The organism is Curtobacterium sp. MCSS17_007, assembly GCF_003234175.2.
GTDB lineage: Bacteria > Actinomycetota > Actinomycetes > Actinomycetales > Microbacteriaceae > Curtobacterium.
In genome coordinates this window covers 2,443,861-2,501,531 of record NZ_CP126257.1, presented here as the reverse complement: position 1 = coordinate 2,501,531, position 57,671 = coordinate 2,443,861, and the positions used below count along the sequence as shown (strand labels likewise).

Here is a 57,671-nt window from a genome sequence, read left to right as displayed (position 1 = left end):
GCGGCGAGCGCGTTGCCGCCGATCGCGTAGACATGACGACCGAACACCGAGCTGCGCATGACCACCGAGTAGACGACCACGAGCAGACCGAGCACGACGAGCACGATCGGGGTGCCGTTGTAGCTCGCGAGCAGCAGTGCGACGTAGATCACGAGTGCGGCGCCGAAGGCCGTCTTCACGATGAACCAGGCGAACGGCTCGCTCTCGAGCTGGTACTTGCGACGGGTGAGGCGGCCACGGAACGCGGCGATCACCATGACGGCGGCGGCCGCGATGCCGAGGATCATCGTGAGCGGCTCGTAGCCCGTGGTGCCGAACGACGGCAGGAAGCCGGAACCGAGCGAGCGGAAGCCCTCGGGGAACGGCGAGATCTGCTGGTTCTGCAGCACGATCTGGGTGGCACCGCGGAACGCGAGCATGCCGGCGAGCGTCACGATGAACGCCGGGATGCCGAAGTACGCGATCCAGAAGCCCTGCCATGCACCGACGAGGGCGCCGACGACGAGGCAGAGGAGCGCCGCGACGGGCCAGGGGAGGCCCCACTGCGTGATCATCACGCCGGCCATCGCACCGCTGAAGGCGACGACCGACCCGACGGACAGGTCGATGTGGCCGGCGATGATGACCATCACCATGCCGATGGCGAGGATGAGGATGTAGCTGTTCTGGACGATCAGGTTCGAGACGTTGATCGGGGCCAGGGTGATGCCGTTCGTCGCCACCTGGAAGAAGATGACGATGACGATCAGCGCGATGAACAGGCCGATCTGTCGGAGCTGCCCGGTGAGGTAGCCGACGGCGGACTTAAGCGCGTTCATTGACAGGGGTCTCCCGTTCCTGGGTCATGTACTGCATGAGGACCTCTGGCGTGGCCTCGGAGCGGGGCACGTCAGCCGTGATCGTGCCCTCGGAGAGTGTGTAGATGCGGTCGCAGATGCCGAGCAGCTCGGGCAGCTCGGACGAGATCACGATGACGCCCTTGCCCTGGTCGGCCAGGTCGTTGATGAGCGTGTAGATCTCGTACTTCGCGCCGACGTCGATGCCGCGGGTCGGCTCGTCGAGGATGAGCACGTCGGGGTCGGCGTACATCCACTTCGACAGGACGACCTTCTGCTGGTTGCCGCCGGAGAGCTTGCCCGTGACGGCGTCGACGTTCGGCGCCTTGATGTTCATGCTCTTGAGGAAGCCGCCGGCGACGGTGGTCTCCTTCGACGCGTTCACGAAGCCCCAGTCGGCGAGCTTGCCGAGCGCCGAGCCGGAGATGTTCCGCTTGATGTCGTCGATGAGGTTGAGGCCGTAGCGCTTGCGGTCCTCGGTCGCGTAGGCGATGCCGTTGTCGATCGCCCGCGTCACCGTGTTCGTCTTGATCGGCACGCCGCGCTTGTAGACGGTGCCGGAGATGCCGGTGCCGTACGAGTGCCCGAATACGCTCATCGCGAGCTCCGTGCGTCCGGCGCCCATGAGCCCGGCGATGCCGACGACCTCGCCTGCACGGACGTTGAGGTTCACCTGGTGGATGATCTCGCGGGAGCCGTCGAGCGGGTGGTGGACGGTCCAGTCCTCGATGCGCAGGAGTTCCTCGCCGATCTTCGGCTCGCGCTCGGGGTAGCGGCTGGACAGGTCGCGACCGACCATCCCGCGGATGATCCGGTCCTCGGAGACGTCGTCGGCGTGCATGTCGAGCGTCTCGATGGTCTTGCCGTCGCGGATGATCGTGACCTTGTCGGCGATCGCCTTGATCTCGTTGAGCTTGTGGCTGATGATGATCGCCGTCATGCCCTCGGCCTGCAGGGAGCGGATGAGCTCGAGCAGGTGGTCCGAGTCGTCGTCGTTCAGCGCGGCGGTGGGCTCGTCGAGGATGAGGAGCCGGACCTCCTTCGAGAGCGCCTTCGCGATCTCGACGAGCTGCTGCTTGCCGACACCGATGTCCGTGACCTTGGTGACCGGGTTGTCCTTGAGCCCGACGCGCTTGAGCAGCGCCGCGGCCTCGAGGTTCGTCTGGTTCCAGTCGATGAGCCCGCCCTTGACGCGCTCGTTGCCGAGGAAGATGTTCTCGGCGATCGACAGGAACGGGCTGAGGGCGAGCTCCTGGTGGATGATCACCACGCCCGCCTTCTCGGAGTCGTTGATGTCACCGAACTGCACCGGCTTGCCGTCGAGCAGGATCTCGCCGTCGAAGGAGCCGTGCGGGTAGACGCCCGACAGCACCTTCATCAGGGTCGACTTGCCGGCGCCGTTCTCACCGCAGATCGCGTGGACCTGGCCGCGCTCGACCTCGATCGAGACGCCCTGCAGCGCCTTCACACCGGGGAAGGTCTTGGTGATGTCCCGCATCTCGAGGATGGTGTCCGCCATGTGGACCGCCTTTCCGTCGTCCGCGCGTGCGCGCGGGTGGAGACGGACGGGAGGCGCGGTGCGGGGGTGCACCGCGCCTCCAGTCCTGTGGGTGGTTGCGACCGAGTCGCTCCCGGGGCCGACGTGCGCCGGCCGCGGGTCGAGGGACCTACTTGAGGTCGGCCTCGGTGTAGTAGCCGCTGTCGACGAGGACCTCCTTGTAGTTGTCCTTCGTCACCACCGTGGGCTGGAACAGGTAGGTCGGGACGACCTTGACCTTGTTGTCGTAGCTCTTGGTGTCGTTGACCTCGGGCTCCTTGCCGGAGAGCAGGTCCTCGGCCATCGTCACGGACTGCTTGGCGAGCTTGCGCGTGTCCTTGTAGATGGTGGAGTACTGCTGGCCGGCGATGATCGACTTGACCGACGCCGCCTCGGCGTCCTGACCGGTGACGACCGGGAGCGGACGGTCACCCGAGCCGTAGCCGGCGCCCTGCAGGGCCGAGATGATGCCGATCGACATGCCGTCGTAGGGCGAGAGCACGCCGTCGAGTTTCGTGCCGCCGGAGTACGTCGACGCGACGAGGTTCTGCATGCGGGCCTTGGCGGTCGCCGGGTCCCACTGCTGCGTGGCGGCCTGCGAGATCTTGTCCTGGCCGGAGCCGATCGTCAGGGTGCCGTCCTCGAGGTACGGCTTGAGGGTGTCCATCGCGCCGTTGAAGAAGAAGCCCGCGTTGTTGTCGTCGAGCGAGCCGGCGAAGACCTCGATGTTGAAGGGGCCCTTCTCGCCGGTCTTCTCGCCCTTGTCGTCCAGCACGCCGAGGCCCGTGAGCAGCGAGGTGGCCTGGTCGACGCCGACCTTGTAGTTGTCGAACGACACGTAGTAGTCGACGTTCTCGTTGCCCGTGAGCAGGCGGTCGTAGGAGATCACCTTGATGCCGGCCTTGGCGGCGGCGTCGAGCTGGTCGGAGAGCGCGCCACCGTCGATCGACGCGATGATCAGGACCTTCGCGCCCTTGGTGATCATGTTGCTGACCTGCTGGGCCTGCTGCTGGACCTTGTTGTCGCCGTACTCGAGGTCGACCTTGTAGCCGGCCTTCTCGAGGTCGCTCTTGACGGCGTTGCCGTCCTTGATCCACCGCTCGGAGACCTTGGTCGGCATCGCGACGCCGACGAGGGCGCCCTTGTTGCCGTTCGCGGTGTCGCCGCTGCCGCCCTCGGTGGATGCACGGCCGCCGGCCGAGCAAGCTGCCAGGGAGAACGCGATGCCGAGGGCCGCGACCCCCGCGATGATCCTGCGCTTCATCATCGAAGTACCTCTGTTCCTCTCGCGTCGTCCTCGACGCGCTCGGGTGCTGGGGCTGCTGTGCCCCGTGGGATTCGCTCGTGTGAGCGCTCACATACTGAGGGTTCCGTACCGGGGTGTCAACTCGTCGTGACCGTTTCGGGATCTTCCCTCGTCGCGCGGCCCGGGCGGTACGCTCGGCGACGTGACGACCACGACCGCGCTCGGAGGCCCCGGCGGCAGACGCCGGAAGGCCCCGACGATCTTCGACGTCGCCGAGCGCGCCGGGGTCTCCCACCAGACCGTCTCCCGCGTGATCAACGGCGACCCGACCGTCCGCGAGGCCTACCGCTCGCAGGTGACCGATGCCGTCGCGGAGCTCGGGTACCGCCCGCGTGCCGCGGCCCGGGCGCTCGCCGGCGGCCGGAGCCGCGCGCTCGGCATCATCACCGCCGGCGATGCGCTCTACGGACCGTCGAGCACGGCGGTGGGCTTCGAGCGGGCAGCCCGGTCCGCCGGGTACCACGTGCTGCTCTCGACGCTGCCCGACGACCCCCGACCGGTCGACCTGTCCGGTGCGCTCACGACCCTGCTCGCGCAGGACGTCGCCGCCATCGTCCTGGTCGCCGCGGACAACCGGGTGCTCGACGCCCTGGCATCGCTGACGGTGCCGGTCACCGTGCCCGTGGTCGTCGCGAACGCCGTGCAGCGGGACGCCGTCCGGACCCCGTCCGCCCGGAGCGTCGCTGCGGTGGCGATCGACCAGGCAGCCGGTACGACGCTCGTGATGGAGCACCTGTTCGCGCGCGGACACCGTCGGATCGTGCACATCGCGGGACCCGCCGTGTCGCAGGAGTCCGAGGTGCGCCGCGAGACGTACGCGCGGATCATGCGCGACGCCGGGCTCGATCCCGTGGTGCTCGACGGTGACTGGACGCCGGCGAGCGGGTACGCGGCGGCCCGGTCGATCGACGTACACGCGGTCGACGCGGTCTTCGCCGGGAACGACCAGATGGCGCTCGGGGTGCTGCACGCCTTCGCGGAGGAGGGGCTGCGGGTACCGGACGACATCGCGGTCGTGGGGTTCGACGACATCCCCGAGGCGGCGCACTTCACCCCGCCGCTCACCACCGTGCGGCAGGACTTCATGGCGATGGGGCAGCGCGTGCTCGAGGCCGTGCGCGCCCTGGTCGAGGGGGAGCCGCGCGACGAGACGCTGCTGCTGCCCGAACTCGTGGTGCGCCGCTCGGCCTGAGCGCTGACGCCGGTCGCGCGCTCGCGGCGTCGCCGCCGGTCCCGGTCGCAGGACGTGCCCGTCACGCCGGTCCCGGTCTCGGTCCCGGTCGCAGGACGTGCCGCGTGCGCTCGTCCCGGTCGCACGACGTGCCGTCCGTCGCGGCCGTGGACGGCATGTCGTGCGACCTGAGGAGGGCCGGCCTCAGCGGGCGAGCGGCAGCCAGACGCGCATCGGCGCGGGGCCCCGGTTCGCCCAGGCGTAGTACGGAACGGCGGTCGCGATGACGGCCTGGAGGCCCGTGGCCGCGTCGGCAGGGCGGGCCGCCGTCGTCGGACCGGTGGCGTCGTCGTCGCGGGCTGCGTCGGCGGGGCCGGCCGCGGTCGTCGGACCGGTGGTGTCGGTGACGGTGGTCGGACCGGCGGGGTGGGTCGCGCCTCCCGGCCGGTCCACGCGTCGGTACGGCCACGCTGCCTGCTCGTGCCGCGCCGGGGCGTGCCCGGACACGCGCAGCGTGACGACGCCGTCGAGCAGGTCGTCGCGACGTTCCTCGGAGACGGGGGCGTCGGGGTCGACCGTCAGGTCGTCGACGGTGAAGCCCTGCTGGTCGGCCTGCTCGACCGCGTACACGAGCGGGCCCCGCTCGATCGCGACCTGGCCCCGCGCCGCGTCGATGCGGGGGTCCGCCGCGTACCGGTGCGGCGTCGTGTCGAAGGCGAGCTCGACGACGTCGCCGGCCGTCCACGCACGCTCGACCACGTGCAGGGTGCCGGGCTCGGGCGTCGCCGTGCCGTCGGGGGTGGTCACCGTGGTGGTGTCCGACCAGGCGGGGATGCGCAGCCCGAGTGCCAGCGGGCCGTCCTCGGTGACCGTGACGACGACGCGGCCGTCGTGCGGGTAGCCGGTCTCGACGCGCACCGGACCGAGGTCGGCCGTCGCGTACTGGTGCACCTGCAGGCCGCCGTCGGTCACGGTCGCCAGGTACCCGTCGAGGCTTGCGAACGTGCGCATGATGTTCGGCGGGCAGCACGCGCAGTCGAACCAGCCGCGTCGACCGTGGGCGGGGGAGCGGTTCTCGTCCCGGTGCGCGCCGTCGCGGTGCTGCAACGGGTTCACGTAGAAGTACTCCGTGCCCGCCAGGCTCACGCCCGCGAGGAACGCGTTGTACAGCAACCGCTCGATCGCGTCGGCGTAGACGGGCCTGCCGGTCGCCAGGAGCAGACGCCACGCCCACTGGATCCCGCCGATCGCGGCGCACGTCTCGGCGTAGCCGCGGTCGGTGGGGAGCTCGTACGGGTCGCCGAACGCCTCCCAGTCCCAGCGGGCACCGAGTCCGCCGGTGATGAACGCCTTCGTGGCCTGCATGTCGGCGAACTGGCGCTCGCTCGCGGCGAGGAGCTCGGCGTCGCCGGTCTCGATCGCCACGTCCACCGCACCCGCGGCGAGGTACACGGCACGGACCGCGTGGCCCTCGACGGTGGTGGCCTCGCGCACCGGGACCCGGTCGGAGAAGTACGTCGGTTCGCCGCCGGCGCGCTCGATGATGCCGTGGCCGCGGGCCTCGACGAACCAGTGCGCCAGGTCGAGGTAGGCGCGGTTCCCCGTCTCGCGGTACAGCTCGACCAGACCCGTCTCGACCACGGGGTGGCCGTCCACGTCCACGGTCTGTCCGGGGCCGTCACCGAACGTGGCGACGAGGTGGTCGGCGTTCTTCGTCGCGACGTCGAGCAGGCCGGTGTCGCCCGTCGCACGGTGCTGCGCGACGGCGGCCTGGTACAGGTGTCCGGCGCAGTAGAGCTCGTGGCTCCACTTCAGGTCGACGTAGCGCTCGCCGTTCCCGCGGACCTGCTGCACGGAGTCGACGTAGCCGTCCTCGGCCTGCGCCCGGGCGACCAGTGCGGTGACCTCGCGCTGCAGGTCGAGCAGGTCCTGGGCGGGGGCGCGGCCGTACTCCCACGCGACCGCCTCGAGCCACTTCGTCACGTCGGAGTCCATGAAGACCGGGCCGACCACCTCGCCCTGCTCGTCGCCCGCGGCGATCCGCAGGTTCCGGAAGTTGCCGGCGTCGCGGAGGCGCTCGTACCCGCTGCGGACGGCGTCGCGTCCGTTGCGGTCCTGGCGGAGGGCCCAGAAGCCCCCGGTGATGCGGGCATCGCCGGCGGGGAGCGGGCGGAACGCCAGGTGCGCCCCGGCGGTCGGGAGGGCCGGGGTCGCGGTGCGCGCGCGGCGTGCGGTCGCGGGGGTGGCCGTCGTGGTGTCGGTCGTGGTGGTCATGGCGCCTCCTTGCGTCTGACTGGCGGCCGTCCGTTCGGAAAGCGCTTTCCGTGACCGACGGTACGGCAGGCGCGAGGCGTGCACAAGAGGCTGCCGCGGTAGGCTCTCCAGGAGCACCCCGCCGGAAAGGACGTTGCCGTGGCCGTCGAGCACACCACCCGGCCCGTCCGCATCAGCGACGTCGCGGCGCTCGCCGGGGTGTCGATCGGGACGGCCTCGAAGGCACTCAACGACACCGGGCAGCTGCGCGACGAGACCCGTCGTCGGGTGAAGGACGCCGCCGACAAGCTCGGCTTCGTCGGTGACGCGCGCGCACGGGCGCTGTCGTCCGGCCGCACGTTCACGGTGGGCATGATCACGACCGACTCGTTCGGACGGTTCACCATGCCGGTGCTGCTCGGGGCCGAGGACGCCCTGTCGGCTGGCCAGATGATGGTCCTGGTCGCCGACACCCGCGACGACCACGTGCGCGAGGCCCACTACCTCCGGTCGCTCGTCGCCCGCGGCGTCGACGGCATCATCGTCACCGGTCGGTCGGCCGACGCCCGTCCGCCGATCGAGGTGCCGGTCCCGGTGCCCGTCGTCTACGCACTGACCCCGTCGACCGACCTGGCGGACGTGTCGGTCACGCTCGACGACCCCGCCGGTGCTGCTGCTGCGGCCGCGCACCTGCTCGGACTCGGGCGGCGGCGGGTCGCCGTCGTCACCGGTCCGGAGGACGCGCGGTCCGCGGTCGACCGGGCGCGCGGGGCTGTTCCGGTGATCGGGGACCGCATGGTGGGCGTGCCGATGCACGGGGAGTGGTCCGAGCGCTGGGGGCGGCAGGCCGTGGACGTGCTCGACCGGGGCTCGTCGGCGGTGGATGCCGTGCTGTGCGGGAACGACCAGATCGCCCGCGGCGTGTGCGACCGCCTGCGGGAGACCGGGCGGTCGGTTCCCGGCGACGTCGCGGTGACCGGCTACGACGACTGGGACGTGCTGGCGCTGGCGAGTCGGCCGCCGCTGACCACGGTCGACATGCGGCTCGACGAACTCGGTCGCATCGCCGGCCGGGCGCTGCTCGAGCTCGTCGCCGGCGGGAGCCCGGTCTCGACGGCCGTCACCCCGTCGCTCGTCGTCCGAGAGAGCACCCTCGGCGCGTAGCCCGCCGGCCGGCGCGCGCGGTCGCTGCCCGGCTGCCGCGCGGGTGCTGCGCGGGTGCTGCGCGGGTGCTGCGCGAAGCGTCCTGGTCGCACGACATGCCGCTCAGTTCCGTGCGTGACGGCATGTCGTGCGACGAGGACGATCGCCGACGGCGCGTCGCGGCACCGGGACGCGCGCCGATGTCGAGCGGGCTCGGCTGCGCGCGGGCCCAGCGAGCCGGCGGACCGGAGCGCCGTGGAGACCTCGGCACCGAGCGGGCAGGACGTGCCGCGCGCGTGCCGTCGAGCGGGTGAGATGTGTCGGCGACGGGTGTCGAGCGTGACAGATCGTGCCCGCTCGGTGGCGTTCGGCGAGGATGGCACGTCGGCCGCCGACCGGGCGAGACCTGCCGCCTGCGTGTCACCGAGCGGGCGAGATGTGTCGGCGACGGGTGCCGAGCGTGACAGATCGTGCCCGCTCGGCGGAGCGTCGGCGGGAGCCCGTTGCCCGCTCGGCGGAGCGTCGGCGGGAGCCCGCTGCCCGCTCGGCGGAGCCTCGGCGGGTGCCCGGTGCCCGCGGCGCGCCGTCGCGTTGCACGCGTGAGCGCTCACGTGCCAGTATGTGAGCGCTCACGCAGGACGACGAGGTCTCGGGAGGACACATGAGCGACGACCGCCGACAGCTGGTCGAGGACGGCCGCACGACGCTCGGGATCGAGCTCGGCTCCACCCGCATCAAGGCCGTGCTCGTCGACGAGCAGCTCCGCCCCATCGCGAGCGGCTCCCACGAGTGGGAGAACGAGTACGTCGACGGCCGCTGGACCTACCCGCTGGTCGCCGTCGAGACCGGGGTCCGTGCGGCCTACGCCGACCTGGTCGCCGACGTCGAGCGGCAGTTCGGCGTCCGCCCGACGGCCTTCCGTGCGGCGGGCGTCTCGGCGATGATGCACGGCTACCTCGCGTTCGACGAGGACGGCGAGCTGCTCGTGCCCTTCCGCACCTGGCGGAACACCTCGACCGGCCCCGCTGCCGAGCGCCTGAGCGCCGCGCTCGACTTCAACGTGCCGCAGCGTTGGTCCGTCGCGCACCTGTACCAGGCGGTCCTCGACGACGAGCCCCACGTCGCCCGGCTCGCCGGCATCACCACCCTCGCCGGCTACGTGCACCGGATGCTCACCGGCCGCGACGTCCTCGGCGTCGGCGACGCGAGCGGGATGTTCCCGATCGAGTCCGGCCCCGTCGAGAGCGCCCCGGGCGAGCCCGGTCGTCGCGACTACGACGCCGCCATGCTCGCCACCACGCAGGAGCTGCTCGGCGAGCACGTCCCGGACCTCCGCGCCCTGCTGCCCGAGGTCCTCGTCGCGGGGGAGGACGCCGGCGCACTCACCGCCGAGGGAGCCGCATGGCTGGACCCGACCGGCACGCTGCGCCCCGGCGTCCCGTTCTGCCCGCCCGAGGGCGACGCGGGCACCGGCATGGTCGCCACGAACGCCGTCGCCCCGCGGACGGGCAACGTCAGCGTCGGCACGAGCATCTTCGCGATGGTCGTGCTCGAGCGGGCGCTCCGCACACCCCACGAGGAACTCGACGTCGTCACCACCCCGAGCGGTGACGCCGTCGCGATGGTGCACTGCAACAACGGCGCGAGCGAGATCGCCGCGTGGGCACGCGTGTTCGGCCGGTTCGCCGACGCGACGAGCGAACGGACCGGCGCCGCCGCCGTGGGCATCGACGACGTGTACGCGACCCTCCTGGCCGAGGCGGCCGACGCCGACCCGGATGCAGGCGGGCTCCTCTCCTTCAACTACCTCGCCGGCGAGCCCGTCACGGGCGTCGAGGACGGCCGACCCCTGCTGCTGCGCACGCCCGGCGCCCGCTTCACGCTCGGCAACCTCGTCCGCTCCGAGGTGCACGGGGCCTTCGCGACCCTCGCGATCGGCATGGACGTCCTGCACGGCGAGGACGTCGCCGTCGACCGGATGACCGCGCACGGCGGGCTGTTCCGCACGCCCGGTGCGCCGCAGCGCCTGCTCGCCGCCGCGCTCCGCGTGCCGGTCGCCCTCGAGGAGACCGCAGGGGAAGGCGGGGCCTGGGGCATCGCGGTCCTCGCCGCCTACCTGGAGCACACCGACCGTCCGCTCGAGGACTTCCTCGCCGACACGGTGTTCCGCGGCGACGCGGTGCACGTGGCCGAGCCCGAGGAGCGCGACGTCGAGGGCTTCCAGGACTACCTCGCCCGGTACCGCGCGGCCCTGCCCGTGCAGGACGTGGCGGCAGCGGCGACGCGCACCGGCGCGACGGCCGACCAGGACGCGACGACCGACCGGGGCGAGCCGACCGACGTGGTCGAGGCGCGCCTCCAGACCGAGGAGGAACCAGCCGCATGACCGAAGCGATCACGGACGAGACGAGGGCGGCGGTGGCCGCCGCGCGGGAGCGCGTCGCGTCCCTGCACGGCGAGCTCGTCCGCTACGGCCTGGTGATCTGGACCGGTGGCAACGTCTCCCAGCGCGTGCCGGGCACGGACCTGTTCGTCATCAAGCCGAGCGGCGTCTCCAGTGACGACCTGACCCCGGAGAACCAGGTGGTCTGCACCCTCGACGGCGTCCCCGCCGACGGCTGGGGCAACGCGCACGGCCCGTCGTCCGACACCGCCGCGCACGCATTCGTCTACCGGAACATGCCCGAGGTCGGCGGCGTCGTGCACACGCACTCGACGTACGCCACGGCGTGGGCGGCCCGCGCCGAGGAGATCCCGTGCGTCATCACGGCGATGGCGGACGAGTTCGGCGGACCGATCCCGGTCGGTCCGTTCGCGATCATCGGCGACGACTCGATCGGCCGCGGCATCGTCGAGACGCTCGCCGGTCACCGGAGCCGCGCCGTGCTCATGCAGAACCACGGCGTCTTCACGATCGGCAAGGACGCGAAGGACGCCGTGAAGGCCGCGGTGATGTGCGAGGACGTCGCTCGTACCGTGCACATCGCGAAGCAGGGCGGCGCGCTCGTGCCGATCGCCCCCGACGACATCGATCGACTCTTCGATCGCTACCAGAACGTCTACGGACAGAACCCCGAAGGAGCCATGCGATGACGCAGGTGAACCCCCAGGCCACCCTCGACAGCTACGAGGTCTGGTTCCTCACCGGGTCGCAGGGCCTGTACGGCGAGGAGACCCTGCGCCAGGTCGAGGAGCAGAGCAAGGCCGTGCACGCGGAGCTCGCCGGTGCGCTCCCGGTGAAGCTCGTCTGGAAGCCGGTCCTCAAGGACGCCGACGGCATCCGCCGTGCCCTCATCGAGGCGAGCGCGGACGACAAGGTCATCGGCGTCACGACGTGGATGCACACGTTCAGCCCGGCCAAGATGTGGATCGGCGGGCTGCAGGCACTCACGAAGCCGCTGCTGCACCTGCACACCCAGGCGAACGTCGCGCTGCCGTGGGGCGACATCGACTTCGACTTCATGAACCTCAACCAGGCCGCGCACGGCGACCGTGAGTTCGGGTACGCCCTGGCGCGTCTCGGCGTCCGGCACGCGACCGCGGTCGGGCACGTTTCCGACCCGCGCGTGCAGCAGCGGGTGTCCGACTGGACCCGCGCGGCCGCCGGTGCCGCCGCCGTGCGCGAGCTCAAGCTCACCCGGTTCGGTGACAACATGCGCTACGTCGCCGTCACCGAGGGCGACAAGACCGAGGCGGAGATCGAGCTCGGCGTGCAGGTGAACACCTGGGCCGTGAACGAGCTGGCCGCAGCGGTCGACGCGGCCGCGGCGGACACTGCTGCGGTCGACGCACTCGTGGCTGAGTACGACCAGCAGTACGACGTGGTCGACGACCTGCGTGACGGCGGGTCGCGCCGCGACGCGCTCCGCGACGGCGCCGCCATCGAGCTCGGCCTCCGTGCCCTGCTCGAGCAGAACGACAGCGCCGCCTTCACCACGAACTTCGAGGACCTCGGCACGCTCAAGCAGCTGCCCGGCCTCGCGGTCCAGCGGCTCATGGCCGACGGCTACGGCTTCGGCGCCGAGGGCGACTGGAAGACCGCCGTGCTCGTCCGCGCGATGAACGTCGCCGGTGCCGGTCTCCCCGGGGGCGCGAGCCTCATGGAGGACTACACGTACGACCTCACCCCGGGTGCCGAGAAGATCCTCGGCGCGCACATGCTCGAGGTCTCGCCGACGCTCACCACCACGAAGCCCACCCTCGAGATCCACCCGCTCGGCATCGGCGGCAAGGACGACCCGGTCCGGCTGGTCTTCACCGCCGACGCCGGCGAGGCCGTCGTGGTCGCACTCTCGGACACCCGCGACGGCTTCCGCCTCACCGCGAACGTCGTCGACGTCGTGCCGCCCACGGAGGCGCTGCCGATGCTCCCCGTCGGCCGTGCCGTCTGGGAGCCGCGTCCGTCGTTCCCGGTCGCCGCGGAGGCGTGGCTCACCGCCGGCGCCGCCCACCACACCGTCATGACGACCGCGGTCGGCCTGCAGGTCGTCGAGGACCTCGCGACGATGGTCGGCACCGAGTTCCTCGTCATCGACGAGCACACGACCGCCCGCGCGTTCCAGGACGAGCTCCGCCTGCAGCAGGCGTGGCACCGTCTCGACCGCGGGTTCTAGGACCGTGACCGTGGCCGCGACGACCCGCACCAACTGGGCGGGGAACGTCACCTACCGTGCTTCCGCGCTCGAACGTCCCACCTCGGTGGCGGCGCTCCAGCAGCTCGTCGCGGCCACCCCGCGCCTGACGGCGCTCGGCTCGACGCACTCGTTCAACGGGATCGCCGACACCGACGCCGTGCAGGTGACGCTCACCGACATGCCGCCGGTGCTCGAGGTCGACACCGACCGGCGGGTCGTCCGGGTCGCCGCCGGCATGACGCACGCGCAGGTCGCGTCCGGTCTGGAGGCGCGGGGCTGGGCCCTCGCGAACCTGGCCTCCCTGCCGCACATCTCCACCGCGGGCGCGGTCGCCACCGGCACGCACGGTTCCGGCGTCCGGAACCCGTCGCTCGCGCAGGCGGTCATCGGTCTCGAGCTCGTCCGCGCCTCCGGCGACGTGGTCCGTGTCGACGGCTCGTCGCCGGACGGCGCCCTCGACGCGCACCGGGTGGCACTCGGCGCGCTCGGGGTCGTGACCGCGGTCGAGCTCGCGATCGAGCCGACGTTCCAGGTCGCCACGACCGTGCACCTCGACCTGCTGTGGGACGCCGTGACGGCGCAGTTCGACGCGGTGATGTCGGACGCCTACTCGGTGTCGATGTTCACGTCCTTCGACGACCGGGGTGCCCGCCAGGTCTGGACGAAGCACCGCGTGGACGAGCCGGATCCCTCGGTCGACCTCGTCGCGCTCGGCGCCCGCCGTGCGGACGGGCCGGTGCACCCGGGCGAGAACGACGCCGCGAGTGTCACCGAGCAGGGCGGCGTCCCCGGTCCCTGGGCCGAACGGCTCCCGCACTTCCGATCGACCTTTGAGCCGTCCACCGGTGCGGAGATCCAGGCGGAGTACCTGATCCCCGCGGAGCACGCCGTCGCCGCACTCGAGGCGCTCCGCCCGCTGGAGTCGGTGTTCGCGCCGCTGCTCATCGCGGCCGAGGTCCGGACGATCGCGGCCGACACCGCGTGGCTCGCGCCCTCGTCGGGACGGCAGTCGGTCGGGCTGCACTTCACCTTCCGACGGGACGCCGAGGCGGTGGCTGCCGTGGTCGTGCGGATCGAGGAGCTCCTCGCGCCCTTCGACCCCCGGCCGCACTGGGGCAAGGTCTCCGCGGCGAGCGTCGAACGCCTGCACGAGGCGTACCCGCGCCTCGACGACTTCGCGGCGCTCGCGCGGGACACCGACCCGACGGGGCGGTTCCGCAACGCGTTCCTGGCACGCCTGCTGTCCTGACCGACGGGGTGTCTCTCTCGCCGCTGGCGCTCCGGTTCGAACCACGTTCCCGACATCGAACCGGGCACGGTCGGTGGTTCGAAGTCGGAATCGTGGTTCGGCGCGGAGGTGCGGAGGCCGGCGTCGGGCGCTCACAGCGCTCTCGGACGTGATCGACGGGTGGCGCACTGCTCCGTCGCTGAGTGCTCACATGTGTGATCACAAAGGTTGGATCATGGCGAACCTCAACCGGATCCTCGGCATGGCCTCGAAGGTCATCGACAAGCAGATGCAGAAGCAGCGCGCGCAGGGGAACGGCGCCGCCGGCAACCAGCAGAACCCGCACGGCTCCGGGGTGGGACCGACTGGCGCGACATCGTCCGCAGCGCCGCGGACAAGCTGACGGGCGATGACCGCTCGCAGCAGCAGTCGGGCCAGCAGCAGCCGCAGCAGTACGGACATCAGCAGTACGGTCGGGCGCAGCAGCACCGCGGGCAGGCGGATCCGGACAAGGTCGCCCTCGCGAAGTACGACTACCTGCTCCGGACGGCGAGCCCGGACCAGATCGAGCAGGTGCACCACGACGCCTTCGCCCGGCTCACCCCGGCGCAGCGGCAGCAGGTGCGCGACCGGCTGAACTCGGAGCTCCCGCCGCACGAGCACCTGCGGGACGACTCGTCCGGCGGCATGGCGCGAGCGATGACCCGCGGAGAGATGTCCCGGCCCGGGCTCATCCGCCGCGTGCTCGGCGGCTCCGGGCGACAGAGCGGCAGTCGGGGTGGCGCCTTCGCCGGTGGTGCTGCCGTCGGTGCCGGAGCGATGGCCCTCGGCGGACTCGCGGTGGCGGTCGCCGGTGGCGCGGTCGTCAGCGCAGCCGCGGCACCCGTGCTTGCTGGTGCCGCCGACCTCGGCGTCGACTTCGAGGGCATCGCGTCCGGCATGGGCGACCTCGGCCTGACCGACCTGGGGGGCGGCGTCGAGGACTTCGCGGCCGAGGGTGAGCAGTTCCTGGGCGGACTGGGCGAGCAGGCGTCCGGCCTCGGTGAGCAGGCGTCCGGGCTGGGGGAGCAGGCGTCGAACCTGGGCAACGACTTCCTGGGCGGACTCTTCGACCGCTGACGCCCGCCGGCGACGCGCTCACTCCCGTCGGACGAGCGCGTCGCCGACGGTGCTGCGGTAGTACAGGACCGCCCGACCGTACCGGGTCCGGTTGAGCAGTCCGCCGCGCTCCATCACGCGCAGGTGCTGGTTGACGGCCGACGTCGACACCCCGAAGCGCATCGCGAGGTCGGTCGACGACGCCGGCTCGCCGAGTGCGTCGAGCAGCGCGGCGCGCGTGGCTCCGAGCAGGTCACGGACGGCACCGGCGTCCGGGTGCGAGGCGGTCGACCACATCGCACCCTGCCCCCGCGCCGGGTACATGACGGTCGGCGGCAGGTCGTCGTCGATCGGGGTCGACGCGCTGACGACGAACACCGATGGCACGAGTGTCAGTCCCTCGCCCTGCACCGGGCGGTCACGCGCGATCGGGCTGTTCAGGCGGACGTCGAGGAGCCGCCCGTCGAAGCGCACGGACTCCGACAAGCCGCCGAGCACCGCGCCGACGCCCTCGTGCGCGGCGATCCGGCCACGGTGCGTCACGTCGGCCTGCAGCACGCGGCGCATGCGCGGCCAGTACGGCGCGAAGCAGAGCTCCCACGTCGTCGCGAGCGCCCGCACGAGCCGGTCGACGACGTCCTCGTGTCGACCGAGGAACGCGTCCGGCACAGTGCCGTGCACCCGCTCGAGGTCGGTGCGGAGCCGCGCGGGGGAGATCCGGGTGAGGGCTCGGAGCTCGTCGTCGAACGACCCGAGGGGTGACTCCGGGCGGGGGTTGACGAAGTCCGCGACCCACCGGCGCTCGTCGACCAGGCCGGCGAGGACGGGCCGGTCGAGGACGGGCAGCACACCGGCGATGCGCCCGAGCCACGGACGCTGCAGCGGGTACCGCTCCGGCGCTCGGAAGGCGCGCAGCCCCAGACCCAACTCCGACAGTGGCGAGATCCCGAAGCGCACCGCCGAGACGTCCGTCGGATCGAGGCGGTACCGGATCATGAAGCCTGACGCTACATCTGTTCGGGGGAGCCTGGCGGGGGTGCGAGAACAGGAGCGTGAGCACCACCGCGCAACCGGTCCCGATCCGCACCCTCGTCCGACAGGACCCGACCCTCCGACGGCTGCTCACGGTCACGCTGGTGGACACCCTCGGCCGGGGTGCCTTCTTCACGCTCACCTCGCTGTACCTCATCACGATCGTCGGGATCCCCGCCGTCGCGGTCGGTCTCGGGCTCACGGTCGCCGGGGCGGTCGGGGTTGCCGCGTCGCTCGTGTTCGGGCACCTCGCGGACCGGTTCAGCGCGCGGCGGATGCTCGTCTGGCTGCACCTCGTGCAGGGCCTCGCGCTCATCAGCTACGTGCTCGTCCACGACCTGCCGACCCTCATCGCGACGGCCTCCGTCGTGACGCTCGCGCAGCAGGGCGGTGGTTCGGTGCGGAGCGCCGCGGTCGGCCGGGCGTTCCCCGGCTCCGAGCGCGTCCGGGTCCGGGCGACCATGCGCACGGTCACGAACGTCGGCATCGGTGTGGGGACCGCCCTCGCCGCGGTCCCGCTCGCGATCGGTACCGGCGAGGCCTACCGCGTGACGATGGTCCTGTCCGGCGCGCTGTTCCTGGCGTCGGCGGTCCTCGTCGCCGGTCTCCCGGCGGTGCGCGTCGACGCGGCCCCCGTCAGCCGCACGGACACCGGCACGATCGTCCGCCCCGACCCCGCGGACCGGAGTCCCTACCGAGACGTGCGGTTCCTCACCGTGACCGCCCTGACGGGGCTGTTCGGCATGCAGTTCGGCCTGTTCGAGGTCGGCGTGCCGATCTGGGTCGTGCAGCACACCGTCGCGCCCGACGTGCTCGTGTCGCCACTGCTGCTCGTGAACACCGTGATCGTCGTCCTGCTGCAGGTCCGGCTGAGCCGCGGGACCGACACCGTCGCCGGGGCAGCGCGGGTGATGCGGCACGCTGGCTGGGTGATGGTCCTCGCGTGCGGCCTCTGGGCCGCGGCCGGCTGGGTCCGGGGCGACGACTGGGTGCCCGTGGCGGTCGCAGCCGGGGTGCTCGTGGTCGCGGCGGTCGCGCACTCGCTCGCCGAGATCACCTCGAGTGCGGCGGGGTGGGCGCTGAGCTTCGAGCTGGCGCCGGCCGGGCGGATCGGCGCCTACCAGGGCGTGTACGGCACGGGGTACGCGGTCGCGGCGATGATCGCCCCCACCGTGGTGACCCTCACCGCCGTCGACCTCGGGACCGCCGGCTGGGGGATCCTCGCCGTCGTGTTCCTCGGCTCGGCGCTCGGGGTGGCCGCGGTCGCCGGACGAGCCGCGCGGACGACGGTCACCGTCTGACGGGCGGGTCGCGCGCCTCCCGTCCGGAGGCGGTCGTCACCGCGCGCCGGAGCCGACCCGGTCGTGGCGCGCACCGCGGGAATACGTTCGGAGCCCGGACGTTGTGCTGTTGCGTCATGCAATGTTGCGTTGCGTGTCGTCCGGACCCCGCGGGCGTTCGGTCCCGCCGATCGACCGGTGCGACCATGGACCGCCCGGCCACCCGAACCGGGAGCACCGGCCGGCCGTCCTGTCCCACCGCACGACCGCTCCGTGCCCAGCACACAGACCCCAGAACACCCCCACGAGGAGCAGCACACCATGCACCGCCCCAAGCGCCTGATGATCACCGCGGCCGTCGCCGCCGCAGCAGCCCTGGTGCTCACCGGCTGCACCGGTGGCGGAGCCTCCGACGACGCGTCGACCGGCACGAGCAAGGGCGGCACGCTCAACATCCTCACCCCGCAGACCGCGCTCCACTTCGACCCCGCGACGAGCCAGAGCCTCGGGATCACGTCGATGGGGCTCGTCGCCCGCCGTCTCACCACCTGGGACGTCCAGCCGGGCAAGACCGCGAAGGTCGTACCGGACCTCGCGACCACCACGGGTGAGTCGAGCGACGGCGGCAAGACCTGGACGTACACGCTCAAGGACGGCCTGAAGTTCCAGGACGGCACGCCGATCACCACGAAGGACATCAAGTGGGGGATCGAGCGGTCGTTTGCGCCGAACCTCACCGGTGGCCTGAGCTACCACAAGTCCCTGCTGGTCGGCGGTTCCGACTACCAGGGCCCCTTCGAGGGGAAGACGCTCGACAGCATCGAGACCCCGGACGACAAGACCATCGTCTTCAAGCTCGACGCCCCGTACGGTGACTGGCCGTGGCTCGCCTCGATGCCGGCGTTCGCGCCGGTCCCCGAGGGCGAGGGCACGGACACCGGCGCCTACGACGCGAAGCCCGTGTCGAGCGGCCCGTACCAGATCGAGTCGAACACGCAGGGCTCGCAGGTGACGCTCGTCCGGAACGAGGAGTGGAGCGCGAAGACCGACGCGATCCGCACCGCCGGTCCGTCGAAGATCGTCTTCAAGGAGAGCCAGGACGCGTCGACCACGACGCAGAGCCTGATCGCGGACAACGGTGACGCGAAGAACTCGTTCGGCGCGATCTACCTCGGTGCCGCTGAGCTCAACCAGGTGCGTGCCAACCCGGCCGCGCAGGACCGCCTCGCGACGAGCAAGGCCGGTCCGATCACCTACATGGCGATCAACACGCAGCGCGGTCAGCTCAAGGACCTCAAGGTCCGCCAGGCGCTGCAGTACGCCGTCGACCGCAAGTCCTTCCGCATCGCGGCGGGCGGTGCGCTCGCCGGCGAGTACGCCTCGACCCTCATCACCCCGGGGATCGCGGGCCGCAAGGACTACGACCTGTACGAGACGAACGCCACGGGCGACGTCGACAAGGCGAAGGCGCTCCTGAAGGAGGCCGGTGCCGAGGACCTGTCGCTCACCCTCGTCACGCAGAACGACCCGACGTACCTGTCGCAGGCCCAGGCGCTGCAGGCCGGTCTCAAGCGCGCCGGCATCGCGGTGACGCTCAAGCCGCTCGACTACGACTCGTTCACGCAGGCGACCACGAACGGCACCGACTTCGACCTCTCGCTGTCGAGCTGGCAGCCGGACTTCCCGAGCGCGAACGCCAACATCCAGCCGCTCTACGACTCGTCGGAGATCGGTGGGGGCGGGTACAACGTCTCGAAGTACAGCAACCCCGAGGTCGACGCCCTCATCGCGAAGGCGACCGGCACGGTCGACCAGTCCGAGGCGCAGGAGCTGTGGGCGCAGGCGGACCGTCGCATCATGGAGGACGCCCCCGTCGTCCCGCTGATCTACGCGAAGCAGTCCTTCCTGGCGGGCTCGAACGTCGAGAACTTCCGCATCGCGGACTTCCCGGCGTACCCGAACTACCTCAAGGTCTCGCTCGCCCAGTGAGTGCACCGCTGCTCGAGGTCGAGGGGCTCCGCGTCGCGTTCGGCGACGCGGAGCCCGTCGTCCGTGACGTCTCCTTCGCCCTGACGCCCGGCCGGGTGCTCGCCCTCGTCGGCGAGTCCGGTTCCGGCAAGTCGGTCAGCGCCATGAGCGTGCTCGGACTCCTGCCACCCGCCGCCCGGGTGTCGGGCAGCGCCCGGTTCCGCGGGACCGAGCTCATCGGTGCCTCGGCGGACGAGCTGCGCGCCGTCCGGGGTGCTGGCATCGGGGTCGTGTTCCAGGAACCGATGAACTCGTTCACCCCCGTGCTGTCGATCGGCACGCAGGTCGCCGAGGCCGTGCGGGCACACCCGACCGACCTGGACCGGGCGGGCGTCGCCGACCGCGTGGACGAGCTGCTCCGGGCCGTCGGGCTCCAGGACCCCGGCCGGATCCGGAAGGCCTACCCGCACGAGCTGTCCGGCGGGCAGCTCCAGCGGGCGATGATCGCGATGGCGCTCGCGGGCGACCCCGTCGCGTTGTTCGCCGACGAGCCGACGACCGCGCTGGACGTCACGGTGCAGGCCGGGATCCTCGACCTGCTGCGTCGGCTCGGCCGTGAGCGCGACCTCGCCGTCCTGCTCATCACGCACGACATGGGTGTGGTGGCGGACGTCGCCGACGAGGTCCTGGTCATGCGCCGCGGTGACCCCGTCGAGCACGGCACGGTCGCCGAGGTCTTCGCGCACCCCAGCGCCGACTACACGCGCGAGCTCCTCGCCGCGGTCCCCGCCCTGGGCCCCCTCGGGCCGGTCCCGGCGCGCCGCGGAGTCAGCGGAGCGGCGGGACGGCCGAGCCCGCGGGGAGAGGCACGACCCGCGTCCGCCGCAGCGGCTGCGGACAGCGCGACCCGGCCCGCGCCGGGGGCGGGCGCGGCGGACGACGCGAGTGGTGCCTCCCGGCCGGATGTACCGGACGCACCGGACGCACCGGACGCACCGGACGCGCCGGGTGCCGTGGTCGCGCGCCTGCGCGACGTCGCCGTGCGTTACACCCGGCGCGGTGACCCGACGGTGCGCGGGATCGACCTCGAGCTCGTCGCCGGTCGCACGCTCGGTCTGGTGGGGGAGTCGGGGTCCGGCAAGTCGACCATCGGCCGCGCGCTCGCCGGGCTCGTCCCCGTCGTCGACGGCTCGGTCGAGGTGGACGGCAACGACCTGCGCACCGCACGCGGGAAGCGCCTGCGCGAGCTCCGCAGCCGTGTCGGCATCGTCTTCCAGGACCCGGCGTCGTCGCTGAACCCGCGACAGACCATCGGCTGGAGCATCGCCGAGCCGCTGCTCGTGCACGGCGAGGGCACACCGGCGTCGCGGGCTGCCCGCGCCCGCGAGCTCCTGTCCGCGGTGCAGCTCGACCCGTCGTGGACCGAGCGGTTCCCGCACCAGCTGTCCGGCGGGCAGCGACAGCGCGTCGCCGTCGCCCGGGCACTGGCGCTCCGCCCGGCCCTGGTGATCGCCGACGAGCCGACCAGTGCCCTCGACGTCACCGTGCAGGCCGCCGTGCTCGACCTGCTCGCGGACCTGCAGGACGAGTTCGGCTTCGGCATGCTGCTCATCAGCCACGACCTGGCCGTCGTGCGACAGCTCGCCGACGACGTCGTCGTGCTGCGAGACGGCCGCGTCGTCGAGGGCGGTGCGACCACAGCCGTGCTCGACCACCCGCAACAGGACTACACGCGCATGCTGCTCGCGGCGGCCCCCGTCGCCGATCCCGCGCGACAGGCGGCCCGCCGCGAGGCCTGGCGTGCCTGGGAAGGAGTGGTCTCGTGACCGCGAACGTCGTCGACCGGCCCGTCTCCGCGTCGGCCGGGCGGACCACCGGGTTCCGTGCCGTGGTGCGCCGCGTCCGTCGGGACCGCTGGGCGGTCGCCGCCGCGGTCGTGATCGCGGTGTTCGTCGTCGTGGCGATCGCCGCGCCGCTCATCGCAGCCGTGACGGGGCAGAACCCGTACAGCTACAACGTCGACGCACTGAACGACTTCGGGGCGCCCCGCGGCGCTGCCGGCGGGGTGAGCGGCGAGCACTGGTTCGGCGTGGAGCCGCTGACCGGGCGTGACCTGTTCGCGATCGTGACCTACGGCGCGCGGACCTCGCTGGGCATCGGGCTCGCCGCTACGGCGATGTCGATCGTGATCGGGGTCCTCGTCGGTGTCACGACCGGGTTCCTCGGCGGCTGGTACGACCGGGTGCTGTCGCGCGTGGTCGACGTGATCTTCGGGTTCCCGTCCCTGGTCTTCATGATCGCGCTGACCGCGGTCGTGCCGACGTCGTTCCCGAAGCCGCTGCTCGTCGTGCTCGTCATCGGGTTCTTCGGGTGGCCCTCGGTCGCGCGCGTCGTCCGGGGGCAGACGCTCTCGCTCGTCAGCCGGAACTACGTCGTCGCCTCGACCGCGATGGGTGCCGGACGCTGGCACGTCATCCGCAAGCAGCTGCTGCCGAACCTCGCAGCGACCATCACCGTCTACGCGACCATCTCGATCCCGTCGATGATCGGCGCCGAGGCCGCGCTGTCCTTCCTGGCCGTCGGCGTGAACCCGCCGACGCCGTCGTGGGGCCGCAGCATCGGCGACGCGATCGGCTGGGTGCAGACCGACCCGATGTACCTCGTCTTCCCCGGAGCCGCACTGTTCCTCATCACCCTGGCCTTCAACGTGCTCGGTGACGCCCTGCGCGACGCCCTCGACCCGCGAGGAGGCGACCGGTGAGCACCGTCCGCTTCCTGGCGGTCCGGATCCTCGGGGCCGTCATCGTGCTGTTCGTCGTCGCGGCGATCACCTACGCGCTGTTCATGCTGCTGCCGACGAACCCGGCCCGTGCGATCTGCGACAAGCCGTGCACGCCCGAGCGGCTGGCGGACGTGCAGGCCTTCCTCGGGACGGACAAGCCGTGGTTCGCGCAGTTCGGGGCGTACCTCGCCGGCATCTTCACCGGTCGCACGTTCGGTTCCGGAGCGTCCACGATCACGTGTGCGGCGCCGTGCTTCGGGTACTCGTTCCAGCTGCACGACAGCGTCACGAACCTGATCGCGTCGCGCCTGCCCGTGACCGCGTCGATCGCCGTCGGGGCCGCCGTGCTGTGGCTCGTCGCGGGGGTCGCGGGCGGTACGGTGTCCGCGCTGCAGCGGGGCACCCTGGCCGACCGCGCCGTGATGACCGTCGCCGTCGCCGGGGTGTCCTCGCCCGCGTACCTGATCGGGTTGCTCGCGATCCTGCTGTTCGGCTTCACCCTCGGCTGGCTCCCGACGAGCGGCTACGTGCCCTTCGCCGAGGACCCGGTCGGCTGGGCGACGCACCTGGTGCTGCCGTGGTGCGTGCTCGCGTTCATCAGTGCGGCGATCTACGCTCGGCTGACCCGTGGCGAGATGCTCGAGTCGATGTCGCAGGACTTCGTCCGGACCGCTCGGGCCAAGGGCCTGCGCGAGCGCCAGGTCGTCGTGCGGCACGGGCTCCGGACGGCGATCCTGCCGGTGGTGACGCTCTTCGGGCTCGACCTCGGGTCGCTGCTCGGCGGCGCGGTCATCACCGAGAAGGTGTTCTCGATGCAGGGCCTCGGCGCGCTGCTCATCGACGCGGTGCACACCCTCGACCTGCAGGTCGTCGTCGGGTTCACGGTGTTCTCGGCGCTCCTCATCGTCACCGCGAACGTGATCGTCGACGTGGTGTACGCGTTCGTCGACCCCCGGGTGCGCCGCCGGGCGTAGGCGTCGGGTCTGCCCGGGCGAGCGCGGAGCCTGCCGCCGGTGCTCAGCGGACGAAGCGGTAGGCCGCGCCGTCGTCCGTCCGCTCGAGCACGCCGAGGTCGACCGCGTCGCGCCGCACGATCGCGACGTCGGCGCAGAACATCGCGATGGCGGCGTTCAGCTCGCGCTCCGAGACCGTCCGCGCCCGTCCGAGGCGGTCGCCGACGATGCCGACGATCCGCACGGACAGTGGGTGCCGCTGGTCCTCCGGTACGGGCATCCGCTCGATCCGACCGAACTCGAGCAGCGCCGCCACGCCCTGCAGGCGCTGCAGGTCCCTCGCCGTCCGACCGAGCACGGCGCTGTCCGGCCCGTCGTCGCCGAGCCAGTCGAACGCCGCCACGGACGCCGCGGTCCGGTCGTCGAGCGTCCCGCCACGGACCACCGCGGCCCGGAGCGTCGGCGAGGCCAGGACGGCCACTGCCTGTCGCGCGCGCCCGACCGCGGCCGCGAGCCCGCCGTCCGGCATCAGAAGTACGTGATCCCGTGCGGCGTCCGGGCCGGCGTGAGCATCGCCCGGAGCAGGGCCGGCGCCGCCGGGTCCGCCGCACGCACGAGCCCTGCCGCCGCGAGCGTGACCGGTGACACCGAGCCGATGAGCACGGCACCGAGGTCCGCCACGTCGAGCCGCAGGTCGGCCTCGCCGTCGTCTCCGTCGGACAGACGCGCGACCGTGCCCTGCCCGTCGACGACGTCGAGCCGGTAGGTGCCCGATGCGAAGCCCATCGCGTCGGAGACCGCGAGCGTCAGCGACCCGTCGACGGCGTACGGCCGGCTGGTGAGCACCGCCGGCACGTCGAGCACCCGGAGCCAGACGTGGTCCTCCTCGTGCTCGACGTCGTACGCGCGGTTGTCGCCGAGCGCCGCGACGATCGGGTCGTCCAGCCGCGACCGGGAGTACCGCACCACGTCGTTCAGGTCGATCGAGAGCAGGAACTCCCAGAGCGACAGGTACGCGGCATCGGTCGCGTACACCAGGTCGACGATCTCGAGGACGGTGTCGCCCTTGCCCTCCTTCACCCGCCAGGTGACGTAGCCGTCGACCTCGTCGGAGTCGTCGGGACGGTGCACCGCGGCGCGGACGTCCTTCGCGGGCTGGCCCTCGCCGTCGCGGAGCCCGAGGACGATCGGCCACGTGCCGGCGTTCCGGACCATCGAGCCGGGGGTGCGTGCGTCGAACCGGTCGAACACGGCGCGTCCGGTGCCCTCGGCGAGCCACTCCGGCGTGACGATCGACACGGTGCCGGTGGTCGGCGCGAGCAGCGGCAGCGCCCGCTCGCGGCGGACGGTCACCGCGCGCTCACGGATCGCACAGCCGAAGCCGAAGCGGCGGTAGATCGTGCCCTCGGAGGCGGTGAGCGATGCGACGGCGTAGCCCTCGGCGACACCGCGCTCGAGCGCGTGCGTCATCATCCGGCGGAGGATCCCGCGACGGCGCTCGGTCGGCCGGACCGTCACGGCGGAGATCGCCTGGGTGTCGATCGCCGCGCCCTCGCCCCACGTCAGACGCTTGCGGAACCACGTGAAGGTGCCGGCCGGCCACGTCTCGTCCACCGAGCCGGGGAACGGCTCGCGCAGGTACACGCCGAGGAACGTCTCCTGGTCCTCGAGGAAGTGCGACGCCATCCGCGCGGCGCCCTCGGCATCGGGGTGGGGCTCGTGGAAGCCGAGCCCGACGGCGCGCATCCACGCCTCGGTCTCCGGTGTCGGAGCGCCCTGGTCGTCGGTCGTCGGCGCGAACTCGCGCAGGTCGTAGCGGTCGTCGAATGCGTCGTTGCTGGCCACGAGCCCGACCCTACCGGTGCGCTCCGGGCGGGCGCCTCCCTCGCGCGGTGGAGCAGGAACCGTCGGGTGGACGGTGGTGCCCCGACAGGCCCTGCTCCACCGACGCGACCCGGCGACCGGGCGACGGACGGGAGGCACGGGGCGGGCCCACACCGCGCCTCCCGTCCGTCACGTGGCCGCGTGACGGACCGCGGCCGGTCAGGGCGTGTCGCGCCGCGCCTCCTGCGCGACCACCTCGTCGAGGTCCGCGAGCCTCCGCATCTGCTGCAGCGGGCGCATCATGCGGGCGTTGTCCCGCAGCGCGGGCTCGGTGCGGGACAGGAACGCCCAGTACCCGGCGGTGAAGGGGCAGGCATCCTCGCCGAGCCGCTTCGTCGGGTCGTAGCGGCAGCCGCCGCAGTGGTCCGACATCCGGTCGATGTACCGGCCACCGGACGCGTACGGCTTCGTCGCGACCATCCCGCCGTCGGCGTGCTGCGACATCCCGATGATGTTCGCGGGCATGACCCAGTCGGTGCCGTCGACGAACACGTCGGTGAACCACTCGGTCAACTGCACCGGGTCGTAGCCCCGCTGCAGCGCCCAGTTGCCGAGCACCATGAGCCGTTGGATGTGGTGCAGCCAGCCGTGGTCGTGCAGCCCCTCGATGGCGGTGGACAGGCAGACCGCGTCGATCTCGGACGCGTCGAGCTCCTGCCACCAGCGGGGGAGCCGCTCGTGTGCACCGAGGGCGTTCTCCTCGGCACCGTAGTCGTCGCCGAACCACCAGTAGACGTGCCAGACGTAGTCCCGCCAGCCGGCGACCTGGCGGACGAAGCCCTCGACGCTCGCGAGCGGGGCGTCGTGGTCGCGGTGGGCGGTGAGTGCTGCCTCGACGGCCTCGAACGGGTCGAGCACGCCGAGGTTCATCGGCACGCTGAGCAGCGAGTGCGCCATCGTCCAGTCGTTGGTGAGCGTCGCGTCCTCGAACGGACCGAAGTCGCCGAGCCGGACCTGCACGAAGTCGGCGAGGGCCTGCCGGGCCTCGTCGGCGGTGACGGCGAAGCGACGGGTGTCGTCCCTGCCGACGAAGTGGACGAGCCCGTCGTGCTCCCAGCGGTCGAGGTCGTGGCGGACCTCGTCGTCGATCTCGTCCTCGGTCGGCCACCACGGATCGGGCAGCCCGAGCGTCGTCGCCCCCTTGGGCGGTGGTTCGCGGTTCTGGTCGTCGAGGCTGAACTTCCCGCCGACCGGCTGCTCCGCGTGCATGAGCCAGCCCTCGCGGCGGCGGACCCGCTCGTAGTGCGTCTCCATCCGGAATCGGCCGGTGCGCTCGGCGGCCCACTCGGCGAAGTCGGCCTCGTCGGTGATGAAGCCGCGGCTCGGGAGGATCTCGATGCCCCTGCTCCAGTGTCGGACCTCGGTGCGGAGGACGCGGGACGGCGGGTCGACGACGTCGAGGCCGTCGCGGTCCGCGAGGGCTTCCCTGAGCGTGTCCACCCGCGCGTGTTCGGCGCGGTCGCCGAGCTCGCGCACCCGGTGCCGCAGGGCGCTCAGCCAGAGGTGGGCCTTCGCCCGGTGCACCGGCCGTGCGGTGAAGAACTCGCGGGCCTCGACCACGAGCGCGGGACCGCCGTCGTCGAACAGCGGACCGTACTGCCCGGGGAGGACGAGCCTGGTGCGTCCGGTGCTGCCGCGCTCGGGTGCCATGCCCGGACGCTACCGGCGGTGCGTGTCGACCGGCTGACGGCCGTGTGCCCCGACGGGCGCGGCCGCTGCCGGGCGCGGTGCTGCCGGGCGCGGTGCCGCCGTGCGTCCTGGTCGCACGACATGCCGTTCAGCTTCGACTCACGCGGCACGTCGTGCGACCGGAACGTGCGCGGACGGCATGTCGTGCGACTGGGCCACCGCCGACGACCGGGGGCCGCCGACGAACGGTGTCGTCGACGGCCCCAGTGCCGCTGGACGGCAGCGTCAGTTGTACGACACGAGCCGGTTCGGCGCGGTGTTCCCGGCCGGCGTCGGAACTGCCCCGCCGACCCCGTTGATCACGCTCGAGATGGTGCCCGTGTCCCCGAGCGACACCGTCACGAGCCCGTGCTCGCGGATGCCGGACGTGGTCGGCGTCTCGAAGGCCCGGTCGGCGTGCACGGACGGGTTCGTGCTGAAGAAGCAGTACACCCCGCCGCCCCAGATCTCGTGGTTGGTCACGCCCGACGCGACCTTGTAGGCCGCGTACCCGGCGCCGGTCGGGCTCTGCCACGAGGCGTTGTCCGGCACGTCGTACGGCATCTCGTTCTGGAAGAAGATCGTGCGCCCCCGGTTGCCGTTCCACAGCACCTCGTACCGCTGGTAGTGCTCGACGAACAGCCCGGTGGCGAGGACGTCGTCGCCGTTCACCTCCACGCCGGTGGCGCCGGTGTTGACGTTCCAGCCCGTCGCCGCTCCGCCGTGGTCGGCACGCCAGGCCCAGATGTGGTCGACCAGGGTGTCGTCCGCGTTCACCTGCAGGGTGGTCGAGGCCTTGCCCTGGATGCTCGACCCGACGCGGAAGAACACGTCCTGGATGCTCTGCGGGTCCGCCGCGTGGTCGACGTGCGAGCCGCTCGTGCCGAGTCGGACGAGCTGCGCGCTGTTCGTCGTCCCCGCGTCGAGGACCAGGTTCGAGACGTTCACGCCGGAGACGTCCGAGCTGGTCAGGACCGCGTTGCCCTTCGTCGGCACGAGCGTCGGGAAGCCGACGCCGGTGACGACGGTGTCCGGACGCGTCACGTTCAGCGCGGCGTCCAGCTGGTACGTGCCCGGCGTGAAGAACAGGTTCAGCCCCTGCGCCAGCGCGCTGTTGATCGTCGCCGCACTGTCACCGGGATGCGCGACGTAGAAGTTGCGCATCGGGATGTCCGTCCCCGGCGTGTTCGGCCACGTCGCCCCGGCGGAGTTCGTCCGCAGCGACGGCACGAACACGTGGTACTTGTTCGACGAGTCGACGTACAGGTACGGCTTCTCACGGGTGACGGGCGTGGTGCCCAGGGTGGTGTAGCTCTTCGAGAAGTCGTTCGCCGGCGCGCCCTGGACCCCCGAGAACACCATGTTCCAGTTGCCGCCCTGCCAGCTGCCCAGCGTGGAGTTCCGCGTGTACCACTGCTGCTGCGAGCCGCTCGTGACGGTGCCGTCGACCTTCGAGTCGGCGATGTAGCCGCCGGACGAGTACCCCTGGCCGCCGTCCTGGTTCGACGGTCCCATCGTCAGGTTGCCCTTGACGTGGACGCGACGCATCGGCGCCGCCTGCGACACCGCCCAGCGGTCCGTGCCGCTCTCGGGCACCACCGACAGGTTCTCGGCCGACCGCCAGAAGTTCTGCGTGGCGTTCTTCTCGTCGCCGGCGTTCCAGCCGGAGTCGACGTTGATCGCACCGTTGATCGTCACGTCGTCCGGGTTCTTGCCGAGGCCGACCATGGACGTGTAGAAGCCGAGGTTCGCCCAGACCCGGCCGTAGGTGCCCGGCTTGAACAGGAAGGCGTACCGCTGCGACCCGAACTGCGCGGTGGTGCTGCGGAGCTGCGAGTTGAAGGCCGCGTCGACGTCGGACTGGATCGTCGACACGGGCGTGGACTGGTCGTAGATCTTGACGCTGCTCCCGAAGTCCGGGGTGTCGCTGGTCGTGACGGCCGCCTGTGCCTGCAGGGCCGGCGCCAGCCCGCCGACCAGGCCGACCGCCGTGATCGTCGCGAGGAGCGTGGTCATCCGTCGTCGCATGATGCTCGATTCGTCGTCGGGCGGCCCCGTTGCCGCCCGCAACAGACGGTAGACCCGCCGGTCCACATCGGCAGTCGGTGCTGCGGTGGACAAGTGCGTACCCCGTCCGGGGGTCGGCCGGGAGGGCCGGATCGCCACCACCGCACCGCTCGCCGTGCACGATCGGTACGCTCCGGGCATGTGGCCGACCGAGCAGGACTGGCGGGCGTCCGTCCCGGGGCTGCTCCGTCGCGCGGTCGAGCGCTGGGATCTGCGGCCGGGCACGCCGTACCCGGGTGGCAGCGTCTCCCACGTCGTCCCCGTGCGGCTGCGCGACGGCGGCGACGCCGTGCTCAAGCTCTCGTACCCGCACCGCGAGGCCGAGCACGAGGCCGCCGCGCTCGCGTGGTGGGACGGCGCCGGAGCCGTCCGCCTGCTCGACGTCGGTCCGGACGACCCCTTCGTGCTCCTGCTCGAGCACTGCCACCCCGGCACCCGGCTCGTCGACCGGGACGACCTGCCGGCGGCCGAGCGCCTGCGCACCGCGTCCGGCCTGCTCACCCGGCTCTGGGCGTCGGGTGCGCCGTCCGAGGCTCCCTTCGAGTCCGTCGCCGACGTCACGGCCGAGTGGGCGGCGCTCGCCGAGGTCCGGATGCACGAGCTCGCACCGCCGTTCGACCCCGGGCTCGTCCGCCGCGGCGTCGACCTGCTCCGTGCCCTGCCGCACGACGCCGCGCGGTCGGTGGTCGTGCACGGCGACGCGAACCCCGGCAACGTGCTCGCGGCGGCGCGGGAACCGTGGCTGGTCATCGACCCGAAGCCGATGGTGGGCGACCCGGCGTACGACCTGTGCCCGTTGCTCGCGCAGGTCGACGACCCGTTCCGCACGGACGACCCCCTGCGCGTCGTCCGGCACCGGGTCGCCGTGCTCGCGGACGCGACCGGCGAAGCCGCGGACCGGATCGCGGCCTGGTGCACGGCACGGCTGGTGGAGTCGGCGCTCTGGTCGGTCAGCCGTGGTGCCGTCCAGAACGGTCTGGTCGCGATGGCGCGCGCGGTCGTGACGGATCAGCTGGCCGGGGAACGGCGCCGGCGGTGACTCAGTCGGTCGCGCCCCGCGGCGGGTCGACCAGCAGGGCGACCCGGTCGCGCAGGTAGTCCTCGAGCGGCACGGCGGTGCCGGCGGTGGGGGACCAGCGGACGACCGGTTCGCCGTCGACCACGGCGAGCACCCCGTCGGCGTCGACCAACGAGTCGTCGAGGGGGATCGGCACCGCACCGTGGTTCACCGTGTCGCCCTGTTCGAAGTGTCCCTTGGCGGCGGCCGCACGGTAGGCGCGGCGCACCTCGGCGGACACCGACACGAACTGCTGCCGGCCGGGGTCGGTGACCCGCGTGATCCGTCCGGTCGCCCAGACCCGCCCGGCGGTCTCCGGCGAGGAGCCGAGCAGCAGGGCGCCGACGCGCCACACGCGTCCGAGCGACCGGATGGTCGGGTCGCGCCGGATGCCGAGGACCGCCCGCGGTTCGACGTACTCGCCGAGCGCCTCGTCGCGGACCCCCGCGTCACGGAGGGCCGAAGCGGCGGTGTCGAGGGCGGCACGCGTGCGCTGCACCACGTCCTGCACGAGCCCGTCCGTCACGCTGCCCGAGCCTAGACCGGCACGTCACGCGGGGTCGCGCGGCGGCTGGAATGCGTGTGGTGCCCGTACGGTTGCACGGTCTCGGAACGAGGAGGGCCCATGGGCATCGTGCGGTGGTTGTTCGACGCGCAGCTCGTCATCGGCGACCAGACCGTGCTCTGGCGCGAGGTGATCGGCAACGTGTTCGGGTTGCTCAGCGCACTCGGCGGGATGCGCCGCAGGGTCTGGGCGTGGCCCGTCGGCATCGTCGGCAACGCGCTCCTGTTCACCGTCTTCATGGGGGCGCTCTTCGACACCCCGAACCCGGTGACCCTGCTCGGTCAGGCTGGCCGGCAGGTCATGTTCATCGTGGTGAGCGTCTACGGCTGGTACCGCTGGACGCACCGCGCGGACGACGCGACGACCGTGGTCGAGCCGCGGTGGGCCTCCTGGCGGACCCGTGCCCTGCTGGTGCTCGCGCTGGTCGGCGGCACCGCCGTCCTGACCCCGGTGTTCCGGGCACTCGGGTCCTACGAGCCGGTGTGGAGCGACGCGTGGATCTTCGTCGGCTCGGTCCTGGCCACCTACGGCATGGCGAAGGGGTGGGTCGAGTTCTGGCTGATCTGGGTCGCGGTCGACCTGGTCGGCGTCCCGCTGCTGTTCTCGGCCGGGTACTACGCGTCCGGCCTGATGTACGTCTTCTACGGGGCGTTCACCCTGACCGGGTTCTTCGTCTGGATGCAGCAGGGCCGGAAGCCCTCCGCCGCGCCGGTCACGGTCGGCTGATCCGGTCGACACCTGTCGGGTGCCCCCCGCACGGGGTGGAGACACACGAGCGGTCTTCAGGTGGAATGACCTGATGGCAGACATGCGCGGCGGGATCGTCGAGGACGACGCGCCGCTGGCGGAGCGCATCGTCCGTGGCACCATCCGCGCGTACCGCCTGCACGCGTACCACGACGTCGACGCCGCGGTGATCGCCGAGACGTGCGGTGTCGCCCCCGAGGTCGTCGCACGGCTCTTCCCGACCTGGGAGGGACTCCTCCTGGTCACGTACGACCGGTGGGTCCAGATGCGCGGTACCCGTCGCTCGACCGTCCCGCGCTGCACGGTCGAGCACGTGCGGATGACCCTCGCGGAGGACGTCGCCGACCCGGGCCTCGTCCGGGTCATGGCCGCGGCCGTGACGATCGCGGCGTCCGAACGCGACTTCGCCGACTTCTTCCGCAAGCGCTTCGAGGAGTACGTCGAGGAGCTGACCCTCGGGTTGCAGCGGGACATCGACACCGGAGCCGAGCAGATCGGCATCCCGGCCTTCCAGGCGGCGACCCAGCTGCTGGCGGTCCACGAGGGACTGCAGGTGCAGATGCTCGTCCGGCCCTACCTGGACGTGCTGGTCGAGTACGACCGTGCCGTGCGGACGCTGCGCCAGGGATGGCGCACTCCCGAGCCGGTGTCCTGGGACCTCGACGCGGCGCTCGTCCGGAGCTGACGCGCGCCCGATCAGCGGCTGCGAGGGCGGCCCCGGCGCCAGGCGGCGAGCTGCCGGAGCGTGACCTTCGACCCGTACTGGGCGACCGAGTGCCGGAACAGGTACTCCGCGAACCAGAGCAGCACCGCGGCGGTGGCGAACACCTCGACGACGCACACCACCGACTCGACGACGGTCAGGGAACCGACGGCGTTCCGGACCATGGCGGAGATCGGCGTGAACGTCGGGAAGTACGTGAAGAACGCGGCCACCGGCGAGGACGGGGTGGTCATCACGAAGAACGCCGCGTAGAGCGGGATGATCAGGGCGAAGATCGCCGCGGACTGCAGCGTGGAGGCGTCCTTGATCGAGGGCACCGCCGCCCCGACGACGACGAAGAGCCCGCACGCGAGCAGCACCCCGCCCACCAGCAGGAGCGCCCCGACCGCCATGCGCCAGGGGTCGACCGACAGGCCGCCGAGCCTCGGGGCGATCAGCGGGAGCGCGAGCAGGGCGACCGCGAGCCCCGGCACCGCGACGACGCCGATCTGCACCAGCCCGACGAGGAGCATCGCGAGCACCTTGCCGCGGATGAGGTCACCCGCCGTCACGGTGGTCAGGATCATCTCGGAGATGCGGTTCTCCTTCTCCTCGACGACCACGGTCACCATCCGGGTGGCCAGCAGCACGACGATGCCGAAGAACGCGAGGGCGTAGAGCAACGGCGGCACGATCGACAGCCACCCCGGTGCGACGCGACCGTCCGTCCAGGTCGTGAGGTCGGTCGAGGGCGGTGCCCGGAGGAGCGCGACCGCCTCGTCGTCGCCGACGGACGCCGCGACGCTCCGCTCGAGCACGCGCTCGGCGAGCGAGGAGTACCCGCCGTTCTCGAACAGCCCGCGGTCGGTGGCGTCGAGTCGGATCGGTTCGCTCGACGGCTTCGCGGGGAACTCGACGAAGAGCTCGAGCGTGCCGGAGCGGACCGCGGCCCGGTCGGCACCGGGGTCCTCCGAGGGGGAGCCACCCCACTCGGCGGCGACCGACGCTGACACGAGGCCGGAGTGGTCGACGTACCGGAACGGCGTCTTCGCGGCCGAGGCGCTCGACGACACCGAGTCGGAGCCGGCGGCCTGGCCGATGCCGACGAGCACCGAGACCAGGACGACCACGACCGGCAGGGCCAGGGTCCCGATCCAGAACGCCGGCTTCTTGACGGCGCGGACGAACTCGAAGCGGACGACCGTCCCGAGGCGGCTCACGCGGCGGCCCCGGTCGTGGTGCGGGCGCGTGCGGGAGCGTCGTCGGACCCGGCGTCGTGCCCGTACACCTGCACGAAGATCTCGTCGAGCGGGATGCGCCGCATCTCGAAGCCGGTCACGTGCACGCCGGCCGACACGAGCGACGCCAGGATGTCCGAGCCGTCCGCGGCGGCGGCAGCGGTCGGCACGAGGTGGGCGACGTGCCCCTCGTGGCGGGCGAGGCGGTACAGGTCCGACCGTGGGACGGCGCCGTCGAGGTGCACGCGAGCGACCGCGCCGCCGAAGGTGTCCTGCACGTCCGGGATGCTCCCGTACGCGGCCGACCGGCCGTCCTTGAGCAGGAGGATCCGGTCGCACAGCCGTTCGACCTCGTCCATGTGGTGCGTGACGAGCACGACGGTCGCGCCGTCGGCCTTCCGCTCGTCGACCAGGTCGAGGAGCAGCCGGCGGTTGACCGGGTCGAGGCCCTTCGTCGGTTCGTCGAGGATGAGCAGGCGCGGTCGGTCCATGATCGTGATCCCGAGCTGCACCTTCTGCTGCTGCCCGCCCGACAGCTTGTCGACCCGGAGCTTCGCGCGGTCGGCGAGCCCCACGCGAGCGAGGTACTCCGTGCTCCACGCCGCGGCCTCGGGGCGACGCAGTCCGCGGAGCATCCCGAAGTAGGTCATCACGTCGAGGACGGACTCCTTGCGGTACAGGCCGCGTTCCTCGGGCAGGTACCCGATGCCTCCCGTCGCGGGCCGGTACGGCGCGCCGTCGACGTGCAGGGTGCCGGCGGTCGGGGTCGTGATGCCGAGCAGGGCGCGGATCGTGGTCGTCTTGCCGGAGCCGTTGCTGCCGAGCAACCCGAACGTCTCGCCGGGTGCGACGTCGAACGACAACCCGTCGACGACGTCGCGGTCGCCGAAGCGCATGACGAAGTCCCGCACGCTGATGCTCGCGCCACTCATGTCGCCGACACTACCGGCGACGAAGGAGCCCATCCTGCCTGCAATGGGAAGACGAATCGCTCGTAGGAGGACGTACCTTCCGTCCTCCTACGAGCGATCCGTCTTCCTTCGCGCGGAACGGCCCCCTACGGACGGGAGGCGCGGTGCCTGCCCGCACCGCGCCTCCCGTCCGCCACCGGGCTGCGTCAGGAACGCAACCAGGCGGTCCCCACACCCGACAGTGCGCCGTCTGCCACCGGCGCGGAGGCGAGCAGCAGCTCGCCGGCGGGGAGTGCGTACGGCTCGTCGCCGAACACCGTGACGCTCGTCCAGCCGTTCGGCCGACGGAACGCGAGCACGTCGTCGCGGCCGGTCTCGAGCCACTCGAGGTGCTCCTCGGTCTGCAGCTGACCACGGAGGCCCAGGGCCTTCCGGTACAGGTTGAGCGTCGAGTCGGGGTCGGCGTCCTCGGCCTCGACCGAGGAGTCGGCGAACCACGCCGGTTGCGGCAGGTGCGAGCCGCCGTCGCCGAACCCGAAGCTCTCGCCGGTCCGCGTCCACGGGATCGGGACGCGGCAGCCGTCACGGCCGACGTCGACACCGGGGTTCCGGAAGAAGGCCGGGTCCTGGCGGTCGGCGTCCGGGATGTCGCCGACCTCGTGCAGCCCGAGCTCCTCGCCCTGGTACAGGTAGGCGGAGCCCGGCAGCGCGAGCTCGAGGAGCGTCGCCGCCTGCGCTCGACGGAGCCCGAGGGAAAGGTCGAGCGCAGCCTGGTCACCCCCGGCGAGCAGCCACGCGGCACCCTGCTTCTGCTCGTCGCCGTTGCGGGCGGGGAGCGCGTACCGCGTGGCGTGCCGGACGACGTCGTGGTTCGAGAACACCCACGTCGTCGACGAGCCGGACTGCTCCGCCAGACCGAGGTTGAACTCGATGATCGTCCGGAACTGCTGCGCGTCGAAGTCGGCCTCGAGCAGGTCGAAGTTGAACGCCTGCCCGAGCCCCTCGGCGCTGGCGTACCGGGCACGGCGGTCGGCGGCGACCCACGCCTCGGCGACCGCGGTGCGGGCCGGGGTGTACTCGTCGAAGACCTTCCGCCACTCGGCGTAGATCTCGTGCACGTCGTCGCGGTCCCACAGGATGTGCGAGCCGTCCTTCGGCGCCGCGAGCACCTCGGCCCACGTGGGCAGCTCGCCCTCGGGCAGGTCCTTCGCCAGTCCGTGTGCGACGTCGATGCGGAAGCCGTCGACCCCGCGGTCCGACCAGAAGCGCAGCGTGTGCAGGAAGTCGTCGCGGACCTCGCGGTTCGCCCAGTCCAGGTCGGGCTGCTCCTTCGCGAAGTTGTGCAGGTACCACTGGCCGTCGCCCACCGCGGTCCAGGCCGGGCCGCCGAAGATCGACACCCAGTCGGCGGGCGGTTCGGACCCGTCGGGGCCGGTGCCGTCGCGGAACACGTAGCGGTCGCGGGCCGGGCTGCCCTTCGGGGACGCCAGCGCCTCGCGGAACCACGCGTGCCGGTCGCTCGTGTGGTTCGGCACGATGTCGACGATCACCCGGATGCCCGCGCCGTGCAGGGCCTCGACCATCTCGTCGAAGTCGGCGAGGGTGCCCAGGCGCGGGTCGACGTCGCGGTAGTCGTCGACGTCGTAGCCGCCGTCGGCCAGCGCGGACGGGTAGAACGGGCTGAGCCAGACGGCCTCGATGCCGAGGGAGGCCAGGTACGGCACCCGCGAGGTCACCCCACGCAGGTCGCCGATGCCGTCGCCGTCCGCGTCGGCGAACGAGCGGGGGTAGACCTGGTAGACGCTCGCCTGGCGCCACCAGGTCTCGGCGTCGGTGGGTGCTGCGGGCTGGACGAGCGTGTCGGTCACGTCGGGCCTTTCGTTGTCGGTGTGGGTGGTGGTGGTGTCGGTCGTCGCGGCCGCGGCGGCGTGCGTGGTCTCCGCGGTCACTTGATCGCACCCTGCGTCACGCCCGCCATCACCCATCGCTGGGTGACGAGGTAGACGAGGATCGCCGGTGCCATGGCCATCAGGTACGAGGCGAACGACACGTTGTAGTTGTTGCTGAACTGCGTCTGGAACATCTGCTGCAGCACCGGCAGGGTCTGCAACGCCGGGTCGGAGGTGATCAGCGACGGCATCACGAAGTCGTTCCAGGACGCGAGGAACGCGAAGATGCCGACGGTGGCGCTCATCGGTGCCAGCAGCGGGAACACGAGTCGCCAGAACACCTGCCCCGTGCTCGCACCGTCGATGCGGGCACTCTCCTCCAGCTCGGCCGGGATCGAGCGCAGGAACGCGGTGAAGAGCAGGACGCTGAACGACAGCTGGAACATGACGTGCAGGATCGCGACGCCGAACGGGTTGTCCAGCCCCGCGAGGCCGGTGAGCTTCACCTGCGACAGCGCGAGCACCGGGAACGGCAGGAACATCGCGGCGAGCAGGTAGAAGAACGACCAGCGGAAGAAGCGACGCTCCCAGTTCCGCGCGATGGCGTACGCGGTGAACGAGGCGAGGAGGATCGTCCCGACGACGGTGATCGCGGCGATGAGCACGGAGACGCCGAACGCCCGCGGGAAGTCGGTCAGTTCCCACGCCTGCACGAACCCGTCGACGCTGAACGGGGCCGGCAGCGAGAACGCGTTGCCGTCCACGGCCTGCGACGTCGTCTTGAACGCCATCGTCACGGTGACGTAGAGCGGGACGAGGACGGACAGGGTGCACAGCGCGAGGACGATCGTGACCGGCCAGTTGAACCGCTCGCCGCGGCGGCCGGCGGTGCGGTCGGCGTCGACGGACCGGATGCTGCCGGTGGCCGTCGTGCCCGGGCGGAGGGGTGCTTGCATGGTCATCAGAGCGCTGCCTTCCCGCGGGTCGCCCGCAGCTGGATCACGGCGATGACCACGGCGATCACGAAGAAGATCGTCGCGTTCGCCATCTGGTACGCGTAGTCGCCGCCGCTGAAGCCCTTGAAGATCGACATCGCGACCGATGTGGTCGAGGTACCCGGGCCGCCGTCGGTCAGGCCGACGATGATGTCGTACGAGTTCAGGAAGTTCTTGAACCCGATGACCAGGTTGATGAGGATGTAGCCCGCCGTCAGCGGTGCCGTGATCGAGATCAGCTGCCGCCAGGCGGAGGCTCCGTCGAGCGACGCCGCCTCGTAGACCTCGCCGGGGATCGACAGGACGCCGGCGATGTAGATGAGGAGCGTCGACGGGATCGCCTGCCATGCGGTCACGACGACGATCGCGACCCACGCCAGGTCGGGGTTCGCCAGGATGCTCTGCTCGAGCGGGGCGAAGCCGACCGCGGTCGCGAGCGCCGGCAGGCTGTTCGCGAAGAGGAACGAGAACACGTAGGCGATGACGATGCCGGAGATCACCATCGGCAGCACGAAGACCGCACGCAGCGCGATCTTGCCGCGGATCTTCGACGTCAGCGCGATCGCGAGCAGGAACGCGACCGCGTTCACCAGGAGCACGGTGACGAGCGAGAACCCGATCGTGAACAGGTACGCCTGCAGGATCGCGGGGTCGGAGAACACCGCGACGTAGTTCGTCAGGCCGGTGAACCGGAACTCGCCGAAGCCGACCGAGTTCGTGAAGCTCAGCACGATGCCCATCACCGCGGGGAGCGTGATGGCGAGCGTGAAGAGCACGAGCGTGGGGACGAGGAACACGAGGAAGAGCGGGTCGACGCGCTTCCCGCGTCCGCGGCTGCCGGCCTGGAGGCGCGGTGCGGTGCCGCCCCGTCGGCGGCGGCCCGCCGTCGTGATCGATTCGGTGGTCGTGGTGGCCAAGGTCGTCTCCTTACGCGGCCGACCGGAGCGCGAGCCGCGCCCAGTCGCCGTCGAGGGTGCGGAGTTGCTGTTCGGGCGCACCGCCGAAGGCGATGGACTGCAGGTAGTTCGCCACCGGGATCTCGGCGGGGATGAGCTGCGAGGCGCCCAGGTAGAAGGCGGCGCGGTCGTACGAGTCCTGCATGCCGCGGAGCGCGGGGTTCGAGACCGGCGGGGAGTCCTTCCGGACGCCGAAGCCGTTGTTGTCGGCGTTGTACTGGTCGCTGATCGCCGGGCTCATGAGGAAGGACAGGAACTCGCGGGCGGCCTCCTGCTTGCGCGAGGCCTCCGGGATCCAGAGCCCGAGGTCGACGTTGACGCGCACCTTGTTGTCGGCGGGGTCGTCGGTCGCGGGGAACGGGAAGGTGCCGAGGTCCATGTCGGGGTTCGTCTTCGCGATCTCGCCGAGTGCCCACGGGCCCTGCAGGTACATCGCGGCCTTCCCCTGCGCGAACGCCAGGTTGCCGTCGCCGTAGCCCCGGCTGGCCGCGCCCTTCTGGTGCCACTGCAGCAGATCCACCATCCGCCCGACCGGAGCGGCGAAGTCCTTCTCGAACGAGACGGCGGATCCCTTGCCGACCGAAGTGCCCTCCCGGTCGAGGGCCGCGAAGGTCTCCGGCACGTCGAGCATGCCGCCCACCGAGTAGTCGAACATGCCCTGGGCGATCGTCCAGTTGTCCTTGTACGTGCCGTACATCGGGGTGATCCCGGCCGCGACGAGGCGCTCGCACACGTCGGCGAACGCGCTCCAGGTCGTCGGGACCTCGAGGCCCTGCTGCGCGAACAGCTGCTTGTCGTAGATGACGGACGCGGCGGTGACCGAGTACGGCAGGACGCTCGTCCGCCCCGGGTAGTCCGCGGTCTGCTCCATGAGCGGCCACAGGTCGGGGTTGATCGTGTCCTTCTCGGGCAGGTCGGACAGGTCGGTCATGGCCCCGTGCTCGACGAACGACACCATCGCGTAGTTGTAGTTCAGGCACCCGAGGTCCGGTGGCCGGTTCCGGACGAAGTTCGCGGACATGTTCGAGGTCGAGTCCCGGACCACGCGGATCTTCGACTGGCTGTCGTGGAACTTCGCGATGACGTCGTCGAAGTAGCCGATGACCTCGGGCTTCGACACGTAGAAGGTGATGGTCTCGGGTCGGCTGCTCGATCCTCCGAGCGGGGCGCACCCGGCGAGTGCCAGGCCTGCGCCGATGCCGCCCGCACCGAGCAGGAACCCGCGGCGGGTGACCCCGGCCGTGCTCCTGGTGGTGGCGTGTGCTTGCACGTCGTCTCCGTCCGTCCGGACCCGGCGTCCCTGCCGTTCCGGCTCGCGTGCCGGCGTCGGTGTCGGCTCGCGCGACTAAATGTACTCAGAAAATCTAATCGCGCAAGCAACTCGCCCCGCGGTAGGGTCGGGGCATGCCACAGCGCCGTGTGACCCCCCGCGCGACCAGCGCCGAGACGGTCCTGGCGTACGCGCTCGAGCCGGAGTCCGGTGCCTTCACGGCGACCGAGGCGATGGACGCCACGGGTCTCACCCGGTCGACCGTGCTCGCGGCCTGCACGGAGCTCGTCCGGCTCGGCTGGTTGCGCGACCTCGACGACGCCCGCGCCGCGGGGGAGTACCGGAAGGGCCGGCCCGCCCGGCGGTACGAGCTCGTCGCCGACGCCGGGATCGTCGTCGGTGTCGACGCCGGGCAGCACCGGGTCACCGTCCTCGTGGCCGACCTCCGCGGCACGGTGCTCGCGCGCACCGAGGGTGCACTCGGCGAGGCCGGGCTCGAGGTGCCGGTGCGCCTCCGCGTCGTCGAGGACACGGTCGCTTCGGCGCTCACCGCCGCCGAGGTCGACCCGACCCGGGTGCTGGTGACCGTCATCGGGATCCCGGCGCCGGTCGACGCGGTGGGACGGTCGCCCGACGACGGCGGGTTCTGGAACAGCATGAACCCGGGCTTCGCGGGCGTCGTGCCCTCCGGCGTCGTCGTGGTCGAGAACGACGCGAACGCCGCCGCGCTGGCCGAGCGCCCCTCCTCGGGGGACGCGTCCTTCGCCGCGCTCCTCTCCGGGGAACGCTTCGGCGCCGGGCTCGTCGTCGACGGGGTGCTGCTCCGCGGAGCCCGGGGCGGTGCTGGCGAGCTCCGTGTGCTCGACCTGGTCGACGGGGTGTCCTCGTCGAACGGCATCGGTCGCACCGCCCGCGAGCTCGTCCGCGAGGCCCGGGCCGAGGGACGGATCGCCCCGTCATCGCTGCTCGGCGGCGACGAGGAGCCGGGCGCCGCGGCGGTGTTCGCCGCCGCCGCGCTGCTCGACCCGGTCGCGCTCGAGGTCGTCGACCGCCTGGGCGACCGGCTCGCACGCGTCTGCGTGCTCCTCGCGAGCCTGCTCGACATCGATCGTGTGGTCGTCGCCGGAGCGATCGCCGATGCTGCGGCACCCGTGATCGACCGTGCCCGCGAGCACCTGGCGGCGTGGGAGTACGACCCGACGCCCGAGGTCGTCGCGTCCCGGTTCGGCGGCGACGTCGTGGTGCTCGGGGCCGTGGCGCGGGCGCTCGACCTCGTGCACGACGACCCGCTGGCGTTCCCGCTGGCTGCCGAGGAGCCCGTCGCCACCGCCTGAACGCCGCGACGCGACCCGTTGTCGACGGGCAACCGGAGTACGAGAACTCCACCTCGTCGTCGCCCGCCGTGGGCAGGAGGGGAAGAGGTTCGTGGACCGTCGGGATCGATCAGCTGCGCTCGGGGTGTTCGTCGTCTTCGTCGCCTGCGGGATCGCGCAGGCGCGTCGGTGTCGGGTGCTCTGCTCCCGGTGCCGACCGCTCCGCGTCCGCCGGCCGACGACCCCGGGCGCCGGCGGGACCACGTCGCCCGGCTGGCCGCGTCGTCGCTCCGCCGCTGGAGCGTCCGCCGACGGGTACGTGCGACGCGGCCCGGCACCGGCGCATCCTCCACGCACCCGGTCGCGACGGTGGGCACACGTCCGACGACGGGCGCCGTGCGCGTCCCGGGAGGGTCGCGAGGAGCTCCGCGGCGGCGTCGAGCGGGCCGTCCTCCGAGGTGACACACCGCCGTCCACGCGGTCCGTCTCAGCGGATCACCACGGGGACGTCGGCACCCGAGCCGTCACCGTCGTGCGCGTGCACGCCGAGCACCGCGTCGCCCCGCGGCAGGTCCGCGGGCAGGGCGAAGCGACCGGTGACCGTGCGCGACGGGCACTGGGGCGTCGGCCGAGCAGCACGCTGCGGCCGGTCGCCGCCGGGGTGATCGTGACCGTCACGTCGTCGGAGGCGCGGGTGGTGCCCGTGTCCTCACACGACCGGTACATCCAGTCGACCGAGAGCTGCACCGACCCGCCGGGGCGCAGGTCCGAGTCACCGAGCTCGACCTCGTTCTGCGCGCAGGACCCGGCGGCACTGCTCGCGACCGTGCACCCCGTCAGGAGCAGCACCGTCGTCGCGAGGGCCGAGCCCACGGCCACCGCGGCTCCCCGTCGTCGTCGCATGCGCTCAGTCGAGCACGGACCGCGCTGGGCGCGTCCTCACGATCCGGTGACGATCCTCCCCGGGACGTCGGAGCCCGTCGCCACCGCCCGTCGCCCCCGCCCGAGCCGTCAGGAGGACGAGGACGGGAGCTCGTCCCACAGGTGCGCGATGGACGCGGCGCCGTCCAGCAGCGTGCGGACGTCGACGCTCTCGTCACTCGCGTGCCAGTGGTCCTCGGGGAGGCCGGTGCCGATGAACAGGACCGGTGCGTCGAAGACCCGGCCGAGCAGCTCGGCCGGTCCACCGCCGGCGTTCCCCATGCGGCCGGCCGGCCGACGCCCGTGTCCCGCCTCCATGGCTCGGACGAGCGCGTCGAGCGCCGGCCCGTCCGGCGTCACGTACGGGTCCTGCCCCGTCTCCTCGGGGATCGACAGCTCGTGCGTGAAGCCGTCCGGCAGTCGGTCGGCGACGAAGGAGCGCAGCTGCTCGGCGATGGTCGACACCCGCTGGTGCGGGACCGTCCGGATGCTGATCGTCGCCGTCGCCTCCCGGGGGACGACCGCTCGTGGGAACCCCGTGGGATCGCCGGCCAGGAGCGTCAGCACCTCGATGGTGGGGCGGGCCCAGAGCCGCTCCTCGACGGTGTGGCCCGGCTCGCCGACGATGCTCCGGGTCTCCGTGCGGTCCGTCCACACCTCGCTGTCGAAGCGCAGGTCCGCCAGTTGCTGTCGACGCTCCTCGGTGATCTCGTCGACGTCGTCGAGGAAGCCCGGCACGGCGATCCGTCCGTCCGCGTCGTGCATCGCGGCGAGCACCGCGACGAGCGCGTGCGCCGGGTTGGGCGCCGAACCGGAGACGGCGCCGCTGTGCACGTCACGCGCCGGACCGGTGACGGTGAGTGTCGCGCCCGTCATCCCGCGCATCGAGGTCACGACGGCCGGATCGCCGTCCTTCCACTGCAGGGTGTCCGAGAACACGACCACGTCGCACGCCAGCCGGTCACGCTCGGCGTCCAGGAGCGCCGCGAGGTGTGCCGACCCGAGTTCCTCCTCGCCCTCGACGAGGTACTTGAGGTTCACCGCCGGTCCCGCACCGCCGCGCCGCTCGAGGTGCGCGCGGAGCCCCCAGAGGTGCGCGACGACCTGGCCCTTCGCGTCGGAGGCGCCGCGGCCGTACAGACGCCCGTCGCGGCGCACCGGTCGGAACGGCTCGGTCTCCGCCCACTCCTCGGGCTTGGCGTGCCGGACGTCGTGGTGGCTGTAGACGAGCACCGTCGGCCGCGACGGGTCCGTCTCCGTGCAGCCGAACACCGCGGGCGCCGGGCCTGCGTGCAGGATCGTCGTCTCCAGTCCGACCTCCCGCATCGCGCCCGCGAGCCACCGGGCGGACCGTTCGACGTCGGGCTGTCGGTCGGGTTGCGAGGCCACCGACGGGATCTCGACCCACTCCGCCAGCTGGTCCACGACCTCGATCCGGTGGTGCTCGAGGAAGCGCCGGACGCGGTCGCCGTCGTCGGTGCTCACGCGCCCACCGCCGGGGCGGTCGCGCCGGTCGTCACACGGCTCACGTCGGGCGCCGCGCCGATCGTCACGTCGCTCGCCGCCAGCGCGACGGCGGCCACGTCGGCGGTGGCCGCGTGGAACGCACGTTGGCGGGCCGCTCCCGTCCCGGACCGGAACACGTCCGCGGCTCCGCGTTCGACGAGCTGGTCGTCCCCGTTCGCCACCAGGGCGGGCAGGACCTTGGCGAGCAGCATCGCGACGACCTCCGCCGCGGGTGCCGGCAGACCGGTGGTCGGGTCGACGAGCGTCCCGCCGAGCCCACCGAGCGCCGCGCACCAGTTGGCCAGGCGCAGTGCGCAGACCGACGCCTGCGGTGCCGTGCCGCCGTTGCGCCACTCCTCGGCTGCGGTGTCGACGAGGGCGCGCGCGAGCCCCGCGACGGTGGCCGTGGTCCCGGCGTCGAGGGGCACGTCGGCCACCCGGATCTCGATCGTGGGGTGCCGGTGCGACAGGCGGGCGTCGAAGTAGAGCATGCCCGGGTCGAGCAGCGTCCCGGTGCCGAGCAGTGTGTCGACCACGCTCCGGTACCGCGCTGCCGACCCGTACAGCTCCATCGGACCGGAGGACGGCCACTGGCTCCACGACACCGAGCGCCAGCTCGCGTGGCCCGTGTCGACCCCGTCGTGGAACGGCGAGTTCACCGTCATCGCGAGCAGGACGGGCGTCCACGTGCGGATGCGGTCGAGGACGGCGACGCCCTCCTCCGGCGACGAGACGGCGACGTGCACGTGCAGCCCGCACGACAGGACACGGCGCGGCAGGCTGCCGTACCGCTCGATCATCGCCCGGTAGCGCGGGTCGTCGGTCGGGTGCGGGACCGCCGCCGTCGGCGAGGTCGCGAGTGCGGCGGCACGGGCGCCGAACCCCCGGGCCAGACGGTCCGCGAGCGCCCGGTTCGCGGTCACCTCCTCGTCGAGCGCGGCGAGGGACCGGTGCGGGCGGGTGATGACCTCGAGCATCTCGCGGTGCAGCTCCCCGGTCAGCGGCCCGGCGTCGCCGGCCGCTGCGGCACGGGCGAGCAGACGCCCCGCCACGGGGACCGGCGCACCGGTCCGCCCGTCGATCAGGAGCAGCTCTTCCTCGACGCCCACGGTCCTCATGGGTCCAGTTGAGTCCGCCCGGTGCCGTCGGGGCGCTCAGGGTGCCACTTCACGCGGTTCAGCCATCCGACATGCGCGGACACGCCGTGCACACACGCCGTGCACGGACCCCGTCGTCGGCCGCCGGCGGTTCAGCGGGGGAGTGCCCCCAGCACCTCGGCGGCGCGGGACGCGTCCTCGGCACCGACGTCGAGGTGGGTGACGAGCCGGACGCTCCGTGGGCCGAGCTGCATCACCCGCACCCCCCGCTCCGCGGCCGCGGCCACGAACGCCGCCGGATCGGTGACCTCCGCGAAGACGATGTTCGTGTCGACCGTGGCCGGATCGACGTCGAGCGCCGCGGCGAGCACCCGGGCGTTCGCGTGGTCCTCGGCGAGCCGCTCGACGTGGTGCCGGACCGCGTGGCGTCCCGCGGCCGCCAGGAAGCCCGTCTGCCGCATGCCCCCGCCGTAGCGCTTCCGCCAGGTCCGCGCCGCGGCGACGTGCTGCCGGGACCCGACGAGCACGGAGCCCACGGGGGCGCCGAGCCCCTTCGACAGGCAGACGGACACGGTGTCGTAGCCGGCGGCGAGCTCGCGGAGCGGGGTGCCCGACGCGACGTGCGCGTTCCAGAGCCGGGCACCGTCGAGGTGCACCGCGATCCCGTGCTCCCGCGCGAAGGACTGGACGGCCCGGACCTCGCCGGCGGGCTGGACCGTGCCACCGCCGAAGTTGTGCGTGTTCTCGATCGCGATCGCCGTCGTCGACACGCTGTACGCACCGGCGTTCGGCTCGGCGATGTCGGCGACCGCCGCGGCGACGAGCCGTCCACGCTCCGACGGCCAGGTGCGCGTCGTGATGCCGGAGAACACGGCGGCTGCGCCGAGCTCCGCGCGGACGACGTGGGCACGGACGTCCGCCAGCAGCTCCTCGCCCGGAGCGACGTGCAACCGGAGACCGAGCTGGTTCGCGAGCGAGCCGGTCGGGGTGAACAGACCCGCCTCGTACCCGAGCAGGTCCGCGACCTCCTGCTCGAGGGCGTTCGTCTCCGGGTCCTCCCCGAAGACGTCGTCACCGACCTCGGCCTCGGCCATCGCCCGGCGCATCGCGGGCGTGGGGCGGGTGACGGTGTCGGAGCGCAGGTCGATCGGGGCGTCGGTCACCAGGCAACGCTAACGCGCCGCCCGGGCCGCGGACGTCCGGCACCGCTACCGTGTGGCGCATGCAGACGCCCGCACCCGGAACCCTCCGCATCCTCCACCTCTCGGACACGCACCTGACCGGCGACGGCGCCCTGCACCAGGGGTCGGTCGACACGACAGCGGCGCTCGACGCGGTGCTGGCGCACGTCGACGGCGTGCCCGGGGTCGGGCTCGTCGTCATCTCGGGCGACGTGTCCGAGGACGGCACCCCCGAGTCGTACCGTGCGGTCCGCGAGCGCGTCGGGGCGTGGGCCGAGCGGCACGGAGCGGCCTTCGTCGCGGTGCCCGGCAACCACGACCTGCGCGAGGGATTCCGACAGGTGCTCGCGAACGGGCACGTCCTCGGCCCGGGCGGCACCCCGCTCGCGCACACCACGGAGTACCTGCCGCCGAGCGTCCCGGTCTCGGGGCAGACCACCGTCGCGGGGTTCCGGATCGTGACCGTCGACACGAGCGTCCCGGGGGCCGGGTACGGCGAGGTCAGCGAGACCGCGCTCGAACGGCTCCGTGCGGCGCTCACCGGTGACCCCGTCCCGCACGGCACCGTCGTCGTGCTGCACCACCCACCGGTGCCCGCTCCGACGCTCCTGCACGAGGCGCTCCGCCTCCAGAACCCCGAGGACCTCGCCGAGCTCCTCGAGGGATCGGACGTCCGGGTCGTGCTCGGCGGCCACCAGCACCACCACGCCGCCGGGTCGCTCGCGGGGGTCCCCGTGCTCGTCGCCCCCGGTGTCGCGAACGACACGGACGTCGTCGGACGGTACGACGAGGAGTCCGCCCACGTCGCACACGGAGCCCTCGTCGTCGACGTCGCCGTCGACGGTTCCGTCTGGTCGACCCCGGTGCGCGCACCCGACCCGGACCGCGACGCACTCGCCTTCGCGCTCGACGCCGGGACGGTCGCGCGGATCGCGGCGCAGGCCGGCCCCGACGCGCGCTGAGCGCGTCGCCCGCACCACGGGTGGCCGGGAGGCGCGTCGCGGTCCCGACCCGCTTCCCGTCCGCACGACCGGCGGCCAGGAGGCGCGTCGCCGCGCCGACCCACGCCTCCCGTCCGACCGTCCGCGCCCTGGTACCCCTCGCTCACGGACACCGCTCCGGCGTCGCGAGTACACCGGAGCCATGCCCACGGAAGGAGTCCCCCATGCGCATCGGTAGTGCAGTGCAGTACGACCGGTACGGCGGGTTCGACGTCGTCGACCTCGTCCCGCAGGAACGTCCCGAGCCCGGACCCGGCGACATCGTCGTCGAGGTCGTCGCCGCCGGCCTGAACCACGTCGAGCGGTTCCTCCGCGAGGGGAAGCTGCGCGACCACATCGAGCTGGCGTTCCCCGCCCGTCAGGGCGTCGACTTCGCGGGCATCGTCCGGGCGCGCGGCGCCGAGGTCCGCGACCTCAAGGTGGGCGACGAGGTCATGGGCCACGCGCCCGACGGCGGCGCACACGCCACCTGGGTCCGCGTGCCCCGCGGCGCAGTCGTCAAGAAGCCCGAGCACGTCGGGTGGGAGGTCGCCGGCGGCCTGTACCTCGCCGGTGCCACCGCTGCGACGGTCGTCCGCGGGCTCCGCCTCGGACCGGAGGACACCGTCGTCATCTCGGCCGCCGCCGGCGGCGTCGGGCACATCGAGTGCCAGCTCGCCCACGACGCCGGCGCGACCGTCATCGCACTGGGCAGCCCGCGGAACCACGACTACCTGCGACAGATCGGCACCCTGCCCGTCGCCTACGGCGACGGCGAGGAGGACCGCATCCGCCAGATGGCCGGCGGCCGCCCGATCACCGCGTTCATCGACAACCACGGTGGCGGCGGAGCGGCGGACCTGGCGGCCAGGCTCGGTGTGCCCTCGGAGCGCCTGGTGACCTCGGAGCACCGCCGCGACGTGGAACTCCGGTTCCTCCGCGCTCCGGCCGACGACGAGGAGGCCCGCGACCTGCTGACCCTGCTCGCGAAGGCGGTGCAGGACCGTCGCGTGCAGGTGCTCATCTCGGGCTTCTACCCGTTCGAGTACATCGTCGACGCCTACGAGGACCTCGCCGAGATGCGGTCCCGCGGCAAGGTCGTGATCGGGATGCAGACGGTCGAGACCGGCGCCCGGCTCGACTGGTACCGCTCCGAGAAGGCCCGCGACCTGCGCGACCGGTACGCCGACGAGCGCGGAGCGGACACGGAGACGATGGCCGGCGGGTCCGCGAGCCCGGAGGCCTGAACGGCAGCACGAACGGGTCGGGCCCGGTGTCCAGCAGGACGCCGGGCCCGATCCGTTCGTGGATGGTGGGTGGTCAGCTGAGGACGTCCTTCGTCGCGAACCGTCCGTAGGCCAGCGAGCCGAACACCGCCACGTAGCCGAGCTGCAGCAGGGCGTTCGACCCGAACGAGTCGAACGAGATGGGGTCGCGGAGCAGGTCGCCGAACCCGAGCCACAGGTGCGAGAAGAGGAACGGGTGCAGCCAGTCGAGCTGCGGGAGCTGGTCGAGCACCTGCGACACCCCGGCGAGCACGACCGTCGCGGCCATCGCACCGACCGGCACCGTCGTCAGCGTCGAGGCGAAGAGGCCGATCGCACTGAGACCGAGCATCGAGAGCGACACGTAGAGCGCGAGCAGCAGCGCGCGACCGGCGTACGACCACCCGTCGACCTGCGTGCCGGACAGCAGCGTCACCGGTCCGATCGGGAACAGCAGCGCACCGATCGCCGCGCCGACGAGCACCACCAGGAGCGTCGCCGCCAGGCAGAACGCCACCGCGCCGGCGTACTTGACGAGGACGAACCGCAGGCGGCCGGTCGGAGCCACGAGCAGGTAGCGGATCGTGCCGTGCGACGCCTCGCCTGCGACCGTGTCGCCGGACACGACGCCGACGGTCAGGGGCAGGAACAGCGGGATGGACACGGTGAGCGCGGTGAACGCCACGAAGAGGCCGTTGTTCGTGATGTCCCCGAGGAACGCGGGACCGCCGGATCCACCATCGGTGGTCAGCCGGACCGCGATCGCGATGAGCACCGGCACCAGCGCGAGGGCACCGAGCATCGCCCAGGTCCGGCGGCGCCGGAACAGCAGCGCGAGCTCGGAGCCGAGCAGGGCGAAGGGCCGGACGGGACCACGGACGGTCTCAGGCTGCGACATCGAACCCCTCCCCGGTGAGCGCGACGAACAGGTCTTCGAGGGTGCCGCCGCCGACGGTGATGCCGCGGACGCGCACGTCGGCGCGCACGAGCTCGGCGGTCACCGTCTCCGGCAGGACGTCGGCGGGCAGGTCGGCGACCAGCGTGTCCGCTCCGACGTTCCGACGCGGCGTCAACCCGAGCCGGACCAGCACGGTACCCGCCTGTCCGACGTCCGGCGTGCGGACGGTGACCGTCCGGCCGCCCGTGGCGCGGAGCTCGTCGAGCGAGCCCTGCGCCACGAGGTGTCCGCTCCGCATCACGGCGGCGTGCGTGCAGACCTGCTCGATCTCCGCGAGCAGGTGGCTCGAGACGAACACCGTGGTGCCGTCGTCGGCGAGTGAGCGGATGAGGTTCCGGACCTCGCGCGTGCCCTGCGGGTCGAGGCCGTTCGTCGGTTCGTCGAGCACGAGCAGGTCCCGCGGCGCGAGCAGCGCGTTGGCCAGGCCGAGGCGCTGCTTCATGCCGAGCGAGTAGGCGTGCGCCTTCTTGTCCGCCGCGTGCGTCAGGCCGACGCGGTCGAGTGCCGCGGCGACGCGGTCGCGACGGGTTCGTGGGTCCGAGGTCGGGTCGGCCGCGTCGTAGCGCAGCAGGTTCGCCCGGCCGGTCAGGTACGGGTAGGACGCGGGACCCTCGACCAGGGCGCCCACGCGGGGGAGCACCTCGCGCAGCGCACCGGGCACCGGACGTCCGAGCACCTCGATGGTCCCGCTCGTCGCCGAGGACAGGCCGAGGAGCATCCGGATCGTCGTGGTCTTGCCCGAGCCGTTCGGTCCGAGGAACCCGAACACGGAGCCGCGTGGGACGGCGAGGTCGACGCCGTCGACGGCACGCTGCTTCCGGAACACCTTGACCAGCGACTCGGTCCGGACCGCGAGCTCCGGCACCCGGGGCTCCGCCCGCTCCGGCACCGGGCCGTCCGGGTCTGCTGCTGTCGTCACTTCGCGGCGGCGACCAGGGTGGCCACCGGCACGGCGCCCGCGAGCACCCGACCGTCGTCCGTCAGGTAGACCGACACGAGCGACGTCTGGACGGCGCGGCCGCCGTCGACCGGCTTCGTCACCTGGTCGAGGAGCGCCGTGGTCTCGGTGTCCCGGAGCGTCCGAGCGGAGTCGCCCGCGGGCAGCTCGACCACGGCGTCCCAGCCGGAGCCGGTCACCGTCGGCTCGACACCGCCGCGCTCACCACCGTGGCCGCGTCCGCCCTGCCGGTCGTGACCGGCGTCGGAGAGGTCCTTCGTCGTGACGTCCGCACCGGACGGCGGGGTGAAGTCGAACAGTCGTGCCGCGGGTGCGCCGTAGTCGAGGCTCGTGAACCCGACCTGGAACGCCGGCTCGTCCTTCCCGGCCGCCGTCACCGTGACCCGGAGCGGCAGGCCGGTCTGCTGGTCCACCGCGAGCCGGACGGTGCCGACCAGGGTGTCGTCGGACCTCGGCGTCAGGGTGACCTGCCACGCATCGTGACCGGCGACACGGACCGTCGTCGGGTCGGAGACCCTCGTGCTCGGCGTGATGGCGTCGACCGCGCGCTGCGCCGCCTCGGCCGGGGTTGTCGCGCCGGAGACCGGGGTGTCCGCTCCGTCCGGCAGCGTGACGTGCACGGCCGAGCGGTCCTCCGAGTCCCAGGTCCACACGTCGTCGCCGTTGCGGACGACGTCCTGTTCGGCGAGCTGCTTCGTGAGCTGGAACCGCTGCTTGTCCGGGCTGTCGACGTACAGACGTGCGGTGTGCGAGGCGGTGAGGAGCCCGAGGACGTCGGAAGCATCGCCCTCGAGGTCGGATCCACCGCTGCCGGAGGGGAGCTCCGGCAGGCCGAGGTCGCTCGTCTGCGCGAGCGTGCCGGAGTACTGCGCGTCCCGCGACGCCGCGATGCTGGCGAGGACGTCGGCCGCGGTCGGGTCGGACCCCGCCACCGGATCGGCGGCGGCGTTCGCGATGACGGGCGCGGCGATCGCGCCGGCCACGACGACCGGAGCGATGACGGCGGGCAGCCAGGCTGACTTCTGCATCGTGTCCCCTTCGGTGGAGCGGTGGGTCGCGAGCACCGTACGTCGGGCTGCCGACAGTGGGCTGGGCGTTCCCGGAGCCGGCGACCGCGACACACCGTCAGCCGGACGACGCGACCGCCGTCGCCCCGGCCGGGCGGGCCGGGGCGACGGCGGTCACGATCAGCGGACTGCCGTCAGGTCAGCGAGTGGCGCCCGCTCCGGCGTCGACCCCTGCGTCCGTGCCGACCGGAGCCGAGCCGTCGTAGCCGCAGATCGCCGCGACCTTCTCGGCGCTCGCGCTCGACGTGTCGAACTCGTAGTCGAGCCACTCCAGCGCGAGACGTCGGGCGAGCTCGACGCCGATCACGCGCTGCCCCATGCAGAGCACCTGCGCGTCGTTCGACAGGACGGAGCGCTCGACGCTGAACGAGTCGTGCGCCGTGACCGCCCGGATGCCGGGCACCTTGTTCGCGCTGATCGCCACCCCGAGCCCGGTGCCGCAGACCAGGATCGCGCGGTCGGCCTCGCCGTCCGCGACCATCCGTGCCGCGTCGACGGCGACGTGCGGGTACGCCGTGTGCCCGTCGGCGTCCACACCGACGTCCACCACGCTGGCCACGCGGTCGTCCGCCTCGAGGTCACGTTTGATGACCTCCTTGTAGTCGAAGCCCGCGTCGTCCGAGCCCACCACCAACCGGAACGTCATGCGTCCACTCCTTCGCGTCGTCGTGCGCGGTCGGCGAGCAGCTCGCCGACCCGTGTGAGGACCATCCCCATCGAGGTGGCGCCCGCATCGGGCGTCCCCACGCTCTTCTCGGCCAGGGGCCGGGCGCGCCCGACCTTCGGCCGCAGGTCCGCCGTGGCGTCGGCCTGCTCGACCGCGACCCGCGCCGCCGACCGCCAGGCGGTCGCGAGGTCGGCGCCGTCGTCGACCGAGGAGCGCAACTGGTCGACGAAGGGCAGCAGCGCGTCGAGCAGTGTCTTGTCGCCGCGCGACGCGCCGCCCAGGTGCACGATCGAGTCCGCGAACGCCTGCGCCGCCGCGACGACCTCGGACGGTCCCACGTGCTCGGCGTCGTCGCCGAGCGCGCGGCCGAAGGCCTCGAGCGCCGCACCCCACAGGACACCGGACGTGCCGCCCGCCGACGCGGCCCACGCCTCACCGGCGCGGCCGAGGACGAAGGCGACCCCGGCCTCCCGGTCGGCCTGCTCGACCGCCCGACGGGCCGCACCGATCCCCTTCACCATGCCCCGTCCGTGGTCGCCGTCCCCGGCGACCGCGTCGATGCGGCCCAGGGTCTCCTCCTGTTCGCGGAGCAGCACGTCGATCGCGACGACGGCTTCGCGTGCGGTCTCCGCAGCCCGACGGGAGGCGTCGGTCGCGTCCGGCACGACCGTCGCCTCCGCAGCGGCCTCAGCGACCGCATCGGCCGGCACGAGCGCCGCGACCGGTGCGGCGACCTTGCGGTAGCCCGGCGTGTAGGCGTCCGCGCGCCAGTACCGTTCGAGCTCGTCGTCGAGGAACTGCAGCGTGAGCGAGCAGCCGCCCATGTCGAGGCTGGTGACGAGTTCGCCGACCTCGGGTTCGACGACCTCGAGACCGGCGTCCTCGAGGAGCGGGAGCACCCGGCCCCAGAGCAGGAAGAGCTCCTCGTACTTCGTGTCGCCCAGACCGTTGAGGATCGGCGCGACCCGCGGCCCGGCACCCTCGGGGCGTTCGGCCAGCAGCCGGTCGACGAGCAGCGTGGCGAGTTCCCGGGCGGGCAGCACCGGGACGTCCTGGATGCCCGGCTCGCCGTGGATGCCGAGGCCGAGGCCGAGGTGCCCGTCGGGGACGGAGAAGAGCGGTTCGGTGGTGCCGGGCATGGTGCAGCCGGAGAACGCGACGCCGATCGTGCGGGTCGCGGCGTTCGCAGCGGTGCCGACGCGCTCGACCTCGTCCAGGTCCGAACCGGCGGCGGCGGCCGCGCCCATCGCCTTGAACACCGCGAAGTCACCGGCGATGCCCCGACGCCTGGCGACCTCGTCCGCGCTCGCCACGTCGTCGGTGACCACGACGATGCGGGTGTCGATGCCCTCGGCGCGGAGCCGCTCGGCGGCGAGGCCGAAGTTCATCGTGTCACCGGCGTAGTTGCCGAACGACAGCACCACGCCGCGGCCCTGGTCGGCGGCCTTCGCGACCGAGTACACCTGCGCTGCAGAGGGTGATGTGAAGACGTTGCCGACGACCGCGCCGGTGGCGAAGCCGGGCCCGACGACCCCGCAGAACGCGGGGTAGTGCCCGGAGCCGCCGCCGACGACGACGGCGACCTGCCGGTCGGCGCCCTCGGTGGGGAGGGCGACCACGCCGCCGTGCACACCCCGCACCCGGTCGGCGTACAGGGCGAGCCAGCCGGCGAGCTGGTCGTCGGCGAAGTCCTCGGGGTCGTCGTGGATCGTGGTCATGGAGTGCGTTCCTGTCGTGCGGTGGACCGGGGTCCGGTGGATGGGGTCAGGATCGGGTTGGAGGACCGGGTGCGTCGGTCGGGGTCGGAGGGGCCGTCCGGGCACCGGGCGGCGGTGGGACGTGCGGGGGACCGGGCGGCGGTGGGACGGCCAGCGCCGCCCGGGGTCGGCTCGACGGGCGTCAGCGGGCGCCGCGGTGCGGGCGTCCCTGGGGCACGTCGAGGAAGTGGATCATCACGAAGGCGCACGCGTAGAGGCCCACGAACGTCCAGGTCACCGCCTGGCCGCCGCCGCCGAGCGCGAAGACCGCCGCGACGACGCCGGTGCCGAGGAACGCCGCCCCGCCGGCAGCGGTCGTGTACATCGCCATCGCCGCACCCTTGTGCTCCGGAGCGAGCGCCGGCATGATCGCGCCCATCGGCACGAAGCCCGCGAGCAGGCAGCCGAACACGCAGCCGGCGACGACCGAGAGCACGTAGCCCCAGTCCGATCCGGCGGGGACGAGCTGCGGCACGTACCACCAGGCGACGAGGCCGGTGGCGGAGCCGACGATGCCGAACCACTTGACCGTGCGCTGCCAGCCGATGCGGTCGCCGACCCAGCCGAACAGGGCGTTGACCAGGATGTTCGTCGCGTAGACGCAGACCGTCATGAGGAGCCACCGGCTCTGGCCCCAGCCGCGGTCGTTCGCGATGATCGCGGGGAGCACGACGAACATGCCGAACTCGGGCGCGGTGTTGATCAGGCGGACGAGGAAGCCCATGAGGATCTTCGGGCGGGTCGCGGTGAGCCGGATCCCGCTCGTCATGACGCGCCAGGCGCTCTCGCCGGCGGGCGCGATCCGCGAGAAGCCGTTGGGCAGGCGGACGCCGAACAGCATGATCAGGAACCCGGCGACCACGAGGCCGATCGACGCGATCATGGCACCCGTCTCACCGACCGTGCCGCCGCCGAACACCGGGATCGCCCCGATGGCGAAGAGCGAGCCGAGGGTCGGCAGGCCACCGGTGAAGGCGACGTAGAACCACCCCACGGCGGAGCCGTTCCGCTCCACCGGGGTCGTGATGTTCACCCAGACCAGGAACGCGAACGCGAACAGCGGGTAGCCGAAACCGCGCAGGGCGTAGGCGACGGCGGCGAAGGGCACGCTCTCGACGTGCAACGCCAGCAGGAACAGCACCTCGAAGACGACCCAGACGGCGAAGCCGAGGATCATCACGCGGCGCGGCCCGACCAGGTCGGACAGTGCGCCGGAGACGTAGCTGCCGATGAGCGCGGCGAGGCTGTAGAACGTCACGATCGTGGCGACGGTGGCCTCGGGGCTCCCGAGGACCGCGACCATGTGCGGTGTGATGAAGTTCGACTCGACGCCGTTGCCGGTCATGAAGACCAGCACGGCGACGAAGCCGAGGGCGAGCGGACGGGGGATGCCCATCCGGTCGAGCCGCCCCTCCGGACGGGCGGAGGCGGGCGTGGACGCGGCGGTGGTGCGCGCGGTCGTCGTCGACATCGCGGGGACTCCTCGGTGCGTCAGGCCCGCGCGGCGGACGTGGTCGGGGCGGTCAGCGACGGGACGATCGACACCTTGACGGACGCACCGGCGGAGTCGCCGACCAGGTCGAGGGCCTGCTGGAAGTCCTCGAGCGGGAACTGGTGCGTGCAGATCTCGTCCATCGGCAGCGTGCCCGACTCCAGCAGCTTGATCGCGGCCGGCCAGGTGTGCGGGCCGAGGTGCGCGCCGCGGACGTCGAGCTCCTTGTCGTCGGAGATGATCGACCAGTCCACGGAGACGGCGTCCTTGAACACCGAGTACTCGACGAACGTGCCGAGCTTGCGGAGCAGGTTCAGCCCCTGGGGCACCGCGGAGGGGTGGCCGGTCGCCTCGATGTAGACGTCCGCGCCGTAGCCGTCGGTGAGTTCCTTGACGCGGGCGACGGCGTCCTCCTGCGCGATGTTGATCGTCAGGTCGGCACCGACCTTGCGGGCGAGCGCGAGCTTGTCGTCGACGACGTCGAGCGCGATGATCCGCAGCGGGTTCTTCTGGCGCGCACCGGCGATGGCCGACAGCCCGATCGGCCCGGCACCGGCGATCACGACGGTGTCGCCGAACCGGACGTCGCCGCGCTCGACGGCGTGGAAGGCGCAGGAGAGGGGCTCGGCGAAGGCGGCGACCTGGCCCGGCAGGGCGCGGTCGACCGGGTGCGTCAGGGCCTTGGTCGGCACGAGCACGTACTCCGCCATCGCGCCGTCGAATCCCTTGAAGCCGAACATGTCGTGGACGTTGCACATCCAGTAGGCGCCCTCGAGGCAGTACCGGCACTCCCAGCACGGCACGATCTGCTCGCAGGCGATCCGGTCGCCGAGCGACACACCACGCTTCGCGAGCGCGTCGTCGTCACCGGAGACGACCGTGCCGACGAACTCGTGGCCGGGGATGCGGTCGGCTTCCGCCCACGCCGGTCGGTTCTCGTCGCCCCAGAACTTCGCCGCGCCGTGGTAGCACTTCAGGTCGCTCGCGCAGATGCCGACGGCGTCGGTGCGGAGCAGCAGTTCGCCCGGTCCGGGCTGGGGGACCGGGCGTTCCTCGAGTCGGTAGTCGCCCGGCCCGTGCACCACGACGGCACGCATCGTGGTCGGGATCGTCGGGTCGGTGCGGTCCTGGTGCGGGGTCTCGGTCGTCGTCGTCGACATGTGCTGGTCCTCCGTTGGTCAGCCGGGCGGGGCGCCCGTTCCGATGGTTCGGCGACGACTGTACACGGTCGGGAACAGATGTCCAGAACACAATTTCTGCTATCGTTCCGACACCACCACCCCGATCGCGAGGGAGCGACCATGACCACCACCGCCGCCACCGACCTCGCCGCTGCGCTGCGTCCGGGCCCTGCTGCCGTCGACCTGACGAACGACCTGACGGGCCGGACCGCGGTCGTCACGGGTGGGGCCTCGGGCATCGGCAACGCCATCGCGCACGCCTTCGCCTCCCGCGGCGCACGGGTCGCGATCGTCGACGTCCGGACGGACGCCTCGGCTGCGGCGGCCGCGGACCTGCCCGTCGTCGCCGCCGGGGCGCACCTCGGGCTCGCGTGCGACGTCACCGACGACGGGTCCGTCACGGCCGCGGTGCAGCGGGTCGTCGACGCGGCGGGCTCGATCGAGGTGCTCGTCAACTGCGCAGGCATCGTGGCGCTCGACGCCGCCGAGGACCTCGACGCCGGGGCCTGGGCCCGGACCCTCGACGTCAACCTGACCGGCACCTTCCGGCTCGCCCAGGCCGTCGGGCGCCACATGCTCGCGGCGGGTGCCGGTCGGATCGTGAACATCGCGTCGCAGGCGGCGCACGTCGGCCTCGACCGGCACGCGGCCTACTGCGCCTCGAAGGCCGGTGTCCTCGGCCTCACGCGGGTGCTCGCGCTCGAGTGGGGCGGACGCGGGGTCACGGTCAACACGGTCTCGCCGACCGTCGTGCTCACCGACCTCGGACGGGCGGCCTGGGCGAACGAGGCGGGCATCCGCCACCAGGCCGAGATCCCGACCGGCCGCTTCGCCACCCCCGCCGAGATCGCCGCGGCAGTGGTGTTCCTGGCGAGCGACGGTGCCGCGATGGTCAACGGTGCCGACCTCAGGGTGGACGGCGGGTTCACGATCCGGTGACCGTCGGTCGGACTACGATCCGAGTGTCCGACCGATCCGAAGGGTCCCGCAGCATGTCCTCCGAGAGCACCACCGGCGCCGAGGGGTCGCGGGCCCGCTTCCCGCTCGACACCGTCTACCAGGCGGCGCGGATGTACTACCTCGAGGACGCGACCCAGGTCGAGATCGCCTCGCGGCTCGGGGTCTCCCGACCCACGGTGAGCCGCCTCGTCGCCGAGGCCCGTCGGGCGGGCCTCGTCCGCATCGAGGTCGTCGACCCCTTCCAGGACGAGACCGTCGCCCTGGCCGAGCGCCTGCAGGTCGTGCTCGGCCTGCGTGCCGTGCACCTGGCCGCCGTGACGCACCAGGCCACGCTCGGTGCCGACCTGGCCGCCCCGATCGCGACCGCGGTCGAGGGGATGGGGCTCACCCCTGGTGACGCGGTCCTGGTGTCGTCGGGGCGCACGGTCTACGACGTCGCGCACACGGGGATGCCGCCGCTCGCGGGCGTGCAGCTCGTCCCCACCGTCGGCGGGCAGGCCGACCCGATGCCCTGGTTCCAGACGAACGAGATCACCCGGACCGCGGCGGAGCGCTCCGGGGCGATCCCCGCGTTCCTGTTCGCGCAGGCCCTGCCGTCCGCAGCGATGCGGGCCTCGCTCGACGAGGACCCCGCCTTCCAGCACGTCGTCGGCCTGTGGGGGCGGGCCAAGGGTGCGATCCTCGGCATCGGCGCACCGACCCCGACCCGTGACGCACTGGCGCGGGGGATCCCCGTCGAGGACGCCGCCTTCGACCACGCGGCCGGCGACGTGTGCCTCAACTTCTTCGCCGCCGACGGGTCGCCCATCGAGTTCCCCGGCAGCGAGCGCATGGTCCGGACCTCGCGCGAGGTCCTGGCCGGTGTGCCGCACGCGGTGGGCGTCGCCGTGGGGACGGCGAAGGTCCCGAGCATCATCGGCGCGGTCCGTGCCGGCATGATCAACGAGCTGGTGACGGACGCCGCGACCGCCCGCGCCCTGCTCGACGCACTCGCCTGAGCCGGTCGCTCAGGACGGCGCGGTGACCGTGCCGTCCGCGACCCGGACGGCACGGCGGACGGACGGGAGGCACGGTGCGGGCCGGTGCCGCGCCTCCCGTCCGTCCCCCGTCGCGACCGTCAGGCGGTCGGGCGGGCGGTCCGGCGCACGTCCCACAGGTGGTGCACCGGGTCGTGCGCGTAGTAGGTCGCGAGGGTCG

Annotated in this window: 49 protein-coding genes (2 of these 49 only partly in view); 21 read left to right on the top strand and 28 right to left on the bottom strand. The window is 72.4% G+C overall.

The annotated features are described in order from the left end of the window. The 3 genes from mmsB to chvE all read right to left on the bottom strand — a co-directional run. Positions 1-818, bottom strand: the 5' portion of a protein-coding gene (mmsB, locus tag DEJ22_RS11850) for a multiple monosaccharide ABC transporter permease (RefSeq protein ID WP_111227822.1). The gene continues 364 nt to the left of window position 1, outside the view; only the first 818 of its 1,182 coding nucleotides appear in the window; it begins with the start codon at positions 816-818; its stop codon lies beyond the left edge, outside the window. After that, positions 805-2,355, bottom strand: a complete 1,551-nt coding sequence (gene mmsA / locus DEJ22_RS11845) for a multiple monosaccharide ABC transporter ATP-binding protein (RefSeq protein WP_111227823.1) — start codon at positions 2,353-2,355, stop codon at positions 805-807. Before mmsA ends, mmsB begins: the two co-directional genes overlap by 14 nt. Before the next feature lie 148 nt (positions 2,356-2,503). Further along, a complete protein-coding gene (gene chvE / locus DEJ22_RS11840; RefSeq protein ID WP_111227824.1) occupies positions 2,504-3,640 on the bottom strand; it encodes a multiple monosaccharide ABC transporter substrate-binding protein in 1,137 nt (378 codons plus the stop codon). 181 nt (positions 3,641-3,821) lie between these two features. Here chvE and DEJ22_RS11835 point away from each other — a divergent pair, with 181 nt between their 5' ends. After that, positions 3,822-4,871: a LacI family DNA-binding transcriptional regulator gene (locus DEJ22_RS11835; protein WP_111227825.1), complete on the top strand. Its 1,050-nt coding sequence runs from the start codon at positions 3,822-3,824 to the stop codon at positions 4,869-4,871. Positions 4,872-5,054: 183 nt separating this feature from the next. Here the strand turns inward: DEJ22_RS11835 and DEJ22_RS11830 are convergent, their stop codons facing one another. Continuing rightward, on the bottom strand, positions 5,055-7,124 hold the full coding sequence (locus DEJ22_RS11830) for a glycoside hydrolase family 127 protein (RefSeq protein WP_111227826.1): 2,070 nt from the start codon (positions 7,122-7,124) through the stop codon (positions 5,055-5,057). A gap of 138 nt (positions 7,125-7,262) precedes the next feature. On the opposite strand from DEJ22_RS11830, the gene DEJ22_RS11825 reads away from it, so the two are divergent. The 7 genes from DEJ22_RS11825 (at position 7,263) to DEJ22_RS11795 (ending at position 15,227) form a co-directional block, all read left to right on the top strand. After that, positions 7,263-8,267: a LacI family DNA-binding transcriptional regulator gene (locus DEJ22_RS11825; RefSeq protein WP_111227827.1), complete on the top strand. Its 1,005-nt coding sequence runs from the start codon at positions 7,263-7,265 to the stop codon at positions 8,265-8,267. Positions 8,268-8,907: 640 nt separating this feature from the next. Then, a complete protein-coding gene (locus tag DEJ22_RS11820) occupies positions 8,908-10,632 on the top strand; it encodes a xylulokinase (protein ID WP_111227829.1) in 1,725 nt (574 codons plus the stop codon). Continuing rightward, a complete protein-coding gene (locus tag DEJ22_RS11815) occupies positions 10,629-11,339 on the top strand; it encodes an L-ribulose-5-phosphate 4-epimerase (RefSeq protein WP_111227830.1) in 711 nt (236 codons plus the stop codon). The genes DEJ22_RS11820 and DEJ22_RS11815 overlap by 4 nt, the downstream gene beginning before the upstream one ends. After that, positions 11,336-12,859 (top strand): L-arabinose isomerase, encoded by a 1,524-nt coding sequence (gene araA / locus DEJ22_RS11810; RefSeq protein WP_111227831.1) that lies wholly within the window; start codon positions 11,336-11,338, stop codon positions 12,857-12,859. The genes DEJ22_RS11815 and araA overlap by 4 nt, the downstream gene beginning before the upstream one ends. A gap of 10 nt (positions 12,860-12,869) precedes the next feature. Beyond that, positions 12,870-14,129, top strand: a complete 1,260-nt coding sequence (locus tag DEJ22_RS11805) for an FAD-binding protein (protein ID WP_111227901.1) — start codon at positions 12,870-12,872, stop codon at positions 14,127-14,129. A gap of 214 nt (positions 14,130-14,343) precedes the next feature. After that, positions 14,344-14,511 (top strand): hypothetical protein, encoded by a 168-nt coding sequence (locus DEJ22_RS11800; RefSeq protein WP_258379682.1) that lies wholly within the window; start codon positions 14,344-14,346, stop codon positions 14,509-14,511. 170 nt (positions 14,512-14,681) lie between these two features. Beyond that, positions 14,682-15,227 carry a hypothetical protein gene (locus DEJ22_RS11795; protein WP_258379683.1) on the top strand — a complete coding sequence of 182 codons (546 nt, stop codon included), beginning with the start codon at positions 14,682-14,684 and terminating at the stop codon, positions 15,225-15,227. A gap of 18 nt (positions 15,228-15,245) precedes the next feature. Here the strand turns inward: DEJ22_RS11795 and DEJ22_RS11790 are convergent, their stop codons facing one another. Then, complete coding sequence (locus DEJ22_RS11790) at positions 15,246-16,202, bottom strand: ArsR/SmtB family transcription factor (protein ID WP_111227832.1); 957 nt, start codon at positions 16,200-16,202, stop codon at positions 15,246-15,248. A gap of 56 nt (positions 16,203-16,258) precedes the next feature. Here DEJ22_RS11790 and DEJ22_RS11785 point away from each other — a divergent pair, with 56 nt between their 5' ends. From DEJ22_RS11785 to DEJ22_RS11765, 5 genes are all read left to right on the top strand, one after another. Further along, entirely contained in the window at positions 16,259-17,539 is a 1,281-nt protein-coding gene (locus DEJ22_RS11785) for an MFS transporter (protein WP_181430943.1), read from the top strand. 300 nt (positions 17,540-17,839) lie between these two features. Next, positions 17,840-19,507: an ABC transporter substrate-binding protein gene (locus DEJ22_RS11780; protein WP_111227834.1), complete on the top strand. Its 1,668-nt coding sequence runs from the start codon at positions 17,840-17,842 to the stop codon at positions 19,505-19,507. After that, positions 19,504-21,312 (top strand): dipeptide ABC transporter ATP-binding protein, encoded by a 1,809-nt coding sequence (locus DEJ22_RS11775; protein WP_111227835.1) that lies wholly within the window; start codon positions 19,504-19,506, stop codon positions 21,310-21,312. Before DEJ22_RS11780 ends, DEJ22_RS11775 begins: the two co-directional genes overlap by 4 nt. Next, entirely contained in the window at positions 21,309-22,247 is a 939-nt protein-coding gene (locus tag DEJ22_RS11770; RefSeq protein ID WP_111227836.1) for an ABC transporter permease, read from the top strand. The genes DEJ22_RS11775 and DEJ22_RS11770 overlap by 4 nt, the downstream gene beginning before the upstream one ends. Then, positions 22,244-23,242 (top strand): ABC transporter permease, encoded by a 999-nt coding sequence (locus DEJ22_RS11765; protein ID WP_111227837.1) that lies wholly within the window; start codon positions 22,244-22,246, stop codon positions 23,240-23,242. Before DEJ22_RS11770 ends, DEJ22_RS11765 begins: the two co-directional genes overlap by 4 nt. A gap of 43 nt (positions 23,243-23,285) precedes the next feature. Here the strand turns inward: DEJ22_RS11765 and DEJ22_RS11760 are convergent, their stop codons facing one another. The 4 genes from DEJ22_RS11760 to DEJ22_RS11745 form a co-directional block, all read right to left on the bottom strand. Next, the gene (locus DEJ22_RS11760; RefSeq protein ID WP_111227838.1) at positions 23,286-23,750 is read right to left on the bottom strand and encodes a DUF2087 domain-containing protein; all 465 of its coding nucleotides are present in this window, start codon (positions 23,748-23,750) and stop codon (positions 23,286-23,288) included. Continuing rightward, positions 23,750-25,066 carry a GNAT family N-acetyltransferase gene (locus DEJ22_RS11755; RefSeq protein ID WP_111227839.1) on the bottom strand — a complete coding sequence of 439 codons (1,317 nt, stop codon included), beginning with the start codon at positions 25,064-25,066 and terminating at the stop codon, positions 23,750-23,752. Before DEJ22_RS11755 ends, DEJ22_RS11760 begins: the two co-directional genes overlap by 1 nt. 198 nt (positions 25,067-25,264) lie before the next feature. Beyond that, positions 25,265-26,755: a cryptochrome/photolyase family protein gene (locus tag DEJ22_RS11750; protein WP_111227840.1), complete on the bottom strand. Its 1,491-nt coding sequence runs from the start codon at positions 26,753-26,755 to the stop codon at positions 25,265-25,267. 264 nt (positions 26,756-27,019) lie between these two features. After that, positions 27,020-28,789 (bottom strand): pectate lyase-like domain-containing protein, encoded by a 1,770-nt coding sequence (locus tag DEJ22_RS11745; RefSeq protein WP_111227841.1) that lies wholly within the window; start codon positions 28,787-28,789, stop codon positions 27,020-27,022. 190 nt (positions 28,790-28,979) lie between these two features. On the opposite strand from DEJ22_RS11745, the gene DEJ22_RS11740 reads away from it, so the two are divergent. Beyond that, positions 28,980-29,879: an aminoglycoside phosphotransferase family protein gene (locus tag DEJ22_RS11740; protein WP_111227902.1), complete on the top strand. Its 900-nt coding sequence runs from the start codon at positions 28,980-28,982 to the stop codon at positions 29,877-29,879. A 1-nt stretch (position 29,880) separates the two neighbouring features. Here DEJ22_RS11740 and DEJ22_RS11735 read toward each other — a convergent pair whose 3' ends face one another. Beyond that, on the bottom strand, positions 29,881-30,423 hold the full coding sequence (locus DEJ22_RS11735) for a hypothetical protein (RefSeq protein WP_111227842.1): 543 nt from the start codon (positions 30,421-30,423) through the stop codon (positions 29,881-29,883). 99 nt (positions 30,424-30,522) lie between these two features. Between DEJ22_RS11735 and pnuC the strand changes: the two genes are divergently transcribed. Next, on the top strand, positions 30,523-31,188 hold the full coding sequence (gene pnuC / locus DEJ22_RS11730) for a nicotinamide riboside transporter PnuC (RefSeq protein WP_111227843.1): 666 nt from the start codon (positions 30,523-30,525) through the stop codon (positions 31,186-31,188). A 73-nt stretch (positions 31,189-31,261) separates the two neighbouring features. After that, entirely contained in the window at positions 31,262-31,894 is a 633-nt protein-coding gene (locus DEJ22_RS11725; RefSeq protein ID WP_146241785.1) for a TetR/AcrR family transcriptional regulator, read from the top strand. Positions 31,895-31,905: 11 nt separating this feature from the next. Here the strand turns inward: DEJ22_RS11725 and DEJ22_RS11720 are convergent, their stop codons facing one another. From DEJ22_RS11720 to DEJ22_RS11695, 6 genes are all read right to left on the bottom strand, one after another. After that, the gene (locus tag DEJ22_RS11720; RefSeq protein WP_111227845.1) at positions 31,906-33,132 is read right to left on the bottom strand and encodes an ABC transporter permease; all 1,227 of its coding nucleotides are present in this window, start codon (positions 33,130-33,132) and stop codon (positions 31,906-31,908) included. Beyond that, positions 33,129-34,082, bottom strand: coding sequence for an ABC transporter ATP-binding protein (locus tag DEJ22_RS11715; protein WP_111227903.1), 954 nt, complete (start codon positions 34,080-34,082; stop codon positions 33,129-33,131). The genes DEJ22_RS11720 and DEJ22_RS11715 overlap by 4 nt, the downstream gene beginning before the upstream one ends. Before the next feature lie 185 nt (positions 34,083-34,267). Then, positions 34,268-35,929 (bottom strand): glycoside hydrolase family 13 protein, encoded by a 1,662-nt coding sequence (locus tag DEJ22_RS11710; RefSeq protein ID WP_258379690.1) that lies wholly within the window; start codon positions 35,927-35,929, stop codon positions 34,268-34,270. 77 nt (positions 35,930-36,006) lie between these two features. Continuing rightward, positions 36,007-36,912, bottom strand: a complete 906-nt coding sequence (locus DEJ22_RS11705; protein ID WP_174234680.1) for a carbohydrate ABC transporter permease — start codon at positions 36,910-36,912, stop codon at positions 36,007-36,009. Continuing rightward, complete coding sequence (locus DEJ22_RS11700) at positions 36,912-37,862, bottom strand: carbohydrate ABC transporter permease (protein ID WP_181430945.1); 951 nt, start codon at positions 37,860-37,862, stop codon at positions 36,912-36,914. The genes DEJ22_RS11705 and DEJ22_RS11700 overlap by 1 nt, the downstream gene beginning before the upstream one ends. A 10-nt stretch (positions 37,863-37,872) precedes the next feature. After that, positions 37,873-39,171: an ABC transporter substrate-binding protein gene (locus DEJ22_RS11695; protein ID WP_111227847.1), complete on the bottom strand. Its 1,299-nt coding sequence runs from the start codon at positions 39,169-39,171 to the stop codon at positions 37,873-37,875. 134 nt (positions 39,172-39,305) lie between these two features. On the opposite strand from DEJ22_RS11695, the gene DEJ22_RS11690 reads away from it, so the two are divergent. Next, a complete protein-coding gene (locus DEJ22_RS11690; RefSeq protein ID WP_111227848.1) occupies positions 39,306-40,505 on the top strand; it encodes an ROK family protein in 1,200 nt (399 codons plus the stop codon). 474 nt (positions 40,506-40,979) lie between these two features. Here DEJ22_RS11690 and DEJ22_RS11685 read toward each other — a convergent pair whose 3' ends face one another. The 4 genes from DEJ22_RS11685 to DEJ22_RS11670 form a co-directional block, all read right to left on the bottom strand. Continuing rightward, on the bottom strand, positions 40,980-41,387 hold the full coding sequence (locus tag DEJ22_RS11685; protein WP_146241786.1) for a hypothetical protein: 408 nt from the start codon (positions 41,385-41,387) through the stop codon (positions 40,980-40,982). A gap of 108 nt (positions 41,388-41,495) precedes the next feature. After that, positions 41,496-42,890: a M20/M25/M40 family metallo-hydrolase gene (locus tag DEJ22_RS11680; protein ID WP_111227850.1), complete on the bottom strand. Its 1,395-nt coding sequence runs from the start codon at positions 42,888-42,890 to the stop codon at positions 41,496-41,498. Continuing rightward, a complete protein-coding gene (locus DEJ22_RS11675) occupies positions 42,887-44,029 on the bottom strand; it encodes a glutamate--cysteine ligase (protein ID WP_111227851.1) in 1,143 nt (380 codons plus the stop codon). Before DEJ22_RS11675 ends, DEJ22_RS11680 begins: the two co-directional genes overlap by 4 nt. Positions 44,030-44,160: 131 nt before the next feature. Next, positions 44,161-45,171: a threonine aldolase family protein gene (locus DEJ22_RS11670; RefSeq protein ID WP_258379684.1), complete on the bottom strand. Its 1,011-nt coding sequence runs from the start codon at positions 45,169-45,171 to the stop codon at positions 44,161-44,163. Positions 45,172-45,230: 59 nt separating this feature from the next. Here DEJ22_RS11670 and DEJ22_RS11665 point away from each other — a divergent pair, with 59 nt between their 5' ends. Both DEJ22_RS11665 and DEJ22_RS11660 read left to right on the top strand, forming a co-directional pair. Further along, positions 45,231-46,151 (top strand): metallophosphoesterase, encoded by a 921-nt coding sequence (locus DEJ22_RS11665; protein ID WP_111227852.1) that lies wholly within the window; start codon positions 45,231-45,233, stop codon positions 46,149-46,151. Between the two features lie 203 nt (positions 46,152-46,354). Next, the gene (locus DEJ22_RS11660; protein ID WP_111227853.1) at positions 46,355-47,416 is read left to right on the top strand and encodes an NADP-dependent oxidoreductase; all 1,062 of its coding nucleotides are present in this window, start codon (positions 46,355-46,357) and stop codon (positions 47,414-47,416) included. Between the two features lie 73 nt (positions 47,417-47,489). Here the strand turns inward: DEJ22_RS11660 and DEJ22_RS11655 are convergent, their stop codons facing one another. The 7 genes from DEJ22_RS11655 to DEJ22_RS11625 form a co-directional block, all read right to left on the bottom strand. After that, positions 47,490-48,332 carry an ABC transporter permease gene (locus DEJ22_RS11655; RefSeq protein ID WP_111227854.1) on the bottom strand — a complete coding sequence of 281 codons (843 nt, stop codon included), beginning with the start codon at positions 48,330-48,332 and terminating at the stop codon, positions 47,490-47,492. Continuing rightward, on the bottom strand, positions 48,319-49,311 hold the full coding sequence (locus tag DEJ22_RS11650) for an ABC transporter ATP-binding protein (protein WP_258379685.1): 993 nt from the start codon (positions 49,309-49,311) through the stop codon (positions 48,319-48,321). Before DEJ22_RS11650 ends, DEJ22_RS11655 begins: the two co-directional genes overlap by 14 nt. Next, a complete protein-coding gene (locus DEJ22_RS11645; protein WP_146241787.1) occupies positions 49,308-50,378 on the bottom strand; it encodes a LolA family protein in 1,071 nt (356 codons plus the stop codon). The genes DEJ22_RS11650 and DEJ22_RS11645 overlap by 4 nt, the downstream gene beginning before the upstream one ends. Before the next feature lie 178 nt (positions 50,379-50,556). Further along, a complete protein-coding gene (locus DEJ22_RS11640) occupies positions 50,557-51,063 on the bottom strand; it encodes a ribose-5-phosphate isomerase (RefSeq protein WP_111227857.1) in 507 nt (168 codons plus the stop codon). Beyond that, positions 51,060-52,802 (bottom strand): dihydroxyacetone kinase family protein, encoded by a 1,743-nt coding sequence (locus DEJ22_RS11635; RefSeq protein WP_111227858.1) that lies wholly within the window; start codon positions 52,800-52,802, stop codon positions 51,060-51,062. The genes DEJ22_RS11640 and DEJ22_RS11635 overlap by 4 nt, the downstream gene beginning before the upstream one ends. A 181-nt stretch (positions 52,803-52,983) precedes the next feature. Next, positions 52,984-54,312: an MFS transporter gene (locus DEJ22_RS11630; protein WP_220033784.1), complete on the bottom strand. Its 1,329-nt coding sequence runs from the start codon at positions 54,310-54,312 to the stop codon at positions 52,984-52,986. A gap of 20 nt (positions 54,313-54,332) precedes the next feature. After that, positions 54,333-55,493 (bottom strand): zinc-binding dehydrogenase, encoded by a 1,161-nt coding sequence (locus tag DEJ22_RS11625; RefSeq protein WP_111227859.1) that lies wholly within the window; start codon positions 55,491-55,493, stop codon positions 54,333-54,335. Between the two features lie 141 nt (positions 55,494-55,634). Between DEJ22_RS11625 and DEJ22_RS11620 the strand changes: the two genes are divergently transcribed. After that, a complete protein-coding gene (locus DEJ22_RS11620) occupies positions 55,635-56,453 on the top strand; it encodes a GolD/DthD family dehydrogenase (RefSeq protein ID WP_111227860.1) in 819 nt (272 codons plus the stop codon). Positions 56,454-56,506: 53 nt separating this feature from the next. Further along, positions 56,507-57,472, top strand: coding sequence for a sugar-binding transcriptional regulator (locus DEJ22_RS11615; RefSeq protein WP_111227861.1), 966 nt, complete (start codon positions 56,507-56,509; stop codon positions 57,470-57,472). A 119-nt stretch (positions 57,473-57,591) separates the two neighbouring features. Here DEJ22_RS11615 and DEJ22_RS11610 read toward each other — a convergent pair whose 3' ends face one another. Continuing rightward, positions 57,592-57,671, bottom strand: the final stretch of a protein-coding gene (locus DEJ22_RS11610; RefSeq protein WP_111227862.1) for a DinB family protein. Its footprint extends 457 nt past the window's final position; the window shows 80 of its 537 coding nt (coding positions 458-537); the start codon falls outside the window, past its right edge; it ends in the stop codon at positions 57,592-57,594.

What these genes read in the sequence shown, in the direction of transcription:
- mmsA (WP_111227823.1), bottom strand. Translation starts at nt 2,355, where the DNA reads ATGGCGGACACCATCCTCGAGATGCGGGACATCACCAAGACCTTCCCC.
- chvE (WP_111227824.1), bottom strand. Translation starts at nt 3,640, where the DNA reads ATGATGAAGCGCAGGATCATCGCGGGGGTCGCGGCCCTCGGCATCGCG.
- DEJ22_RS11830 (WP_111227826.1), bottom strand. Translation starts at nt 7,124, where the DNA reads ATGACCACCACGACCGACACCACGACGGCCACCCCCGCGACCGCACGC.
- DEJ22_RS11820 (WP_111227829.1), top strand. Translation starts at nt 8,908, where the DNA reads ATGAGCGACGACCGCCGACAGCTGGTCGAGGACGGCCGCACGACGCTC.
- DEJ22_RS11815 (WP_111227830.1), top strand. Translation starts at nt 10,629, where the DNA reads ATGACCGAAGCGATCACGGACGAGACGAGGGCGGCGGTGGCCGCCGCG.
- araA (WP_111227831.1), top strand. Translation starts at nt 11,336, where the DNA reads ATGACGCAGGTGAACCCCCAGGCCACCCTCGACAGCTACGAGGTCTGG.
- DEJ22_RS11800 (WP_258379682.1), top strand. Translation starts at nt 14,344, where the DNA reads ATGGCGAACCTCAACCGGATCCTCGGCATGGCCTCGAAGGTCATCGAC.
- DEJ22_RS11790 (WP_111227832.1), bottom strand. Translation starts at nt 16,202, where the DNA reads ATGATCCGGTACCGCCTCGATCCGACGGACGTCTCGGCGGTGCGCTTC.
- DEJ22_RS11780 (WP_111227834.1), top strand. Translation starts at nt 17,840, where the DNA reads ATGCACCGCCCCAAGCGCCTGATGATCACCGCGGCCGTCGCCGCCGCA.
- DEJ22_RS11760 (WP_111227838.1), bottom strand. Translation starts at nt 23,750, where the DNA reads ATGCCGGACGGCGGGCTCGCGGCCGCGGTCGGGCGCGCGCGACAGGCA.
- DEJ22_RS11750 (WP_111227840.1), bottom strand. Translation starts at nt 26,755, where the DNA reads ATGGCACCCGAGCGCGGCAGCACCGGACGCACCAGGCTCGTCCTCCCC.
- DEJ22_RS11745 (WP_111227841.1), bottom strand. Translation starts at nt 28,789, where the DNA reads ATGACCACGCTCCTCGCGACGATCACGGCGGTCGGCCTGGTCGGCGGG.
- DEJ22_RS11740 (WP_111227902.1), top strand. Translation starts at nt 28,980, where the DNA reads ATGTGGCCGACCGAGCAGGACTGGCGGGCGTCCGTCCCGGGGCTGCTC.
- pnuC (WP_111227843.1), top strand. Translation starts at nt 30,523, where the DNA reads ATGGGCATCGTGCGGTGGTTGTTCGACGCGCAGCTCGTCATCGGCGAC.
- DEJ22_RS11725 (WP_146241785.1), top strand. Translation starts at nt 31,262, where the DNA reads ATGGCAGACATGCGCGGCGGGATCGTCGAGGACGACGCGCCGCTGGCG.
- DEJ22_RS11715 (WP_111227903.1), bottom strand. Translation starts at nt 34,082, where the DNA reads ATGAGTGGCGCGAGCATCAGCGTGCGGGACTTCGTCATGCGCTTCGGC.
- DEJ22_RS11705 (WP_174234680.1), bottom strand. Translation starts at nt 36,912, where the DNA reads ATGACCATGCAAGCACCCCTCCGCCCGGGCACGACGGCCACCGGCAGC.
- DEJ22_RS11690 (WP_111227848.1), top strand. Translation starts at nt 39,306, where the DNA reads ATGCCACAGCGCCGTGTGACCCCCCGCGCGACCAGCGCCGAGACGGTC.
- DEJ22_RS11685 (WP_146241786.1), bottom strand. Translation starts at nt 41,387, where the DNA reads ATGCGACGACGACGGGGAGCCGCGGTGGCCGTGGGCTCGGCCCTCGCG.
- DEJ22_RS11675 (WP_111227851.1), bottom strand. Translation starts at nt 44,029, where the DNA reads ATGAGGACCGTGGGCGTCGAGGAAGAGCTGCTCCTGATCGACGGGCGG.
- DEJ22_RS11665 (WP_111227852.1), top strand. Translation starts at nt 45,231, where the DNA reads ATGCAGACGCCCGCACCCGGAACCCTCCGCATCCTCCACCTCTCGGAC.
- DEJ22_RS11660 (WP_111227853.1), top strand. Translation starts at nt 46,355, where the DNA reads ATGCGCATCGGTAGTGCAGTGCAGTACGACCGGTACGGCGGGTTCGAC.
- DEJ22_RS11655 (WP_111227854.1), bottom strand. Translation starts at nt 48,332, where the DNA reads ATGTCGCAGCCTGAGACCGTCCGTGGTCCCGTCCGGCCCTTCGCCCTG.
- DEJ22_RS11645 (WP_146241787.1), bottom strand. Translation starts at nt 50,378, where the DNA reads ATGCAGAAGTCAGCCTGGCTGCCCGCCGTCATCGCTCCGGTCGTCGTG.
- DEJ22_RS11640 (WP_111227857.1), bottom strand. Translation starts at nt 51,063, where the DNA reads ATGACGTTCCGGTTGGTGGTGGGCTCGGACGACGCGGGCTTCGACTAC.
- DEJ22_RS11635 (WP_111227858.1), bottom strand. Translation starts at nt 52,802, where the DNA reads ATGACCACGATCCACGACGACCCCGAGGACTTCGCCGACGACCAGCTC.
- DEJ22_RS11630 (WP_220033784.1), bottom strand. Translation starts at nt 54,312, where the DNA reads ATGTCGACGACGACCGCGCGCACCACCGCCGCGTCCACGCCCGCCTCC.
- DEJ22_RS11625 (WP_111227859.1), bottom strand. Translation starts at nt 55,493, where the DNA reads ATGTCGACGACGACGACCGAGACCCCGCACCAGGACCGCACCGACCCG.
- DEJ22_RS11620 (WP_111227860.1), top strand. Translation starts at nt 55,635, where the DNA reads ATGACCACCACCGCCGCCACCGACCTCGCCGCTGCGCTGCGTCCGGGC.
- DEJ22_RS11615 (WP_111227861.1), top strand. Translation starts at nt 56,507, where the DNA reads ATGTCCTCCGAGAGCACCACCGGCGCCGAGGGGTCGCGGGCCCGCTTC.